Origin of the sequence: Ignatzschineria rhizosphaerae (assembly GCF_022655595.1) — a bacterium.
GTDB lineage: Bacteria > Pseudomonadota > Gammaproteobacteria > Cardiobacteriales > Wohlfahrtiimonadaceae > Ignatzschineria > Ignatzschineria rhizosphaerae.
The window spans coordinates 2,508,259-2,565,929 of sequence record NZ_CP093379.1 but is presented as its reverse complement, the minus strand read 5'-3'; the positions used below and the strand labels follow the sequence as shown (position 1 = coordinate 2,565,929).

General features: G+C 38.3%; 50 protein-coding genes, 1 tRNA gene and 1 riboswitch (2 of these 52 only partly in view). Of the genes, 17 read left to right on the top strand and 34 right to left on the bottom strand.

Annotated features, from left to right (window positions below; genetic code table 11):
* Positions 1–1,132, bottom strand: the 5' portion of a protein-coding gene (locus MMG00_RS11585) for a lipoprotein-releasing ABC transporter permease subunit (RefSeq protein WP_242148493.1). 158 nt of this gene lie to the left of the window's left edge; only the first 1,132 of its 1,290 coding nucleotides appear in the window; the start codon lies at positions 1,130–1,132; its stop codon lies off the left edge, out of view.
* Positions 1,133–1,235: 103 nt separating this feature from the next.
* A complete protein-coding gene (locus MMG00_RS11580) occupies positions 1,236–1,691 on the bottom strand; it encodes an Lrp/AsnC family transcriptional regulator (RefSeq protein WP_242148492.1) in 456 nt (151 codons plus the stop codon).
* A 149-nt stretch (positions 1,692–1,840) separates the two neighbouring features.
* Here MMG00_RS11580 and MMG00_RS11575 point away from each other — a divergent pair, with 149 nt between their 5' ends.
* Positions 1,841–2,464, top strand: a complete 624-nt coding sequence (locus MMG00_RS11575; RefSeq protein ID WP_242148490.1) for a LysE family translocator — start codon at positions 1,841–1,843, stop codon at positions 2,462–2,464.
* 94 nt (positions 2,465–2,558) lie between these two features.
* Here MMG00_RS11575 and MMG00_RS11570 read toward each other — a convergent pair whose 3' ends face one another.
* The 3 genes from MMG00_RS11570 to holA all read right to left on the bottom strand — a co-directional run bounded on the left by MMG00_RS11570 (position 2,559) and on the right by holA (position 4,634).
* Positions 2,559–2,861 (bottom strand): hypothetical protein, encoded by a 303-nt coding sequence (locus MMG00_RS11570; protein ID WP_242148488.1) that lies wholly within the window; start codon positions 2,859–2,861, stop codon positions 2,559–2,561.
* A gap of 77 nt (positions 2,862–2,938) precedes the next feature.
* Entirely contained in the window at positions 2,939–3,517 is a 579-nt protein-coding gene (gene scpB, locus MMG00_RS11565) for an SMC-Scp complex subunit ScpB (RefSeq protein ID WP_242148486.1), read from the bottom strand.
* Positions 3,518–3,596: 79 nt separating this feature from the next.
* Positions 3,597–4,634, bottom strand: a complete 1,038-nt coding sequence (gene holA, locus MMG00_RS11560) for a DNA polymerase III subunit delta (protein ID WP_242148484.1) — start codon at positions 4,632–4,634, stop codon at positions 3,597–3,599.
* 416 nt (positions 4,635–5,050) lie between these two features.
* On the opposite strand from holA, the gene MMG00_RS11555 reads away from it, so the two are divergent.
* The 5 genes from MMG00_RS11555 to MMG00_RS11535 all read left to right on the top strand — a co-directional run bounded on the left by MMG00_RS11555 (position 5,051) and on the right by MMG00_RS11535 (position 11,753).
* Positions 5,051–6,052, top strand: coding sequence for a TAXI family TRAP transporter solute-binding subunit (locus MMG00_RS11555; RefSeq protein WP_242148482.1), 1,002 nt, complete (start codon positions 5,051–5,053; stop codon positions 6,050–6,052).
* A complete protein-coding gene (locus tag MMG00_RS11550) occupies positions 6,030–6,545 on the top strand; it encodes a DUF1850 domain-containing protein (protein WP_242148480.1) in 516 nt (171 codons plus the stop codon). Before MMG00_RS11555 ends, MMG00_RS11550 begins: the two co-directional genes overlap by 23 nt.
* A complete protein-coding gene (locus MMG00_RS11545; RefSeq protein WP_242148478.1) occupies positions 6,535–8,553 on the top strand; it encodes a TRAP transporter permease in 2,019 nt (672 codons plus the stop codon). The genes MMG00_RS11550 and MMG00_RS11545 overlap by 11 nt, the downstream gene beginning before the upstream one ends.
* Positions 8,554–8,780: 227 nt before the next feature.
* Positions 8,781–9,956, top strand: a complete 1,176-nt coding sequence (locus MMG00_RS11540) for an amidohydrolase (protein ID WP_242148473.1) — start codon at positions 8,781–8,783, stop codon at positions 9,954–9,956.
* 468 nt (positions 9,957–10,424) lie between these two features.
* The gene (locus MMG00_RS11535; protein WP_242148467.1) at positions 10,425–11,753 is read left to right on the top strand and encodes an MFS transporter; all 1,329 of its coding nucleotides are present in this window, start codon (positions 10,425–10,427) and stop codon (positions 11,751–11,753) included.
* 114 nt (positions 11,754–11,867) lie between these two features.
* On the opposite strand, the gene MMG00_RS11530 is transcribed toward MMG00_RS11535, so the two are convergent.
* The 7 genes from MMG00_RS11530 to MMG00_RS11500 form a co-directional block, all read right to left on the bottom strand.
* The gene (locus tag MMG00_RS11530; protein ID WP_242148462.1) at positions 11,868–13,595 is read right to left on the bottom strand and encodes a thiamine pyrophosphate-dependent enzyme; all 1,728 of its coding nucleotides are present in this window, start codon (positions 13,593–13,595) and stop codon (positions 11,868–11,870) included.
* A 368-nt stretch (positions 13,596–13,963) separates the two neighbouring features.
* A complete protein-coding gene (locus MMG00_RS11525; RefSeq protein WP_242148456.1) occupies positions 13,964–15,691 on the bottom strand; it encodes a thiamine pyrophosphate-dependent enzyme in 1,728 nt (575 codons plus the stop codon).
* Positions 15,692–15,796: 105 nt separating this feature from the next.
* Complete coding sequence (locus tag MMG00_RS11520; protein ID WP_242148452.1) at positions 15,797–17,524, bottom strand: thiamine pyrophosphate-dependent enzyme; 1,728 nt, start codon at positions 17,522–17,524, stop codon at positions 15,797–15,799.
* Positions 17,525–17,698: 174 nt separating this feature from the next.
* The gene (locus tag MMG00_RS11515) at positions 17,699–19,102 is read right to left on the bottom strand and encodes an NAD(P)H-hydrate epimerase (protein WP_242148450.1); all 1,404 of its coding nucleotides are present in this window, start codon (positions 19,100–19,102) and stop codon (positions 17,699–17,701) included.
* 467 nt (positions 19,103–19,569) lie between these two features.
* The gene (locus MMG00_RS11510) at positions 19,570–20,514 is read right to left on the bottom strand and encodes a bile acid:sodium symporter family protein (protein WP_242148448.1); all 945 of its coding nucleotides are present in this window, start codon (positions 20,512–20,514) and stop codon (positions 19,570–19,572) included.
* Positions 20,515–20,731: 217 nt separating this feature from the next.
* Positions 20,732–22,423 (bottom strand): anthranilate synthase component 1, encoded by a 1,692-nt coding sequence (locus tag MMG00_RS11505; RefSeq protein WP_242148446.1) that lies wholly within the window; start codon positions 22,421–22,423, stop codon positions 20,732–20,734.
* A gap of 498 nt (positions 22,424–22,921) precedes the next feature.
* On the bottom strand, positions 22,922–23,788 hold the full coding sequence (locus MMG00_RS11500; RefSeq protein ID WP_242148444.1) for an ABC transporter substrate-binding protein: 867 nt from the start codon (positions 23,786–23,788) through the stop codon (positions 22,922–22,924).
* 538 nt (positions 23,789–24,326) lie between these two features.
* Between MMG00_RS11500 and MMG00_RS11495 the strand changes: the two genes are divergently transcribed.
* The 5 genes from MMG00_RS11495 (at position 24,327) to MMG00_RS11475 (ending at position 27,691) form a co-directional block, all read left to right on the top strand.
* Positions 24,327–24,836 carry a P-loop nucleotide/nucleoside kinase family protein gene (locus tag MMG00_RS11495; RefSeq protein WP_242148442.1) on the top strand — a complete coding sequence of 170 codons (510 nt, stop codon included), beginning with the start codon at positions 24,327–24,329 and terminating at the stop codon, positions 24,834–24,836.
* Positions 24,837–25,075: 239 nt separating this feature from the next.
* Entirely contained in the window at positions 25,076–25,786 is a 711-nt protein-coding gene (gene pyrF, locus MMG00_RS11490) for an orotidine-5'-phosphate decarboxylase (RefSeq protein WP_242148440.1), read from the top strand.
* Positions 25,783–26,409, top strand: coding sequence for an orotate phosphoribosyltransferase (gene pyrE, locus MMG00_RS11485; protein WP_270049305.1), 627 nt, complete (start codon positions 25,783–25,785; stop codon positions 26,407–26,409). Before pyrF ends, pyrE begins: the two co-directional genes overlap by 4 nt.
* Positions 26,410–26,412: 3 nt before the next feature.
* Positions 26,413–26,772, top strand: a complete 360-nt coding sequence (locus MMG00_RS11480; protein ID WP_242148438.1) for a DUF1622 domain-containing protein — start codon at positions 26,413–26,415, stop codon at positions 26,770–26,772.
* A gap of 262 nt (positions 26,773–27,034) precedes the next feature.
* Positions 27,035–27,691, top strand: coding sequence for a YoaK family protein (locus tag MMG00_RS11475; RefSeq protein ID WP_242148436.1), 657 nt, complete (start codon positions 27,035–27,037; stop codon positions 27,689–27,691).
* Between the two features lie 10 nt (positions 27,692–27,701).
* Here MMG00_RS11475 and MMG00_RS11470 read toward each other — a convergent pair whose 3' ends face one another.
* From MMG00_RS11470 to queF, 7 genes are all read right to left on the bottom strand, one after another.
* On the bottom strand, positions 27,702–28,913 hold the full coding sequence (locus tag MMG00_RS11470) for a YbfB/YjiJ family MFS transporter (protein ID WP_242148434.1): 1,212 nt from the start codon (positions 28,911–28,913) through the stop codon (positions 27,702–27,704).
* 168 nt (positions 28,914–29,081) lie between these two features.
* Positions 29,082–30,524 carry a bifunctional 2-methylcitrate dehydratase/aconitate hydratase gene (locus tag MMG00_RS11465; protein WP_242148432.1) on the bottom strand — a complete coding sequence of 481 codons (1,443 nt, stop codon included), beginning with the start codon at positions 30,522–30,524 and terminating at the stop codon, positions 29,082–29,084.
* A gap of 133 nt (positions 30,525–30,657) precedes the next feature.
* Positions 30,658–31,809, bottom strand: a complete 1,152-nt coding sequence (gene prpC, locus MMG00_RS11460) for a bifunctional 2-methylcitrate synthase/citrate synthase (protein WP_242148430.1) — start codon at positions 31,807–31,809, stop codon at positions 30,658–30,660.
* 197 nt (positions 31,810–32,006) lie between these two features.
* Positions 32,007–32,894, bottom strand: coding sequence for a methylisocitrate lyase (prpB, locus tag MMG00_RS11455; RefSeq protein WP_242148428.1), 888 nt, complete (start codon positions 32,892–32,894; stop codon positions 32,007–32,009).
* A gap of 484 nt (positions 32,895–33,378) precedes the next feature.
* Complete coding sequence (locus MMG00_RS11450; RefSeq protein ID WP_242148426.1) at positions 33,379–33,918, bottom strand: SMI1/KNR4 family protein; 540 nt, start codon at positions 33,916–33,918, stop codon at positions 33,379–33,381.
* Between the two features lie 157 nt (positions 33,919–34,075).
* Positions 34,076–34,738 carry a 7-cyano-7-deazaguanine/7-aminomethyl-7-deazaguanine transporter gene (locus MMG00_RS11445; protein WP_242148424.1) on the bottom strand — a complete coding sequence of 221 codons (663 nt, stop codon included), beginning with the start codon at positions 34,736–34,738 and terminating at the stop codon, positions 34,076–34,078.
* A 328-nt stretch (positions 34,739–35,066) separates the two neighbouring features.
* Positions 35,067–35,540 (bottom strand): preQ(1) synthase, encoded by a 474-nt coding sequence (gene queF, locus MMG00_RS11440; protein ID WP_242148422.1) that lies wholly within the window; start codon positions 35,538–35,540, stop codon positions 35,067–35,069.
* Positions 35,541–35,545: 5 nt separating this feature from the next.
* A riboswitch (PreQ1 riboswitch) is annotated at positions 35,546–35,590 on the bottom strand.
* Between the two features lie 200 nt (positions 35,591–35,790).
* Between queF and MMG00_RS11435 the strand changes: the two genes are divergently transcribed.
* A complete protein-coding gene (locus tag MMG00_RS11435) occupies positions 35,791–37,005 on the top strand; it encodes an MFS transporter (RefSeq protein WP_242148420.1) in 1,215 nt (404 codons plus the stop codon).
* 198 nt (positions 37,006–37,203) lie between these two features.
* Complete coding sequence (locus tag MMG00_RS11430) at positions 37,204–39,384, top strand: tetratricopeptide repeat protein (RefSeq protein WP_242148418.1); 2,181 nt, start codon at positions 37,204–37,206, stop codon at positions 39,382–39,384.
* 10 nt (positions 39,385–39,394) lie between these two features.
* On the opposite strand, the gene truC is transcribed toward MMG00_RS11430, so the two are convergent.
* The 7 genes from truC to folK form a co-directional block, all read right to left on the bottom strand.
* Positions 39,395–40,168: a tRNA pseudouridine(65) synthase TruC gene (truC, locus tag MMG00_RS11425; RefSeq protein ID WP_242153470.1), complete on the bottom strand. Its 774-nt coding sequence runs from the start codon at positions 40,166–40,168 to the stop codon at positions 39,395–39,397.
* A 15-nt stretch (positions 40,169–40,183) separates the two neighbouring features.
* Entirely contained in the window at positions 40,184–40,615 is a 432-nt protein-coding gene (gspG, locus tag MMG00_RS11420; RefSeq protein WP_242148416.1) for a type II secretion system major pseudopilin GspG, read from the bottom strand.
* A 21-nt stretch (positions 40,616–40,636) separates the two neighbouring features.
* On the bottom strand, positions 40,637–41,923 hold the full coding sequence (gene aroA, locus MMG00_RS11415) for a 3-phosphoshikimate 1-carboxyvinyltransferase (RefSeq protein ID WP_242148414.1): 1,287 nt from the start codon (positions 41,921–41,923) through the stop codon (positions 40,637–40,639).
* 364 nt (positions 41,924–42,287) lie between these two features.
* A complete protein-coding gene (locus tag MMG00_RS11410; protein WP_242148412.1) occupies positions 42,288–43,058 on the bottom strand; it encodes a transporter substrate-binding domain-containing protein in 771 nt (256 codons plus the stop codon).
* A gap of 349 nt (positions 43,059–43,407) precedes the next feature.
* Complete coding sequence (brnQ, locus tag MMG00_RS11405; RefSeq protein ID WP_242148410.1) at positions 43,408–44,739, bottom strand: branched-chain amino acid transport system II carrier protein; 1,332 nt, start codon at positions 44,737–44,739, stop codon at positions 43,408–43,410.
* 409 nt (positions 44,740–45,148) lie between these two features.
* On the bottom strand, positions 45,149–45,742 hold the full coding sequence (rdgB, locus tag MMG00_RS11400) for an RdgB/HAM1 family non-canonical purine NTP pyrophosphatase (RefSeq protein ID WP_242148408.1): 594 nt from the start codon (positions 45,740–45,742) through the stop codon (positions 45,149–45,151).
* 282 nt (positions 45,743–46,024) lie between these two features.
* On the bottom strand, positions 46,025–46,504 hold the full coding sequence (folK, locus tag MMG00_RS11395) for a 2-amino-4-hydroxy-6-hydroxymethyldihydropteridine diphosphokinase (protein ID WP_242148406.1): 480 nt from the start codon (positions 46,502–46,504) through the stop codon (positions 46,025–46,027).
* Positions 46,505–46,654: 150 nt separating this feature from the next.
* Between folK and MMG00_RS11390 the strand changes: the two genes are divergently transcribed.
* Positions 46,655–46,858, top strand: coding sequence for a cold-shock protein (locus MMG00_RS11390; RefSeq protein ID WP_242148404.1), 204 nt, complete (start codon positions 46,655–46,657; stop codon positions 46,856–46,858).
* Between the two features lie 146 nt (positions 46,859–47,004).
* On the opposite strand, the gene icd is transcribed toward MMG00_RS11390, so the two are convergent.
* The 7 genes from icd to MMG00_RS11355 all read right to left on the bottom strand — a co-directional run bounded on the left by icd (position 47,005) and on the right by MMG00_RS11355 (position 54,426).
* Complete coding sequence (gene icd / locus MMG00_RS11385) at positions 47,005–48,258, bottom strand: NADP-dependent isocitrate dehydrogenase (protein WP_242148402.1); 1,254 nt, start codon at positions 48,256–48,258, stop codon at positions 47,005–47,007.
* 54 nt (positions 48,259–48,312) lie between these two features.
* Positions 48,313–49,233, bottom strand: coding sequence for a tRNA pseudouridine(55) synthase TruB (gene truB / locus MMG00_RS11380; RefSeq protein ID WP_242148401.1), 921 nt, complete (start codon positions 49,231–49,233; stop codon positions 48,313–48,315).
* On the bottom strand, positions 49,217–49,609 hold the full coding sequence (gene rbfA / locus MMG00_RS11375) for a 30S ribosome-binding factor RbfA (RefSeq protein ID WP_242148399.1): 393 nt from the start codon (positions 49,607–49,609) through the stop codon (positions 49,217–49,219). The genes truB and rbfA overlap by 17 nt, the downstream gene beginning before the upstream one ends.
* Entirely contained in the window at positions 49,609–52,233 is a 2,625-nt protein-coding gene (gene infB, locus MMG00_RS11370; RefSeq protein WP_242148397.1) for a translation initiation factor IF-2, read from the bottom strand. The genes rbfA and infB overlap by 1 nt, the downstream gene beginning before the upstream one ends.
* A gap of 51 nt (positions 52,234–52,284) precedes the next feature.
* Entirely contained in the window at positions 52,285–53,778 is a 1,494-nt protein-coding gene (gene nusA / locus MMG00_RS11365; RefSeq protein WP_242148394.1) for a transcription termination factor NusA, read from the bottom strand.
* A gap of 24 nt (positions 53,779–53,802) precedes the next feature.
* A complete protein-coding gene (gene rimP, locus MMG00_RS11360; protein WP_242148392.1) occupies positions 53,803–54,279 on the bottom strand; it encodes a ribosome maturation factor RimP in 477 nt (158 codons plus the stop codon).
* Between the two features lie 70 nt (positions 54,280–54,349).
* A tRNA-Met gene (locus MMG00_RS11355) sits at positions 54,350–54,426 on the bottom strand.
* A gap of 624 nt (positions 54,427–55,050) precedes the next feature.
* On the opposite strand from MMG00_RS11355, the gene MMG00_RS11350 reads away from it, so the two are divergent.
* From MMG00_RS11350 to fnr, 3 genes are all read left to right on the top strand, one after another.
* Positions 55,051–55,389: a DMT family transporter gene (locus MMG00_RS11350; RefSeq protein WP_349775514.1), complete on the top strand. Its 339-nt coding sequence runs from the start codon at positions 55,051–55,053 to the stop codon at positions 55,387–55,389.
* Positions 55,382–55,738 carry a DMT family transporter gene (locus tag MMG00_RS11345; protein ID WP_242148388.1) on the top strand — a complete coding sequence of 119 codons (357 nt, stop codon included), beginning with the start codon at positions 55,382–55,384 and terminating at the stop codon, positions 55,736–55,738. The genes MMG00_RS11350 and MMG00_RS11345 overlap by 8 nt, the downstream gene beginning before the upstream one ends.
* A gap of 300 nt (positions 55,739–56,038) precedes the next feature.
* Positions 56,039–56,752: a fumarate/nitrate reduction transcriptional regulator Fnr gene (fnr, locus tag MMG00_RS11340; protein WP_242148386.1), complete on the top strand. Its 714-nt coding sequence runs from the start codon at positions 56,039–56,041 to the stop codon at positions 56,750–56,752.
* Positions 56,753–57,124: 372 nt separating this feature from the next.
* Here the strand turns inward: fnr and MMG00_RS11335 are convergent, their stop codons facing one another.
* Positions 57,125–57,671, bottom strand: partial view of an amino acid permease gene (locus tag MMG00_RS11335; protein ID WP_242148384.1) — the final stretch only. The gene runs 671 nt beyond the window's last position; the window shows 547 of its 1,218 coding nt (coding positions 672–1,218); its start codon lies beyond the right edge, outside the window — the gene reads right to left on this strand; the stop codon is at positions 57,125–57,127.

Genomic DNA, 57,671 nt, shown 5'->3' with positions numbered 1-57,671 from the left:
GCTCAAAGAGTGTTTTCCCCACTAATCCTTCAATCCATTTCACAATATCTGCCACATTAAAGGCGATCAATAAGCCTAAGATAATCCCAATTGCTGCGCCAAAAAAGCCAATAAATGTTCCTTGCACCATAAAGATTGCCATAATTTTACGAGGCGGCATTCCCAAAGTCCTTAAAATTGCGATCTCCGATTGTTTTTCTGTGACAACCATCACTAACATTGAAACCACATTAAATACGGCAACTGCGACGATTAAGCTCATAATTAAGAACATGGAGATCTTTTCAATCTCAATCATTTTAAAGAGTGCGGCAAACTGATTCACCCAAGTATAAACGCCATAATTATCCACTATCTCCGGTTTTACCTGCAAATAATAAGCAGTTTCACGCGCTTTCATCGGATCCTCTAATTTTAAACGAACCCCCGTGACGGCATCTTTAGGGACGCGGTAGAGAATACCGGCATCCTTAATATTCATAAAGACATTACTAATATCATACTCATAAACGCCGGCTCTAAAGAGCCCTGCAATTTTTAAGCGCTTCATGCGCGGCGCAACGCCGGCAACCGTCACATTAATATCGGATGTAATCACAGAGATATAATCGCCCACATTAAGTCCCAAGCGATTTGCCATATCACGGCTAATCATCACACTAAAAGGCGCTTCATTGAGCACCTCAAAAGTGCCGGCTTCATATTGCCCCTTCTCTTCATTCCAAATCGTAATACTTTCTGCAATAGGAGAGACTTTAGGTTCATAAACAGGATCAATCCCATAGACCTTCACCGGCAACATCGTTCCGGATGAATTAATGAGCCCTTGCCCTTCAATAAAAGGCGCACTACCAATAACATTTTCTTGTTGATCGGAAACAGTCATTAATGTCTGCCAATCTTCAATATATCCTTTCTCTTCACTTAAAATCTGATTATGAAAAGCCATGGCAATACTTCGCTCTGCCACCTCTTTTTGAAAACCATTCATCACAGAGAGCACAACAATCATGGTCATCACACCCAGTGCAATTCCCCCAATTGAGACAAATGAGATAAAAGAGATAAAGTTATTCTTCCGTTTAGCAGCGGTATAACGTAAGCCGATAAATAGCGGTAAAGGTCTAAACATAATCACTCATTCTATAGCTAAGTAAGAGGGTTAGTATAAAGGAATCAAAGAAGTTATTAAGGTTTTTCTATGAATATTCCTATAAAGCGATAAACATCTCTTCCTACCAGATCGGGAAATTTCGCTCAGCAATAATATTCTTCATCACAATCGTCGAGGTTAAACGTAAAATACTGGGGATCTTTGAGAGCTTACCATCATATAATTTTTGAAAATCTTCAAGACTCTTAGCAACAACATGAAGCATATAATCAGGATCCCCAAACAATCTTTGTGCTTGGACGATTTCAGGAATATCAATAAGGGCATTTTCTAACTTTTCAATGGAATCATTATCCCCTGTCTTTAATTGAATAAAAACAATAGCGGAAAATTGTAGACCAATTTTACAAGGATCAAGCTGCGCCGTATATCCCTTTATGGCACCTGAATCCTCTAGTTGCTTGACGCGTCTATGACAAGGAGAGAGACTTAAACCAACCTCATTTGCCAGATCGGTAATCGACATTCTTCCCGCTTTTTGAAGGGATGAAAGAATTTTTTTATCAATGATGTCCATATAGAAGATTCCACTCATAATTCATATAAATTGAAGCAACTTTGGAAGAAAATCCTCCCTAAGAAACGCTATTATTTCTAACGTTAACACTTCTAATAGAAGATTATTCTAATTTTTAATAGTTATTTAGGAAAAGTGAGTTTATTGAGATGGATTTCGGCGTTTTATTAACATTTTGGACAGTATCATTTCTCTTTGTCATGACCCCCGGTGCAGATTGGGCATATGCGATCTCCGCGGGGATTCGTGGCAAAGTGGTACTCCCTGCCGTTTCAGGCATGCTAATGGGCCATTTTCTTGCAACCATTATTGTTGCTCTTGGAATCGGTGCGATTCTTGCGAAAAACCCGATGATTATGCTCTCGATTACTATGTTTGGTGCGGCTTACCTTCTTTGGCTAGGAATTGGATTAGTTCGCTCACCTTCTCGCCCCAGTAGTGCAGCAATGACTGATATCAGCTCTTCTAAAAGCTGGGCCATCAAAGGATTTTTTGTCAGCGGCTTAAACCCTAAAGTCTTATTGCTCTTCTTAGCGCTTTTACCTCAATTTACCGATCCTAACTCTTCTTGGGATCTCTCGATTCAACTCATTCTCTTAGGGTTAATCCATATTTTTAGTAGCTTTATCGTCTACTCACTCGTAGGATATGGCTCACAAACCGTATTACAAACAAGGCCTTTAGCCGCTGAAATAATTAGCCGTGTTTCCGGCATTTTAATGGTTGTGATCGCCGGAATTCTGATTTTTGGACAGATTAGAGATTATTTTTGATGCCATTTAATGGATGTTAATAGGTTTAAATAGGTTTTAATAACTCTTAATCTGACTTATCACGATGATCTTCACCGCTTTTAAATCCCACTATCTATAAAGGTGCAGGTACTTCGTTATCTGCACCTTTATCATCATAACGATCTAAACATTTTGCGATTGCTTCTGACATATGCAGGACTTTTGCCCGTTCCATACAGGACATTAATTCCGTTTGTGCTTCGTGATCTAGATTTAATCTAGAGGCTCGTACGATATAGGAAGGAATGGCATATGATTTTGGATCTTCTTTCAAAGAGGTCGCCACCATTACCCCTATCGTCATTGAGGCAGAAGCAATTAAAAGGAGCAATAATACAAATGATAAGAGTGATAATAAAATATTCGCCTTTGTCATCTCTAATATCTCCTCTTATCTACAATCTATAGCTTCTATCTTTGGAATAAAGAATATCTGGGATCTCTTAACTTGGCTTAAATCACCAAAGCAGATTCGTCACTCTCCGTCACTTCACTAAATAGTGCTTCAAGCTCTGGTAAAGGTGGTAATTCTTTTAAAGATTTTAAATTTAAATCATCTAAAAATTGCTCTGTTGTCGCATAGAGCATCGGTCTACCCGGCACTTCTTTACGCCCAACAACCTTAATCCATTCACGATCTTCTAGCGTCTTAATAATATTACTACTCACCGCAACGCCGCGAACAGCTTCAATATCGCCTCTTGTCACCGGCTGCTGATAAGCAATTAATGCTAATGTTTCAAAAAAAGCTGCACTATAACGTTGTTGTCTTGCTTCAAAGAGTTTGCCGACCCAAGCAGAGAAACGCTCCGGCACTTGAAAACGCCAACCAGAAGCCACTTCTACTAATTCAATACCACCAGCGGCTTCTCGATACTGAGTTTCTAACTCAAAAAGCGCCCGAATAATATCGCTCTCAGCGTAAGATTCCCCTTCTAAAATAGTTAAGATCTCACGCAAAGATAATGGCATTTCAGAGGCCATTAAGATCGCTTCTAATAAAACTTTTAATTCATGTTCAGGCGTATTCATCAACAGATTGCTACTCTCTATCTCGTCTAAAGTATATCGTTTGGATCACGAAGACCCTTATCTATGAAATATTCATCGCCTATTTTACAACAGGAATCGCACTTAAGGAGAGCAGCCTTTGACCAGATAGCGCAAATGCAACACGACGAATAGCATTCCATGGGTTTTCTCGAATCTGTCCTTTAATCGCGCCATCAATCTGTACCACCATCTTCATCACATTTTTCCAAGTTCGTAGATTTAATCGAGAGAGCGCTTGCTGATAAAGGGGTTGCTTATTACGCCATACTTTTGAGAGAACTTGCTGCATATTCTTGCCATTACTAAGCTCTAATAACATCTCACCTAGTGTTGAGATCTCTTTTTGCAGTAGATAATTGACTAATGTAGCCGCTTCTCCTTCCTCTTCAAATGCCGTAATAATACGGTTAATGCGTAGAATATCTCCTTCTAAAATGGCATCACTTAAATCAAAGGCGATAAATTTTGAGCTTTGCGTTAAAGCACTACGAAGCTCCTCTGCTGAAATCACCTGATCCCCATAATAGAGCGTTAAATAATCTAATTCTTGAATCACCGAAAAGAGATTCCCTTCATTATTTTGCGCCAATAGATCAACGGCCTCTTTTTCTAATTTTAAGCCACGCATTTTCGCTTCATTAAAGATCCAACCAGGATACTCATGCACACGAGGAGGATAGAGAATCGAAACAATTCCAGCTTGATCAATTGTCGTGACCCATTTTGCTTTTTGCTGCGCGGCTTTTAATTGCGGCGTTGAGATTAATAAAAAGAGATCTTCTTGGGGATTAGTAAAATACTCTTCTAGCGCTGTTTGCGCTTTACGATCGGGCACATTATTAAAACGTAGCTCTATGATCTTTTTCTCTGAAAAGAGCGACAAAGATTGTGTTGAGCTTGTAAAATTTCCCCAATCAAACTTCCCATCAACCTCAAAGAGTTCTCGCTCCTGAAAACCATTTTCACGGCAAAATGCTCGAGCTTGATCAGCAAGATTTAAAGATAAATAAGGCTCATCCCCCGCCACTAATAGCGCCGCAACTCTTGAACCATGATTTCGTAGTGCAGGAATCACTTCATAGGAATTTAACCGCATATTTAGCCTTTAATCTCTTTAAAAAATAATAGCCTAAGTATACACGTCTTCTTAAAGCTAGGTCTACGCTTTCCCTTATTTCCCCTTTTAATCGCCATCTTTCTTGTAAAGAATAATCATTCTGTTAATGAGCCTTCAAGAACTACGCCTCTTTTCCTACGCAAAGACAAAAAAACCTTTTAAATAGATTTATTGACTCAACAGAAATATTTATCGTCATATCGGATTTTTATTAAACGTAATGACCTATTAAATAAAATAACAAAACCAGCATGTTGCATGTTATTGTTTTTATGGCATGCTATATTCTATAGAAAATAGCACTATACAAGCCGTAGGCTTTACGCTACAAATATGCTGTATATCAATATAATAATAAGTGACACCACAAATCTATCTTAGGAGAAAAATTAACAATGAAGAAGACTTTTGGACTTAAAAAACTATTAATGGTTAGCGCATTATCTGCACTGTTAGTGGCATGTGAGGATGATAATAATACTGATAAAAATGATACTAATGCGAGCGTTAGTGCCGATCAACTAGAAACTCGCTTTGTCACCATTGCTACAGGCGGCTCATCAGGTCCTTATAATATTATCGGGACAACTCTTGGGCAAATCTACTCTAAAACATATGGTGTTAACTCAAAGTCACAATCAACAGGGGCATCCATTCAAAACGTTAACCTTGTCAATCAAGGCAAAGCGGAAATGGCGCTGACGATGAGTGATGTCTTAAGCCAAGCGGTTGAAGGCACTGGCTCTTTTCCAGAAAAAATCGAAAATGTAGTTCAAGTTGCAGCCCTTTACCCTAACTATGTTCAAATCGTGACTTCTAAAAAATCCGGTATTAAAACAATGGATGATTTAAAAGGTAAACGAGTCGCTGTAGGAGATCTTAACTCAGGAACAGAGATGAATGCTCGTGCCCTATTAAATGGTCATGGCATTACTTATGATGATCTTCGTATTGATTATTTAGGATTTGCTGAAGCAGTAGATGCGCTTCGTGGTGGTAAAATTGATGCTGCCGTTTTAACAAGTGGCCTTCCTAATGCTTCTATCATGGAGCTTGAGCAAGGTTTTGACCTACAACTTGTTGAAATCAGAAAACCGATGGTAGATGAAATTGCACAAGATCAATCTTACTTCTTATCGGCAGAGATCCCGGCAGGAACTTATAACAACGAAGAAGCTGTACCAACGGCAATTATCGTTAATGCGCTCGTTGTTCGTAAAGATTTAAGTGAAGATGATGTCTATAAACTCACTAAAACATTCTTTGAAAACTTAGATAACCTTTCAAATGCTCACCAAGCAGCAAAAGGTATCTCTCTTGAAAATGCTCAAAAAGGCTTAGTAGCACCGCTCCACCCTGGCGCGAAAAAATACTATGATGAGCAAGCTGCGAAGTAATTATTCGCAAAAATCTCTCTTAATAGTAGGGCTGATATTTTGTATCGCCCTACTTCTTCTCCTTATCGGTAGTGTTTACTCAAAAAACTTTACCGTGATTCAGACCTCCATAATTCACTGCAAAATCGCACAACCTTATTTTGGATTGTCATGGATTCACTCGGTCGATAAAACACCTTGGTTAGAATATTACGAGCGACAAGATCAGGGCTTTCTCTTAACAGAGACAAAGTTTAAAACTTTTGGTGCCGGTGTTCCTCATGACGGAGAAGTATTGGAGAGTCAAGATTCAATGATTCACTATCGCATGAATCAAATGATCCCAGAGATCAATTGGATCATCGATAAAGACGTTAGCTCAACTATTATTCTTCCAGATAATCGACTTTGGAAGATCTACAACAATCATGAGCACTTTAGCGAAGTACAAATTCGCAATCAACTTTTAAATTTTTGGCAACGGTTATTAATAAGGAACTGTCATGAGTCGTAATGATAATGAACACTATCAAATTGCAGAAGCTGTACCGGCAGATACCGAACAGATTTTAGAGAAATTTGATCGTGAATCTATCGTAAGAGCGCCTAGTAGCAAATATCTTCGCTACTTTATCTCTTGCTTTGCAATTTTTTATTCCCTCTTCCATCTATGGACAACTTATAATCCCATGCCGGAGCTACTTTATCGGGCAACGCATGTCTCTGTTGGAATTGCTTTAGTTTTCCTAATCTATCCAGCATATCGTTCACAACGTCGAGATCAAGTTGCTTGGTATGATTGGATTTTAGTCATCCTCTCATTTGTCTCTTTAGGCTATCTCTTTAATGAGTACAACGCTATCGCAACAGTGCGAGGCGGTATGGCTAATGATATGGATATCGCCATGTCTATTATGACGATCATCTTAGTGATGGAAGCTGCCCGCCGTGTGATGGGAATGATTTTACCAGTGCTTGCCGCGATTTTCTTAGCCTATCCATTTCTTAGTGATATGAGCTTTATGCCAAGAATCCTTCAAACCCGCCCCTTTGACTTAGGCGATATCTTTGGTCATCTCTATATTACTACCGAGGGGTTATACTCCTCTGCTGTAGGGGCTTCCGTCTCCTTCATCTTCCTCTTTATTCTCTTTGGCGCATTCCTTAATAAATCGGGTATGGGGCAGCTCTTTAACGATCTAGCATTAGCACTTGCAGGTCATAAACAAGGGGGACCGGCAAAGGTTGCCGTTGTCGCCAGTGGCTTTATGGGAAGTATCAATGGATCAGCTGTTGGTAACGTTGTAGGAACCGGTGTTTTCACAATTCCGATGATGAAAAAAGTCGGCTATAGCAAAAACTTTGCCGGCGCCGTAGAAGCAAGTGCTTCAGTGGGAGGACAAATCTTACCGCCCATAATGGGGGCAAGCGCTTTTATCATGGCCGAAACAACCGGGATTTCCTACGGAACAATTGCAATGGCAGCACTTTTCCCGGCACTTCTCTACTATCTTGGTGTCATTGCGCAAGTTCACTTTAGAGCGGGTAAAGATAATCTTAAAGGCATTCCTAAAGCGGATCTCCCGCGGGTTAAAGAGGTCTTAAAAGAGCGAGGCCATCTCTTATTACCTATTTTCGCGTTAGTCTATTTCTTAGGTAATAATGTGCCTATCGCTTTTGCCGCCTTTTATACCATCGGTATTGCAATCGTTGTAAGCCAGTTTAGAAAAGCAACGCGCATGAGCATTAGAAATATCTTAGAAGCATTAGAAGATGGAGCAAGACAATCCCTTTCAGTCATGGCAGCTTGTGCCGTTATTGGAATTGTCATTGGGGTTTTAAGCTTAACATCTGCAGCAACTGAGCTTATTGGTTCTATCACAGGGACAGGGGAAGGGATGCTTTTAGTCACTCTACTTCTCACGATGATTGCCTCAATGGTACTAGGAATGGGATTACCTTCTATTCCGGCATATATTATTACAGCCACCATTGCCGCCCCTGCTTTAGCCAATATTGGAATTCCTACCATTGTTGCCCACCTTTTTGTCTTCTACTTTGGGCTTTTTGCCAATATCACGCCACCAGTTGCCCTTGCCTCTTTTGCCGGCGCGGGTATTGCAGGAGGAGATCCTATGAAAACAGGATGGCAATCTTTGAAGCTCTCTGTAGCAGGTTTCATCGTTCCTTTCATGTTTGTTTATAATCCGGCAATGCTAATGATTGATACGACAGGCCTTGCGATGAATGCAACAGAGTTTCCAATGCCGCCACTATTTGACATGATTAGTATTACCATTACCTCAATCATCGGCATTATTGCCTTAAGTGCGGCGGTAGAGGGGCACTTTAAAGGAGATCTAAGCATTATTGGTCGAATCATCCTTGCGGCGGGTGCCTTTATGCTGGTTATTCCAGAAACGATGACCGATATTATTGGCTCCGTTATTGTATTAGCGATCGTTATTATTAATGTCAAAAAGCTACCTTTAAAATTTATTAATAAAGTCTCAACGATCTAATCTTTAAGATCTTAGAAAATTGAAAAAGGCTTATCAATCTGATGAGCCTTTTTTTATGGTCATTGATATTTATGGGCGTTATTTTTCTCGATGATTTCACTTTACTCTTTTGTAGGATGATCTCTCCTTGTTATTTCTCTTGCACTTCCCTAAAACTCCCGATAAATTGAGAGCTAACTATATATTTCGTCAATTTTCAATTTTTGTAATATTACATTGAGGATCTTATGAGCCCCTTAGAAACTCTGCAGTCATGGCAGGAAGAAGCACGAAACATTCGCCAATCTATTCATAAACATCCAGAGCTAGGGTTTGAAGAGCAACAAACCCAAAAAACGGTTGTGAAATTACTGGAAGATTATGGTGTTGATACCATCGACACCTCTTTTGCGAAAACAGGGGTCATAGCAACAATCAAAGGCACGCTTCCTGGAAAAACCATAGGATTAAGAGCCGATATTGATGCGCTACCGATTCAAGAAGAAAATACCTTCTCTCATAAATCAACACTCGTGGGTAAAATGCACGCTTGTGGTCATGATGGGCATACCACCATGTTACTCATGGCAGCAAAATATCTGGCAAAGCATCGCCAATTTAGCGGCAAAGTAATCCTCTTTTTTCAACCTGCAGAAGAGGGACGAGGCGGTGCTGAAACCATGGTAGTTAAAGATAAAGTCTTAGAACGTTATCCTGTCGATGCAATCTATGCGATGCATAATTGGCCCACACTTGAAGCCGGAAAATTTGCGATTAAAGCAGGTCCTATCATGGCAAGTTCAGATCGTATTTATATTCGTGTTCATGGTAAAAGTGGGCACGCTGCTCAGCCTCATAACACGCAAGATCCTTTATTAGTTGCCACACAGATCTACCAAGGAATACAGGGCTTAGTCGCCAGAACAATTGATCCTACCGCATCCCTTGTTGTCGCCATTACGCAAATGCATTGCGGTGATACCACCAATGTCATTGCCGATTATGCCGATATGGCTGGAACAATTCGCACCCATGATGAAGCCGTTCGCACTGATATTCTCCAAAAACTTTCACAATTAGTCCCGTTAATGGCTGAAGCATTTGGAATGTCCGCAACTGTTCGTTTTGGGGAAATCAGCCATCCTGTTACCGTTAACAGTAAGGCTGAAGCTGAGCGTGCTATCGATGTGGCAGCCGCACTTGTGGGAAGAGAAAATCTTGTTCTTGATATTAAAGAGCAGATGACTAGCGAAGATTTTGCATTCTTCCTTGAAAAAGTCCCCGGCTGCTATCTATTTATCGGCAATGGTAAGAGTGATAACCATCCTGTGGGTCTGCATAATAGTAAATATGATTTTAATGATGACATTATCCCTTTAGGTGCGAGTTTTCTGATCGAAACAGTACGCTCTTATTCTAAATAATTTATTATCTAACACTATTAATACTCAAAAGTTCCTTGAAATAGGAACTTTTTTTAATGATAATTTTTCCATCAAAACTTAATATAAACCATTGTTTTATGGTTCATCTTATTTATTTCATGTTACAATTATAATCAGTATGTTACATGCAACTATTGAATATTTGTGCAAAAGGTAGTATCTTTTCGCTGTACATTGCAAATATTATAAATTCAAACAATACCTGCAATATTCTTGCAAAGCTCATCTGTAAGCTTTGCAACGCTTTCTACAATTTTCAGCAATTGAATCATATATTTAGGATTAATCAATATATGACAGACAAATTTTGACACAAAAACGTTACAAAATATGTCTCTTTCTTAAAATAATTCCAGCCAATATAACAATATTAAAATGGCTTTAATAACAACTACATAAAACAGATCATGATTGATACAACAACTTCAATCATAAAGGAGCTCTTGTATGGGAAATATTCCATTAGACGTTAAAACAGAAAGTGATGTTGATAAAAAAACACGCCTAAGACGCGTTGCTGCGGCAACGGTTGTCGGCTCAATGCTAGAGTGGTATGACTTTTACCTCTATGCAATGATGGCATCTATCGTATTTTCAAAAATATTTTTTAACCCCAATGATGAAAATGCCATGATCAAATCGATTGCAACATTTACGATTGGCTTCTTAGCAAGACCTATTGGCGGCATTATGTTTGGATGGTTTGGAGATCGATTTGGTCGTAAGCGTATGATGATCATTACCTTCTATCTCATGGGAATTTGTACCGTTGCCATTGGTTTAACGCCATCATATCTTACAATCGGTGTTTGGGCTTCTGTGATTCTTATTTTCTTGAGAATCTGCCAAGGTATTGCCGCAGGTGCTGAGCTTGCAGCTGCCGTTGTAACCTCTTATGAGCATGCAGATCCTAAACGTCGTGGTAGCCAAAGCGCATGGCCGGCATTAGGTTTAAACTTAGGGTTACTCCTCTCATCATTAACTATCTACCTCTTAAGCCTTGGTGGAGATCAATTCTTAATTGATGGCGGTTGGAGAATTCCTTTTATCATGAGTTTTGCTTTAGTACTTGTGGGAGTGTGGGTGCGTAGCCGTTTACCTGAAACTCCAGAGTTTACTAAAACCTCTAAAAAAGAGCAGAAATCTACGGTTTCTAAATCGATCTTTAAAGAGCTTTTTACAGAACATAAACGCAGCTTAATTGTCGTATTCTTTGTTGCGGCAGGTTATGTTGCATTAAGCTATATCTTTAAAACATTCTCTATCGCTTACCTCACACAATTTAAAGATTCTCCTGCCAAAGTTTCTTCTTTAGCTGTGACTATTGCTAGTTTATTTGCGATTTTTGTAGTTCCAATTTCCGGTCGTCTGTGTGATGATTTTGGTAGTAAAAAAGTGATCTTAGTTGGCGGCGTGATCTCTTTAATCTTTGCCTATCCATTCATGGCACTTCTTGAAACAGGGCAAAGCATCTGGATCTGCGTTGCTATTGGGATTGGTACAGGTTTCCTTGCTCCCCTCATGTTCGCCGCTCAAGGTTCTTTCTTAAGTCGTCAGTTCCCTGTCCATGTCCGCGCCACCGGTATTGGAATTGCGCGTGAAATCGGGACAGCGATTGCCGGTGGTTTTGCGCCATTACTTGCGCTTTCACTGGTACAAAACTCTCCGACAAATTCGATCACAGGTGTTGTTATCATCTTAACTATTGCTGCTGCTATTGTGATTATTTCCGCATTAAGTGATCAGGGTAAACGCTTCACAACAGCTATTAACTAATAGCCTTAATAGATCAAATCAATGATCTGTTAAAAATACAAAAAGCCACTTTTTAAAAGTGGCTTTTTTATCGATTTTTTCTATTACTTTCTTGTTATTAAATTTTAGACAATATTATTTTTTAATAAAATTGTCTCTTAACATCCCAAAAAACTCATCTCCACGACCATCAATAATCGCTTTTGCCCCATAAAGCGCCATATTGCTATAATTTGAAGGCGTGGTATGAGGCGGGAAAATCAGCTCAAATCGACTTGTATGCACATCTAAAATCGCCGGACCTTCATGTTTTAAAAACTGCTGAACAGTTGCTTCTAAATCATGAGAATTTGTCACTCTAAATCCCTTCATACCAATCGCATCGGCCATTTTAGAGAAATCAGGATTTTCTAAATCCGTATAGTTATCCACGATTCCCTCGACTTTCATCTCTAATTCGACAAAGTCTAAGGTCCCATTATTTAAAACAACAACTTTTACCGGCAATTTTTCCTGAACAATCGTTAAAAGATCTCCCATCAACATCGTTAATCCCCCATCCCCAGATAAAGAGATAATTTGGCGATTCGGGTAAGCTTTTTGTAGTCCAATTGCTTGTGGCATCGCATTTGCCATCGTGCCATGCTTCATTGAAAAAAGCGTTCGACGTTGACCATTTGTTTTAAAATGGCGTAATCCCCAAACCATCGCAGATCCTCCATCGCCTGTTAAGATAGCGTCGTGATCTGCATATTGGCTTAAAAGCTCTGTTAAATATTGCGGATGAATTAATGTTGCACTATCAGCAATCGCTTTCTTGCTCATCTCTGCACAACTTTCTTGATACATTTTTTGATATGTCTGTAAAAAATGAGTATCTGTTTTAGCAGTAATATGCGGCATTAATGCTTGTAATGTCTCTTTGATATTACCGATTACGCCGAGATCGACAACATGGCGTAAACCTAATTTTTTAGCATCAATATCAATCTGAATAATGTTGGCATCTTTAGGATAAAATTGAGGCCAAGCAAAATCAGCCCCTAAAATTAAGAGTGTGTCACAATGATCAATCATCTGATAACCAGATTTATGCCCAAGCATCCCTGTCATCCCGATATCATAAGGATTATCTGCTTCTAAAAAATCTTTCGCTCTTGAAGTATGCACTAAAGGTGCTTGAAGCAGCTGGCATAAGGCGATGACTTCTTCCTTAGCTTCAGCCGCACCAATGCCGGCAAAGATACCAACCTTCGCCCCACGATTTAAGAAATTAGCCACTCGCAATAGCTCGGCATCTGTCGGTCTAATTAAGGGTTTTTCCGGTTGATATTGCTGCATAATTGGCGCATCTTCAATTTCTGAGGCACTTATATCAGAAGGCACAATCACCACCGCAACACCATTTTCATTTAGTGCCGCTTGGCAAGCACTCATCACGACACGCTTCGCTTCTGCGGCTGTTTTAATCTCTTCACAAAACACCGAACATGTTTGGTAAATAGGCTTATAATCCACCTCTTGAGGGAAGTTTGTGCCTAAAACGTTAATCGGTAACTGACTGGCAATTAAAACGACCGGGGAACCATTTCGATGGCTTTCAAACAATCCATTAATAAAGTGTAAGCTACCAGGCCCGCAAGATCCTGCGCAAGCTGTTAAATTTCGTGTCATAAAGGCTTCAGCACCCGCGGCAAAACCGCCCACCTCTTCATGGCGCATATGCACCCATTCAATATTTGTATGATGATGCATCGCATTAGTTACCTCATTTAAAGTATCACCGACAACACCATAACAACGTTTTACCCCAAAATTTTCTAATGTCTCAACAATGATCTGAGCAACTTTCTTCTTAGACATACCATACCCCTATAAGTTATTGATTATATAAGTTAGTGTATGTATCTATATTCCATTTAGGCTAGTTTAAATTTTAAATTATTTTTTATAATCTCTTTCGTTTTTAATATCTATAGCGCCTGACAACTCTTTTTAACCCTCAAAATATTGTGTATTAAACGCCTATCAATCATCAAAAACTTACATGCAACAAAAGAAGCCGAGGCCCCTTAAAATAGAGAGATCGGCTATTGTATCTATTAAATTAATAAAACCTTTTATCTAAAGAGATTTTTAACTAAAGACGTATAAATTGATCATCCCAATCATTTACCCATCAATATGCAAATTGATGGAAGTTATTAGACTTTATTTACATTTTTATAACATTATTTCTTTAAAAAATTATCTTTAAGCATCTCAAAAAAGGTTCCACCTTCGCCTCCAATCATTGATTTTGCCGCATAAAGAGACATATTTTCAAAGTTAGAAGGCGTTGCATGCGGGGGAAATATCAATTCTAAACGGCTAGTATGAACATCCAAAATCGCGGGGCCTTCATGGGCTAAAAAAGCTTTTACCGCTGCTTCTAACTCATGAGAGCCTTTGGCTGAAAATCCCTTCATCCCAATCGCATCGGCCATTTTTGCAAAATCTGGATTATGCAGATCAGTATAGCTATTGACCATTCCATCTGCTTTCATCTCTAATTCGACAAAGTCTAACGCGCCATTATTAACAATCACAACCTTAACAGGCAGTTTCTCTTGGACTAATGTTAAAAGATCCCCCATTAACATCGTCAATCCCCCATCTCCGGAGAGGGAGATCACTTGACGATGAGGATAGGCTTTTTGTAATCCAATCGCTTGCGGCATCGCATTTGCCATCGTGCCATGTTTTAACGAAATTAAGGTTCGGCGCTTGCCATTTGTTTGAAAATGACGTAACAACCAAACGGTTGAAGACCCCCCATCAGCCGTTGCTAGCGCATCATCATCTGCATACTCATTAAGTAATTCCACTAGATATTGAGGGTGAATAAGTTTCTCACTATCTGCCACCGCTTTTTGATCTAGTCTTGCCATACATTTCTCACGCAAAGAGACATATTTATCTAAAAATACCGTTGATGTTTTTGACTTAATATGAGGAAGTAAAGCGGTTAATGTCGGTTTAATCTGCCCTATTACCCCTAATTCAATAGCGTGGCGTATTCCTAGTTTTTTAGCATCAATGTCGACCTGAATAATTTTGGCATGCTTGGGATAAAACTGTGACCACGCAAAGTCAGCCCCTAAAATAATGAGCGTATCACAATGCTCAATCATCTCATATCCAGACTTAATTCCCATCATTCCTGTCATGCCCACATTATACGGGTTATGGCCTTCTACAAAATCTTTCCCCCTTGAAGTATGAGCGATAGGAGCTTTTAACTTCTCCGCTAGTGCAATGAGCTCTGCATGTGCCCCTTCACAGCCTGCACCGGCATAGATCCCTACCTTTTCTCCTTGATTTAAAATCTCCGCCATTTTTAAAAGCTCGCTCTCAATAGGCAAAACTAAAGGAGATTTAGGCTGATATTGTTGCATTATCGGAAGATCTTCTACCTCTGTAGCACTAATATCTGAAGGTAAAATCACCACCGCAACCCCTTTTTCGGTTAATGCCGCCTGACAGGCACTCATCACAATTCGTTTTGCTTCCTGAGGATTTGTCACCTCTTCACAAAAGACAGAGCAGCCTTGATAAATCGGCTTATAATCCACTTCTTGCGGAAAGTTTGTCCCTAATACACTCGTCGGTAATTGGCTCGCAATCAGCACAACAGGCGCGCCATTGCGATGGCTCTCAAATAAGCCATTAATAAAATGTAGACTTCCAGGACCACAAGATCCCGCGCAGGCTGTTAAATTCTTGGTCATAAAGGATTCAGCACCGGCGGCAAATCCCCCGACTTCTTCATGGCGGACATGGACCCATTCGATCTGACTATGATGATGCATCGCATCTGTCACATCATTTAAGGTATCTCCCACAACGCCATAACAGCGCTTTACGCCAAAATGTTCTAAAGCTTCTACGACAATTTGTGCGACTTTTTTCTTTGACATAAGCATCCTTGCCTCTTTCTCATTTTATGAATATTGCCTCATAAAAAAATGCTGAAATCCCCTTATAACTTCCGGGAAATCAGCATTTTCAATGACTTATTAAAACTATTTTTTCAAAAAGTTATCTTTTAACATATCGAAAAAGGTATGCCCTTCTCCCCCTAAAATCGCTTTAGCCCCATAGAGCGCCATATTTTCATAATTACTAAACTCCGTATGCGGCGGCCATACTAACTCTAAGCGACTTACATGGACATCTAATAAGGCAGGACCTTCACAGCTTAAAAAGGTTTTTAAAGTTGCTTCTAACTCATGCGATCCTTTCACTGTAAAACCCTTTATCCCAACAGCCTCAGCCACTTTACCAAAATCAGGGTTATGCAGATCTGTGTAACTATTAACTAAGCCTTCGGCCTTCATCTCTAATTCTACAAAGTCTAATGTTCCATTATTTAATACCACCACTTTTACCGGCAATTTCTCTTGAACTAATGTTAAAAGATCCCCCATTAACATCGCAAGACCGCCATCCCCAGACATGGAGATCACTTGCCTATTTGGATAAGCTTTTTGTAAGCCTATCGCTTGTGGCATCGCATTTGCCATCGTGCCATGCTTCATCGAGAGTAATGTCCGGCGCTCACCATTTGTTTGAAAATGACGTAAAATCCAAGCCATAGCAGATCCGGTATCGCCAGTAATCATGGCATCTTTATCGGCATATTGGCTTAAAAGCTCAGTTAAATATTGGGGATGAATAAGATCTTCACTGCCGGCAATGGCTTTTTGATCGAGTTTTGCCATCGCTTTTTGATGCATCAAAACATACTTATCTAAAAATTCTGTCGAAGATTTAGCCGTCAAATGCGGGAATAATGCCTTTAATGTCTCTTTAATATTCCCGATAACCCCTAACTCAATAGCATGACGTAATCCTAATTTTTTAGCATCAATATCAATTTGAATTATTTTGGCATGTTTTGGGTAAAACTGAGACCATGCAAAATCTGCCCCTAAAATAATGAGCGTATCGCAATTTTCAAGCATCTCATAACCTGATTTTACCCCGAGCATTCCGGTCATACCAACATTGTAGGGATTATTTCCTTCTACAAAATCTTTCGCTCTTGAGGTATGTGCCATCGGTGCTTTTAATATTTTACACAGCTCAATCACTTCAGCATGCGCGCCTTCACAGCCAGCCCCAGCATAAACACCTACTTTTGAGCCTTCATTTAAAATTTTAGCTATCGCCAAAACCTCTTCATCTACAGGTCTTATTAAAGGTGCTTTGGGTTGGTACTGCTGCATAATCGGCAGATCTTCTACTTCGGTTGCACTAATATCTGAGGGTAAAATCACCACCGCAACCCCTTTTTCAGCTAAAGCTGCCTGACAGGCACTCATCACAATCCGCTTTGCTTCCTGAGGATTTGTCACCTCTTCACAAAAGACTGAACAAGTCTTATAGATCGGCATATAATCCACTTCTTGCGGAAAATTTGTCCCTAAAACATTGGTCGGCAATTGACTTGCAATGAGTACCACCGGCGCGCCATTACGATGACTTTCAAATAACCCATTAATAAAATGCAGACTTCCAGGCCCACAAGATCCCGCGCAGGCTGTTAAATTCTTGGTCATAAAGGATTCAGCGCCCGCGGCAAATCCTCCTGCCTCTTCATGGCGCATATGCACCCACTCAATCTGGCTGTGATGCCGCATTGCGTCGGTCACATCATTGAGCGTATCCCCCACAACACCGTAGCAGCGTTTTACACCATAATTCTCAAGCGCTTCAACAACAATTCTTGCAACCTTCTTCTTAGACATAAACTTCTCCAGATAGATAATGAGTGGCAGATACTTTTAACTTCATGCCTTCATATTAATATATAAATAATTATATATAAATGTATATATTCATATAAATTACGGCACAATTTGATATTGATTCTCTAAGAAGATAATAATAATCTTCCTAAACTTTCTTACTTCTTCATAAAACTACGCTAAGGTTTTTAAAGCCGCAATAAGATCTAATGGGGTCATTGCGTAATCATTCATGTTTAACCTTATTGAGGCGATGGAATGCGCTAATACCCCCTGAATTGCTGCATCTATTGGCAGATATCCTTGTCCAAGCAAGGCTGTGATCATTCCCGCTAGTACATCCCCGCTTCCCCCTTTAGCTAAATAATTGGTACCCAAAGTTGAAACATAAAGAAAGCCCCCTTGTGCGATCAACGTATTTGCTCCCTTTAACACTAAAACTACCGGAAATTCTTGAGTAAATTTACGCGCAAGTGCAAAACGATTTTGCTGAATCTCGGCAATTGTATAATTGCCTAATCCTACTAAATCCAAAAGAGCGCTAAATTCCTTTGGGTGTGGCGTTAAAATAAGATCCTTTTTCTCTTTAATAAGAGGGAGCAATGCTTTATGCGTAAAAAGATCCGCATCAATAACTATGGGATAATCTCTCAGTTTAGGAATATCGATCTCTTTATTGCCAAGCCCCATACCGGCCGCGACAGCGGTTGTTTTAGGGGAGATCTCTGACATTTGCATAATCTCAAACGGTTTATCCCCATCCCCCACAAGTGCCGTAATTCCTGCCCCAAAAGCCATCGCTGCTTTTGCTGCTAAAATACTAGCGCCTGATTGATCCCCCTTAATAATGCTAACAAAACCATAACTTCCCTTATGTGAATCATGATGATCGCGGTGAGGAAGTTTTAAATCTTTTAGTTCTAAAAGATAGCTCGCTGTTTCTCTCTCATAAAGGTGACGGGATATACCAAGATCTGCCACAATAACCTCTCCGATAAAATCCTTCATATCATCGAAAAACAGTCTCTCCTTTAAAGCTCCCATCGTCACAGTATAATCGGCTTTAATTGGATATTTAGGCATCCCTGTGGGTAGATCACAAGCAATCTTAATGCCTGGCGTCTCATTTAACATTGCGATGAGCTTTATTAAAAAAGGACTATACTCTCCCTTTTGAGAAGCGCCTAAAATCGCATCGATATAAATATCCGCGTCAAAACTCATCTTATCTAATAAGGGGGCATCAAGCTCTAAGAGAGTCACACCCACTTTTAAGGCGCGTCTTTTTTGTAGTAGTGCTAATGCTGTTTTTGCAGGAAATACTTCATACACAATCACATTAAAATCAGCCTGTAACATCCGTGCGAGCGCATATCCATCAGCCCCATTATTACCGGCACCACAAAATATTACGATCTTTGGTAAAGGCGGGATTTCTTCTCTTTTTTGATCAGTCAATTGTCTGACTAATTGCGAAATGCGATTTGCCGCATGCTCCATCATGATCTCTTGTGTCAGCTCATATTGTTCTCGCGCTAAATCATCTAAAGTTAGCGTTTCTTGAAATAATTTTTGCATTGATCTTCGATCCTTTGAGTCATCACTACTACCCCTTCATAATACCGATTAATAGACTTAATGATTTATTTATTATAGTTAATGGCCGCTTTTTCTCACTCCGCTCTATCCATCTCTTTTGAAGATGGATGAAATTATATTGGTAAATTATCATTACCAATATAATTTACTCTTAGAACTCATTAAGTTAGAAGATAAAGAATAGTAATTGCCCCTCATTTTTAATGTATCAATGCTAAAAATGAGTATTTATATTGCTTTTAGTCATCTTAAGACTTCTCTTCTTTTAAAGAATTATCTGCCAAAATCTCTCTTTAGGTACTATTAAAAAATAGAGATCTTCTCGCTATTTATATCCATAATGCTTATTAATTTAGCATTATTAATGATGTTTTGTATAGTTATCACCCACAAAAAAGCCGATCTTAAGATCGGCTTTAAAATTATCATAGAGATAGCAAATGATATTACTCTTTAGAATTCTCTTTTCTAGAAGACCAGTAAGTTGCCAATAAGGGGCCTGAAATATTATGCCAAAAACTAAAAATGGCACTAGGCACTGCCGTTACAGGATCCAGTGCAAAATGTGTTTTTGCAAGAGCAACGCCTAACCCTGAATTTTGCATCCCCACTTCAATCGCAACCGCTTTTGAATCACTGTAATTAAGTTTAATAACTTTCGCCGCCCAAAATCCTAATAGATATCCAAGGGCATTATGTAAAATTACCACTGCAAAAATTAGTAAGCCTGATTCAATAATCGATTGCTTACTACCACTAACCACAGCTGCCACAATTAACACAATGGCGATCACCGAAACTAAAGGAAGCGCCTCTGTCGCTTTCTCAATCGTTGATTTAAAGATCATTCGTAATACAACCCCTAAAGCAATTGGCAATAACACCATTTTGATAACAGAGCCAAACATCGCACTCATTGAGATATCGATCCATTGGCTTGCTAAAAGATAGAAAATTGCCGGCGTTAAAAAGGGTGCTAATAAGGTTGAAACAGATGTACAAGCGACAGAAAGCGCGACATTTCCCTTTGCTAAATAGGTCATCACGTTCGATGCGGTGCCGCCCGGGCATGATCCCACTAAAATAACCCCCACAGCAATTGCCGGTGGAAGTGAAAACGCGATCGATAACCCATAAGCCAGTAAAGGCATAATTAAAAACTGAGCAACAACCCCTAAAATTACCGCTTTAGGGTGTTTTAACATTTCACTAAAGTCAGAGACTTTTAACGTCATCCCCATCCCTAACATCACAATTCCAAGTAACCAAGGGACATAAGGCCCGATCACTTTAAAGGTATCTGGAGCAAAAAAAGCAAGGGCTGCAAATAGTAATACCCAAAGGGCAAATGTTTTCCCAACAAACTGGCTCAGACGAATCAATGTCTGCATGAAATTTCTCCTCTATTTTCATAACAAATAATCTCTAATAATGCTCACTTGCAGTGAAATAGATTTTGTCCATTGATGTTTAATATCTTCCAATAAAAGGGGTGTTTTTATTCTCTTTATCAAATTAAACATCTTTGAAAGATGAGCCATTATCGAGCGTAGCATATTTCCCAACATCCGCTCATCTTTTTCATGCTAAAAAAGTGATCTGCACAATTTATGATGCTTTTTGTTGCGATTTTAAAATCGCCATCACCACGCTACTTGCCTTATTTTCTGTCTCTTCAATTTCACTAGTTGCTATTGAATCTGCCACAATTCCGGCACCTGCTTGTACTTTAGCGATTCCCTTTTGAACAAATGCCGAGCGAATCACGATTGCACTATCAAATCGATCGCCATGCATTGTCCCCTGAATATAACCAATGGCGCCGCCATAACTGCCTCTTGCTTCTGTTTCATAGCGATAGATCTCCTCCATTGCATAAACCTTAGGAGCACCGGTTAAAGTTCCCATATTCATTACTGCTAAATAAGCATCTATGGGTGATAATCCGGCTTTTAAAGTTCCAGCAACTCGAGAGACTAAATGCATAACATAACGGTAACGATCAATTTTCATAAGCTCTTTCACATGAACTGAGCCTACTTCAGAGATTTGAAAGAGATCTTCTTTAGCTAAATCAACTAACATCATATGTTCAGAGACTTCTTTCTTATCTGATTTTAATAATCCTTCCATCTCTTGATCAAGCGTTCCATCAATCTCCCCATCAATCATCCCCCTCTTTTTAGTGCCGGCAATAGGATAAAGCTCAAGCTCACGATTTTCCGGAGAATATTTCAAAGCCGATTCTGGCGATGCGCCAAAGAGCGTAAAATCCTCATCATGAAGATAAAAGAGATAAGGGCTAGGATAAGCCGTTTTAAGCGCATAATAACTGGCAAAAGGATCTGTGCATGGCAAGGTAAATGCTCGTGATGGCACGATCTGTAATAGTTTGCCGGCATTAATCTGCTCAATAAACTGATTTACCGCTGCCGTAAATCCTTTCGTATCGGGAACATTCACCCCATTTTTAGCACTAACAATCGGCATCTCTACTTTAACTTGTGGATAACTTTGTTGATAAGGTTGCGAAGAAGACTGTGGAGAGGATGAGGATAATAAAGAAGATTTATCCGAGGCTGTAGCGACTGATTCTGTGGATAACTCTGAGGATATTGTGGGGAAAATATGATCCTCTTCTTGATTTAAGCGATTAACTAAGGCCTCATAAGCCTCTGCTTGCCTATTAAATGAACGGTAAGCTTCCATACGAGAGTTACTAAGTGCATCAAGATAAAGGTGTTCATAAGTCCCTCTTTTAGCCTTGTGGTCTAACACAATCATCTCTTCAGAAAAATAGAGGCAAAGATCTTGCGCCCGCCCTTTTTCAGGAATAGGGACTTGGTAAAACTCCCCTACTAAATCATAGCCAAATAACCCTCCAATAAAAGGATCAAACTCTGGATTTTTTAAACTTAAAAGAGGATCTAATATCGTTAAAACACCCCGAGGATAACGGCTTTTATCACTCTCAAAACGAAAAGTTGCTACCAACTCATCATCAGTCAGTAACGCACTTGGTAGTGCATTTTTTAAAAAAGATAAAAGATATTGCCCTATTAAACTCGTTGCCGTCACTGTGACAACATCTTTTAATGCGGTAATACGCAAAGAGACTTTAGTCACGAGCATACTCTTTAAGGCTGTTTGATCATCTGTTCTTGCTGATTCAAAGAGCATACCATGAGCTTTTTTCTCTCCTTGAATAATCGCTTTAAAAAGCTTAAATGGTTCAAAATCAATGCTGATCTCACGGCTAATAGTGAATATCTCTGATCTTTTAAATATAACCTCTGACATTTTCTCCCTCTCTTTTCATATTGCCGCAATATTGAGGGTGAAAAAAAAGCCCGCATATTGCGGGCTCTTCACTTTTGGTCACTGCTTACTTTTCTATTTTCCACTCAAGTACAGTGATTGCCCGCTCAAAAATGCGCGTAACCACCAACGACGAATAATGCGAACAGATAACATGGCAATCATAGATTGATCCTATCAATAAAAAAGTAAAACAAGCGAATTCTCTAATAACTATTTTTTGAGAACTCTAAAGATCGAGAAATAGTGCAAAACTTTAAAAAGCCTTGATAGATCCACTACATAAGTTCTTTTTTTATCGTGACTGATTAGAATCAAGATAAAAAAGAACCCTGATCTTTTAGAAATTCTTAGGATATAATTTGCATGGTTTTTGGAGGAAGTCAACAAATTTTTATTTCTAAAAGTCAGGGCCAAGAGCAGAAACTACTAAAATAACAACTTAACTGTGTGAAAATTTAAGGATAAATCCAATAAAAACTATTTAAGTCCTTCAAGAACTTCATTTGCTTGGATTTCCATACTCATCAAACCATTGCCTGATAAGTACCAAAGTGTTGGATCAAGATAAACAACCTTAATCTCTTTACCATCTTTGGTTTTTGCATTTGCAACGATATCTTTAGTAAATGCCGTCACATCTAATGGTTCTTGACCAATTGCTGAACTTCTATCGACGATAAAAAGAACATCTGGTTGAACTTCATTAAGATATGCCGCATCTACCGCCTGACGACCTTCAATAGGCTCAGTTACCGCATTTTTAACGCCTAAGAAATTATGGATATATTTCCCATGACCACCTGCAGGCGCTGCAAAGACATTGCCGGCATTGTGCATCATTGTTAATGCGCGTTTATCGCTCGTTGCGATCTCTTTTTTCACAGCATCTAATTTGCTATTTAATTCTTTAAGCGAGCTATTAGCGGCATCTTCAGCATCTACTAATTTAGCTAACTCTAAAATGTTTTGGGTCACAGATGCATAATAATCATCTGCATTTGCAGCAAAGTTTAAAACAGGCGCATATTGACTTAATTCATCAACTCGACCACCAAGACGGGGGGAGATAACGATAAAGCCTGGTTTAATTTCAGCATAAAGTTCCACATTAGGATCCTTCATACCGCCACCATCTTTCATCTTTGCCGTATCAACATTACCTAAATACTTTGGAAGATTTTTCATAGGTAATGCCACAATCGCATCTGTTTTATCAAGTGCGACTAATGTGTCAACAGCACCAAAGTCCATCACAACACCACTTGCTGATTCAGCTGGGTTTGCTAAAGATAAACTCATCATTAGAGGTAATACAAGCATGCTACGTTTTAACAAAGTTTTCATCAAAGCTCTCTCTTTAATCAAAATGTTTATGACAAAATCGATAAAATAATTATCGTTATCTTATATACTTTTATTTCACTTTAAGCGAATGATAATCATAATTGCTATCATCACGATTAAGATGAAGTGTACCACCCAATGTTTCAGTTCTCAATTGAACTTTAATCTCTGTTGAGAATCATTATTATTAGATACTTTATTTCATTTGTCTACTCTTTTTGAAAAAAAGATTTTATTTTTATAAAAACATTGCAAATTCAACTAGATAAAATGATCCCTATCCTCTTTATGCTAGCTTTTTTTTAAAAAACAGGTCTGAAATTTCTTGAAATCGATAATACTTATTTTAAACATAAGTTGATTTTGCATAAAAAAGAGAGCATTTTTTGAAGAAAAGTTGATTCGACTTCAGAGATACTATTTAAAAAAGACTCTAAGATAAACAATAAATGCCTTTTCTTGCGATCCCTTTATTTTTATATAATGCGATTATTGTAAGATAGAGTCTTATTAACGATAAAAGATCAGAGGAAACTCTATGCTAATCATATTCAGTGGATTATCAGGCGTTGGCAAAAGTACCATTGCAAAAAAATTAGCAAGTACCATTAAAGCAACATATCTACGAGTCGATACCATTGAGCAGTCTCTTCGCCGCCAATTCCCACAAAAAAAGATCGGACCTGAAGGATATTTAATCCTCTATGAACTTGCAAGAGAGAATCTGCAACAAGGCAGTACTGTTATCACGGATTCCGTGAATGAATTTCGTTTCATTCGAGATGATTACCGCAATATCGCCCAATCATTAGCACTTCCTTTTTTAGAGATAGAGGTTATCTGCTCAGACCAAAAAAAGCACCGATTACAAGCTGAAAATAGAATTCCCGATATTGAAGGTCTTACGCCGCCTAGTTGGCAAGCGATTAATAATAGGTCCTATGAAACATGGGATAGAGCCCCTCTTCAACTTGATACCGCCTTTTTATCAGTAGAGCAATCTCTTACACAGATCTTACAAGAGATAGCGATCATTCAGTATCCATAGCATTTCCACATAGTTATTCACGGCTTTATAAACAGCGTTATCCACAGATTAAATTATATTTCCCATTCTGCTATTCTAGTGCTAAGATATTGCAAATTTTTGAGAACATAAAAACTGATCAATAAGGAGAGCCATCATGGGACAGGTAAAAATAGTTACTAATCACCGCTCTTTTTATTTAATGAATAACCGACACTAGTCGGTTTTTTTTTGGAAAAAATTACAAGAAAGAAAAAATAATGACAAAACCAATTATTGCCCTCGATTTTCCAAACTACCTTGAAACCAAGGCTTTTTTGGAAATGATGCCAAGAGAAGAAGAGCTTTATATTAAGATCGGTATGGAGCTTTTTTATAATGAAGGCCCCATGTTAGTAGAGACGTTAAAAGCAAGAGGCTATGAAGTTTTCTTAGATTTAAAACTCTATGATATTCCTAATACCGTTAAGAGCGCCATGATTGGTCTTGCAAAAATGGGCGTTGATATGGTGAACGTTCACGCTGCTGGCGGTAAACGTATGATGGAAGAAGCTCTTGAAGGCTTAGAAATTGGGAGCGGAAACTCAAAACGTCCTCGTTTAATTGCCGTCACGCAATTAACAAGCATGAGCGAGCAGGAGATGCAGCAAGAACAAAACATCCAAACAAGCCTGTTAGAGTCTGTTATTCACTATAGTAAGATGACAAATAACTCAGGTCTTGATGGAGTTGTTTGTTCTGCGCTTGAAGCTAAAATGGTGAAAGAAAATACACGCGAAAGCTTCCTGTGCGTCACACCAGGAATTCGCCTAGCTTCAGATGCTGCCGATGATCAAAGACGTATCATGACACCATTTGATGCGAAGAAAAATGGTTCTAGTTATATTGTGGTGGGACGCTCAATTACACAAGCAAAAGATCCACTACAAGCTTATTACACTGTTAAAGAAGAATGGGATAGAACACTATGATAAAACAAGACGTTGCCGAAGCACTCCTCTCTATTGATGCGGTTTCACTCTCGCCAAATGAGCCTTTTACATGGGCATCAGGGATTAAATCACCTATCTACTGCGATAATAGATTGATTGTGAGCTACCCTGAGGTTCGTAAGTTTATCTCTAAAAACCTCATAAAACTCATTCAAGAGAAATTCCCAGAAGCTGAAGTTATCGCAGGCACGGCAACCGCCGGAATTCCTCACGCTTCATGGGTGAGTGCGGTATTAGAAAAGCCAATGGTTTATGTGAGAAGTTCTCCTAAAAAACATGGTCGCGGCAATATGATCGAAGGGATCGTTAAACCAGGTCAAAAAGTGGTGATTGTGGAAGATTTAATCTCTACAGGCGGTAGCTCAATTACTTGTGCGCATGCGCTACGTGAAGCGGGTGCGGATGTAATTGGCGTTGCGGCAATCTTCTCTTATGAATTACCAATTGCTGCTGAAAACTTTGAAAAAGAGGGTCTACGTTACGCAACATTAAGTAATTACCCAGCGCTTCTTGAAACCGCTCTGGCTAAAAATATCATCAATGAAACTGAGCGTACAGCATTAACAGAGTGGAATAAAGATCCGGGTAATTGGGGTAAATAATCCATGTTACTGGAAATTGTAGAATATATTGTCAATATCCTTAACGCTTTCTCGGTGATTATTCTCCTTGTAGGTGCTGTAAAGGCTGCTTTTGATTTTATTAGAAATGAATTTTCTAAAGGCGATCACTTTGAAGTTGCCACTAAGAATAATGGAATCAAAATCTATCTAGGTTCCTACATTCTCTTAAGCTTAGAAGTTCTTATTGCTTCAGATATTATCGAAACAATAATGAATCCTTCAATCGAAGATATGCTTATTTTAGGAGGCATTGTTGTGATAAGAACGGCAATCTCTTACTTCTTAGGCAAAGAGATTGAAGCGGGAATGGCAGAGCGATCTAAAGAGGCCGAAAAAGAGTAGCTATCACAATCTTATTCAAACAATTTATAGGTCAAAAGGGTGTTCTCTTTGAACACTCTTTTTTTATAAACGCGCAATCCTCCCTAATAAACCTTTCGTAATATAGTATAGTGAAATCGGTTTAAAAGTGACCGAATCAGATTGTTTAAGATCATAGCTACTTTAATGAGGTTTTGATGTCAATCTCTCTTAATCTAAGATATTTTATAGAAAAATCTATTTTATAAACTCTCTCAAAGCCCTTGCTGATAAATCTTTGCTTATGAAAAATGTCCCTCTATTTCTCTTACTTGCTTTTATTGGCGGCTTTACTGATGCAAGCTCTTTTATTAACTTTGAGGTTTTTACTGGTCACTTAACTGGCAATAGTATTTTAAGTGCCATCTATCTTGTGCAACACAATATGCCGGTATTTTCGCTCTCAATAGTCTCATTAATCAGCTTTTTAATAGGGTCTATTAGTGGTGCGATTATCAGAATTAAACTCAAGCAGCGCTTTCTCAATAGTTTAACGCTCTTTTTAATCACACTCTTACTATTGATTACCGTTATCGTAAATCTGCATGCCGAAATTTATATATATAAGCTTATCGCGATTAGTTTAATTAGTATTGCGATGGGGATTCAAAATGGCTTTTTTAATCAATCCATGGGCGTTGGATCACATACTACCTATATTACCGGCATGACAACCTCACTCATTAGCGCATTAATCACCAAAACAAAAGATCCTACTAAGGCACATAATAATAAAATCATTTTACCGCTTTTAATAATCACCTTTATTCTAGGCGCTTTTGCCGGAGCGATGATCGCAACAAATAAAGGGTTAACAAGCTATATGGTAATTTTGGGTCTTTATGGATTTGCTTTAATTATCTGTTTTTTACAAGATTTCAGTCCCAAAGCATTGCCGTGACTTCTAGGGATCATTTAATTCCCCACTTTACCTTCTCATATAACACAATCAAACTTGCGATCAATAGCGCTATAGAGCCTGAAATCGAGGCTAGTGATAATGAGCTTGCCATCGCTTCAATAACGCTTGTGACAAGTGGTCCTAAAATCTGCCCAATACCATAAGTTAAGGTTACTAAACCCACTAAATTTAAGGTTTTAGGCACAATCAGTTTTCGGGCTAATGGCATTACTAGTGACGTTGTTCCCATAAAGGTTGCCCCAAGCCCAAAAGCACTTATCACTAATAACCATAAGGAATCACTAAAAATAGAGAGTAAAACAAATAGGCTTTGTGTTAAAAGATTCCAAAAAAGTGCTGATAAAACACCGATTTTCTTCTCTAGATAGAGCCAAAAATAACAGCTAAAAATCGCTCCTACTCCCACCAAAGACCATAAATGGGGTGTTAATTTGGATGCCGGTAAAGATTGCGCGATGACAGGTAAATACGTTGCGGTAATGATATAACCATATCCGGCAAAACCGTAAAGAATGATTAACGATACCCAAGAAATTTGTAATAACTTAAAAGGGGGATCTTTAACTTCTAAATCACTTTTTGCTATAGAGCTCTCCTTGTTATCGGAGTAATCATCATTAATCGGTGCATTAGGGTGATAGATTCCCACTTCGATTTTAGGATGACAAAAGATAATAAAGAGCGCAATCATCATGGCAAAAAGAGAGATATAAAACCAAATTTGTAAGGACGTATATTGCTTAATTAAGGCGATATTTACCAACTCATTACCTAATAATATCCCTAAGCCAACTCCTGAGAAGAAAGAGGCCGTCATAAAACTTGAAGAGAAATATTTTAAAACTGTAATGGCCCCAAAAATAATTGCTGCTGCACTACTAATACCCGCTAAAAAACGAATCATTAAAACACTTGGAAAGCTTGTTAGCACAGATAACAAAAAAAGCAGTAAAGCAGTTGAAAGTACACTTAATATTAAGGACTTTTTTAAATATTGTGGCCGATGAAAAAGCGAAAATGAAAATAATAACGCCCCAAAAAGATAACCAAAATAGTTACTACTTGCGATATAAGAGAGTGCTTTAAAATCAAAGATCCCTTCCTCTAAAATTACCGGCATCATACCGGTATAGAGAAATCGCCCTAATCCCATTCCTAACGTTAATATCGCAACACTAAATAGGTAATCCTTTACACGCATATCTATCCCCAACAATCGCTTTTTGACTCACAGATAATTTTTTATTTGCCCATTTACTCTAGCATTAAATCAATTATCCTCTTATTAAAAATAGATAAAAAAAGCTCGGAAGAGCCCAATCTTCCGAGCGATAAACAATAAAATAAGATCAATAATTACAAGAAAATGCTAAATCACATAAAGATCCACATATTCATTGACTGGCATTTCCCAAAGCGCCTCTTTATCTAATGAGACATCGAGAATCGCTTTTTGCTGTTTAGCGGGGAATCTGCGAGCTACGTTTGTTTTAAACTTCTCCACTAATACCGGCATTCCTTCTTCACGGCGACGCGCGTGCCCGATAGGATACTCCACAACCACTTCATCAAGTTTTGTGCCATCTTTTAAGGTAATCGTTAATCCATTAGCGATAGAGCGTTTATCCGGATCATGATAATCCTTGGTAAATGCCGGATCTTCTGTACAGATAATACGATCACGAAGAGCATCAATACGAGGATCTTTCGCGATATTATCTTCATAATCACTCGCCGTTAAGCGTCCAAAGATAAGTGGCACTGCCACCATATATTGAATACAGTGATCTCTATCTGCGGGGTTATTAAGGGGACCTTTCTTATCGATAATACGAATACAAGCCTCATGAGTTCTAATATCAATTCGCTCAATATCTTCTGATGTTTTGCCCATTGCATTGAGCTTTTGCTTTAAGGTCATAGCGCATTCCACGGCTGTTTGAGAGTGGAATTCAGCAGGGAATGAGATCTTAAAGAGGACATTTTCCATCACATAAGTGCCATAATCTCGCTGGAACTTAAATGGTTTTCCCTCAAATAAAACATCATAAAAACCCCAAGTTTTCGCTGTTAAAACAGATGGATATCCCATCTCTCCTTTTTGAGCCATTAAGTTTAAACGTACCGCTCGAGACGTTGCATCTCCTGCTGCCCATGATTTACGAGATCCCGTATTAGGCGCATGACGATAAGTTCTTAAAGATTGCCCATCAACAAAGGCAAGTGATAATGCATTTAAGGCTTCTTGGCGCGTTAATCCTAATAGTTCAGACACAACAGCTGTAGATGCCACTTTTACTAAAACAACATGATCTAATCCAACACGGTTAAAGGCATTTTCAAGCGCAATACAGCCTTGAATTTCATGGGCTTTAATCATCGCCGTTAAAACTGCTTTCATCGTTAAAGGCTTCTTACCATTGGCAATAGCCGCTCTTGATAACCAATCAGCAACTGCTAAAATTGCGCCTAAGTTATCTGAAGGATGTCCCCATTCTGCGGCGAGCCATGTATCGTTGAAATCAAGCCAACGAACCATCATCCCGATATCAAAAGCTGCTTGTACTGGGTCTAACTGAAATTGTGTTCCTGGCACTTTCGCCCCATTAGGAACAACGGTTCCTGGCACAATTGGACCCATTAATTTCGCGCACTCAGGATAATCAAGCGCCTCTAAACCACAGCCTAAAGTATCAATTAAACAGTATTGTGCGATTTTGTATGCAAGATCAGACTTTACTTCATAATCCCTGACATAATCGACAATCTTTTCAAGAACATCATCAAACTTTTGGGTGACTTCTTGTGACATAGATAATCTCCTATCAATAATAAATATTAAACTTCAATGTGAATAAAAAAGAAATTCAGTAACTTCAATGCCAAGACAAAATTAATCAGGAAAGATCTGTCGTGTTGAGCTCTATAACAGATCTTTCATGCGATTACTCACGCTCAGCAATAGGGATAAATTTAAGCTCTTCAGGTCCTGTATATTCAGCACCCGGGCGGATAATCTTATTATCTTTACGTTGTTCTAAAATATGCGCTGCCCACCCCGATGCCCTAGAAAGCACAAATAAAGGCGTAAACATGGCAGTTGGTACTCCCATCATGTGATAAGAGACTGCCGAGAACCAATCGAGATTAGGGAACATTGCTTTATGATTTTTCATGACCGCTTCAATACGATCGGCAATGTTATACATCCGAACGGTTCCAGCTTCCTCAGAGAGCTCTAGGGCGATACGTTTAATCACTTCATGTCTTGGATCTGCCACCGTATAAACAGGGTGACCAAAACCAATAATGATCTCCTTATTGCCAATACGCTCTAAAATATCCACTTCCGCTTCATCAGGGGAGCCATAACGTTGCTGGATTTCAAAGGCCACTTCATTAGCCCCACCATGTTTAGGTCCACGAAGAGCGCCAATAGCCCCCGCAATAGCAGAGTAAATATCCGAATTAGTCCCGGCAATAACGCGAGCGGTAAAGGTTGAGGCATTAAATTCATGTTCTGCATAGAGAATTAATGAGGTATGCATCGCTTTAACCCAAGATTTAGGTGGTCTTTTACCATGAAGCAGATGTAAGAAATGTCCCCCTATAGAATCCTCTTTGCTCTCAAGCTCAATACGCACGCCATTGTGGCTATAGTGATACCAATAAAGGAGCATTGAACCTAAAGAGGCCATTAGGCGATCGGCAATATCTTTCGCGCCGGCATTATTATGATCATCTTTTTCAGGAGAGATACAACCTAAGAGCGAGACCCCTGTTCTTAATACATCCATGGGATGGACGGACATTGGGAGAGTCTCTAAAGCTTTACGCATTGAGACAGGAATACCGCGAAGGGCTTGAAGTTTTTGTTTATAGAGTCTAAGCTCATTTTCATTGGGGAGCTTACCGTGAATTAAGAGATGGGCTACCTCTTCAAATTCACAATTATCGGCAAGATCCATAATATTGTAGCCTCGATAATGAAGCTCATTACCATTACGACCTACCGTACATAGCTCTGTGGTTCCGGCAATAGTGCCAGAGAGTGCTACAGATTTTTTGGGTCGAAAAGTTGCTGACGTTGTCGGCATAATATCCTCCTTCAGGATAAACCTATTGGAATCTAATTTAGGTATATTTATTTTGGTTATGCTGATCTTCTAGCAAGGTATGGAGAGCCCATGCTAGTAATCGATAACCATTTATTAAAATGTTGAAATGACGGACTTTTAATTTTCAAAAATCACTTTTATAACCGAAAGAAAAAGAGACAAAGCTTATAAGCTTTTTACTTTTTCTTTGATGCAAACAATTGATCGAGTTGGTCCTCGTAATCGTAATAGCGAATGCTTTGATAAAGCTCATCGCGAGTCTGCATCAGCGGAAGGACACTCTTTTGAGTACCTTCTTTACGAATGGTCTGATAGACAGTTTCAGCAGCTTTATTCATCGCTCTAAAAGCCGATAATGGATAAAGTGCTATGGCAATATCAACACTTTTTAACTCTTCAATGGTAAAAAGAGGTGTTTGCCCAAATTCTGTAATATTCGCAAGCACAGGAACATCCACGGCTTCTGTAAATTTCTGATACATCGAAAGCTCTGTAATCGCTTCTGGAAATAATCCATCAGCACCCGCTTCAATATAAGCAACCGCACGCTCTAATGCGCTGTCTAATCCTTCTACAGCTAAAGCATCGGTTCTTGCGATAATCATAAAATCAGGATCTGTTTTTGCATCAACAGCTGCTTTAATGCGGTCAACCATCTCATCTAAAGGGACAATCTCTTTATTAGGACGGTGCCCACAACGTTTAGCTCCCACCTGATCTTCGATATGAAGCCCGGCAGCACCCGCTTTAATAAAAGATTTTACTGTTCTTGCAACATTAAAAGCAGAAGTTCCAAAACCGATATCCGCATCGGCAATTAAAGGAAGATCTGTCACATTCGTAATCCGATCAATATCGATTAAAACATCTTGTAAAGTGGTAATACCTAGATCTGGGATCCCTAAAGATCCTGCTGCAACGCCGCCTCCTGAAAGATAAATTGATTTAAATCCCGCTCGCTCTGCTAACAGTGCATGATTGGCATTAATAACACCCATCAATTGCAAAGGTGATTCTTCTTTAAGCGCTTCACGGAATCTCTTTCCTGCTGAATAAATGCTCATTATGAGCCTCCTTTGGTGTAACTACATCATGGTTAAAAATCATTTTTAATGAATTCTTTTCAAACACTTTGTTATGTCGGTTCTATTTCTTTAATTTTGTTAGAACTCTTGTTATAACGATTTCGATGTTAGCGTTATCCATAGTTTGTGAGCTTTTTTAAGTAAATGTCTCTATTTATCAGCTCTACAAGCTATCTCCATATCCTTCATTAACAACATATCAAACTCAGATAGCGTTTCCCAAATTATAAATCACAATTAATTTTCTTCCTTGAGCAAGATAAAAGTCAAAAAGCTCGAGTAATCCAATATTATCAATTGATTACTCGAGCCATAAATATTTAAAAATTAATATTATTTCCTAAAACTTTTTCTAAAAAACTTCTTGACTGTATATTTATTATACAAATATGTGGATTTTTAAAGATAAACATGTCTATAAGGAAAAATTTAGTCACCTTTTCCTATGAGATCCCAATATGAATTAATCTTCATCTTCATAAATTTCATCCATCGGAATAAGTCCCTTAATAAAAGCTTCAAATGTTTCTGCAACTAAGGTTATTCGATAATCCCCTTCTTGATCGATATGAACAACTTTAGGAATTCCCGATTTACCACACTCTCGATAATCGAACATAAACATCTCATGCCCAGCGCTTGGCGTGCCGGCAAAGCAGATGCCAATCTCAGGATATCCCCACTCTTCAATCATAAAATTACTGCCAAATTCTCCACAAAGAGAATAAGCTTTATCAAACCCTATCCCAAAAATCTCAGACACCCAAATCCCGCCATCTGCCCAATCACTCTCTTCCCCGGCAAAGAAAAAATCTCTACTTAATGCCCCCCCATTTTGTTGAGTCATCAATTCAATATAGGCAGCTGGCAATTTATATCCGCCAAGCTGGGCTTCTACTTGTTGTAATAGCTCTACAGTAAAAGGTTCACTAATATGATTTTCCTTAGAATAGTCAGAGTTATCCCAGAGGTTTTGTAAGTCATTGGCGGTAAAGTAATGCATAATGTTATCCACAAGCAGAAGTTAGGATCTTCCATTATACGAAAAGCGCTTCAAAAAAACCGAGATAGATCTAATCTCTATCTCGGTTTTTTATATGGTTACTAAAAGATTAGCACCCTTTACAAAACTCAAAAAAAAATAATTTAAAATCAAATACTTAAACTTTATTAGATACCATTTTTCCTGTTAAGGATCTTGTAATAATCTTTAAGATCACACCGTAAGCAGGTAAAAAGAGTAATACTGAAATCCCCATCTTAAAAAGGTAGTCCACACTTGCTACTTCCACTAAATGCTCAGCCATATAGGGGTCCTCTGTTTGATAAAAAGCGATTCCAAAGAAAGCAATCGTATCAACTAAATTCCCAATAATGCCGGAAAGAAAAGGCGCTATCCACCACTGATAGTTTTGTCTAAAACGATTAAACACCACGATATCCATCATCTGCCCAATCACGTAAGCTGCGAAACTCGCAAATGCAATCTGGGCAACACCTCGATTAAAAGCATCAAACGCCATGGCTCCTTGCCAAGATCCCCCATCAAAAAGAACAGAGATTAAATAAGAGACGATTAATGCCGGGAACATCGTGAAAAAGATAATTCTTCGCGCAGGTTTTGCCCCAAAAATTCTTACCGTTAAATCCGTCGCTAAAAAGATAAAAGGATAGCTAAATGCACCCCATGTAGAATGAAAACCAAAAAGTGACATCGGAATTTGTACTAAAAAATTACTCGATGCAATCACCATAATATGAAAAACCACAAGCCATGGTAAAGCTCGCGCTCTCTCTTCTTGTTTGTATAAAAAATGTTCCATGTGAAACCTTTCTCTATTTTCCTGCAAAAAAAATCATTTAAACATCATCATGATTAACTCAAGGAAATAATTTATAAAAAAATACCCCAAAAATATTCACTTCTACAGATGACTTAAATTCCGTAAAAACAGACAGTAAGTTTAATAAACAACAACTAAAGATTACTCATTTTTTATTGTTGATAAGGACCATTGAACTAATAGAATGGAGACGTAATATTAATTACCTGATAATGGTCTCTATTTTGTCGTTTTCCATTAGTTGTTGTTTATTAAAGAGGGTTATTAGAGCGTTTTAATCATGCATTATTGAAGATCAATGACGTCATTAAAAATTAAAATTCTCTAATCGTCTGTTTGCAACCGCCTGCCACTTGGTATTGTGCTTGCCATAATTGGCATAAGGATGGATAGAGATTCCACCACGCGGTGTAAATTCCCCACGAACCTCAATATATAGAGGATCCATCAGCTGGATTAAATCATCTAAAATAATGTTAATACAATCCTCATGAAATGAACCATGATTACGAAAGCTAAAGAGATAAAGTTTTAACGATTTGCTCTCAACCATCTCAATTTGTGGAACATAAGAGATATAAATGGTTGCAAAATCAGGCTGATTTGTCATTGGGCAGAGTGTTGTAAACTCAGGACAATGAAAATTCACAAAATATTCTCGCTCAGGGTGATCATTTTTAAAAGTTTCTAAAACAGTCGATGTATATTCTGTGGGATAGATTGTTGCTTGATTTCCAAGTAACGTTAAGTTCTCAAGTTGAGCACTTTTTGAGTGTGTCATATATTTAGTTCCTAGTTTTTTAGTGTGGGATGGTTACGAACCACAAGCGCTATCAAGCGCCAAAAGTCCGGCTATTGTATTTTCTTTATCTGACAAATACAACGCTTCACTGAGGTTTCTTTTTTAAAAGCCTCTTTAAAGAGGCGATTAAATATGCTTAATTCTCGCTCACTTGCTATAATACTTCGCGCTTAAATTTCTCAAGCATTTCCTCAATTTTTTTTCGCCCACGTTCATGAAAGGATGTTTTATGACACAGCACAATCACGCCCCGACCATCGAGAAAGGGGATCGGAAGACGCTGCTCGCTTCCACATTAGGCTACGCAATGGATGGCCTTGATATTATGATTTTAGCCTTTGCCCTTATTCTGATTAAGGCAGAATTTGGTTTAACCGATGCACAAGGGGGAATGATCCAAACCATCACCCTTATCGGTACGGTAATTGGCGGAATTTTCTTTGGAATGCTTGCTGATAAATATGGTCGTGTTCGTGTTTTTAACTGGACAATTTTACTCTTCTCTCTCTTTACAGGTCTTGCTGCAATTTCCACATCCGCAGAGATGTTTACACTCTTTCGCTTTATTGCAGGGCTTGGGCTTGGCGGAGAATTTGGGATTGGTATGACCTTAGTTGCTGAAACGTGGCCTGCGAAAAAACGTTCACGCGCAACGGCTGTTGTCGCCATTGGTTTTCAAATCGGAATTGTTTTAGCGGCACTTGTTAGCCTTTTATCCCCTTATATTGGTTGGCACGGAATGTTCTTAATCGGCGCGCTTCCCGCACTTCTTGTTTGGTGGACACGCCGTAATCTTAAAGAGCCCGATATCTGGTTACAAGTTAAGAAAGAAAATCGTAATAAAATCTCTATTAAACCGCTCTTTAAAGATTCACGAACAACTCTCACAACTATTGGTCTTATTATCGCAACAAGTGTACAAAACTTTGGATTTCACGGCATTATGATCTGGATGCCCACCATGTTAGCGAAAGAACATCACTTTACCCTTTCAGGGACTTTTTATTGGACCGTGATTACGACGATCGGCATGATTATTGGCACCTTAACCTTTGGTGCTTCATCGGATCGTTTTGGTCGCCGCCCGACTTACATCTTCTTTTTAGTAGTCAGCGCCGCCTTTGTTTGGATCTATTTTCAACAATCTAATTACTATATTCTCATGTTCCTTGGTGCAATTTTAGGATTTTTTGTCAATGGCATGATGGGGGGATATGGCGCGCTTCTTTCTGAACATTACCCAACAGAAGCAAGGTCTTCAGCGCAAAATATTATCTTTAACTTAGGTCGTGGTATTGCAGGCTTTGCACCTTTAATTATTGGCGCTCTAGCCATGCAATATAATATTAGTACAGCTTTAGGCTTTATCTCTGGCGTTTATCTCTTATCCGCTCTCGCCTTTATCTTCCTAATCCCGGAAACAAAGGGAAAAATTTTAGATTAATTTCCTCCTAACAAATAAAAAAATAAGGATTAATCTCTAATATATTGAATTACCTATTAAAAAAAAGGGCCTTGAATGAAAGAAAGTTCAAGGCCCTTTCTTCTTTTACGTTTATACTATTGATAACTATTATCTCAAATTTTCAAGATGCTCAATTGAGCATCTCTCTTATAAAAGACAATCTCTTAGGTGATTTTAATGTTTAAAATGTCTTCAAAAAAAGTGCTTTTATCATTACTTATTTCTAGCTTCATGGTGCCAACTTTTGCCGCTTCCCCTCTTGAAAGCTATATTGATCAAACCATTAATCGTCAAAATAGTAGCAATAGTGAGAGCAGTTCGAAATCTACCACTGTCACTGAGCTACTAGCAATGGATCATTATGATCGTCATGCAGCATTGACAAATATGCTTGATAAAATTCAGGTAGGTGCTGAAAAGGGTAATGCCGAAGATCTTTTCCTATTAGGTTATTACTACTATTCTGAAGGGGAAGATAATGAAAAGGCGGAGGATTTTCATAAAGCAAAAGAGAACTTTCTTAAAGCTGAAAAGTTAGGCTCAAAAGATGCCATCTACCTACTAGGAGAACTCTATTTCTATGGGGAAGGAGTTCCACAAGATTATCAAAAAGCAGCGCAATACTATGAAAAAGCCGCTGCGCTAAAACAAAAAGATGCGCTTTTTAGCCTCGGCGCTCTTTACATGAATGGCTTTGGGTTTGATGAAGATATTCCTAAAGCGATGGAATATTACCGAAAAGCTGCTGAACTTGGGGATAATACTTCTATTAATACTTTGGGGTATTATTATGAGATGGGAAGTAGCCCAGATATTGAAATCAACCTTAATACCGCAACAACTTGGTATCAAAAGTCTTGTGATAATGGCGATAGCCACGGCTGTGATGCGGTAAATCGACTTAAAATTCATACCTTAAGTTTTGACACTGTTTTCTCTGAGATTGTCGAAAACTATCATGGTCCTATTGCTAGCAGCCGAAGCATTCCTGCCGTTAGCACTTTTCTTGAACAAGATGATTACGATCGCGATATGATGCTTGTGGATTATTATCCAGAGATCATCAAAAAAGCAGAATCTAAAGAGAGTGATGCACTCTACCTTCTTGGTCTTTATTATCAAGTGAAAGGGGATGATAACTATGATAGTTATGCTTATGGACAAGCAAAGATTCTCTTTGAAAAAGCAATTGAACTAGGTTCTATAGATGCGATCTACTCCCTTGCTGAGCTCTACTATTATGGTAATGGTGTCGAGCAAGATTATGAGAAATCATTCTCTCTCTATGCAGATCCCAAACTTGAATCATATCCTGAGGCGATCTTTAGCCTCGCAGTACAATACGATAGCGGTGAGGGTGTTGAGCAGAGTTATGAAAAGTCCTTTAAGCTGTTTGAAAAAGCGGCCAATTTAGGGCATATGCCGTCTACTTTCAATATCGGATTCATGTATGAATATGGGGAATATGTCGATGTTGATTATGAAGAAGCAAAAAAATGGTATCAAAAAGGCTGTGATGTTAATTATAACGAAGCTTGTAGGGCAGTCGAACTTGTTGACAATAAAATCAATGGCAATAGTCATGATAGTGAAACAAATACAGAGCTAGAATCGCTCTTTAATGAAATTATGGGGAGTGAAGCTTCTGAGCCTTTAGAACTTACGGCGCAAAGTGTATTAAATGCCGATAATGATGTTGCCCTCGAATTCTTAAAATCACAAACAGATGTTTTATTAGAGAAAGTTAAAACAGATAATGATGCTGAAAGCCTCTTCTTAACAGGCTACCTTTTTTATCTAGAAGGCTTAGATACGGATAGTGATCATACTTATTCACAATCTTACGCTTTAATGGAAAAAGCAGCGGCAGAAGGCTCTTTAGATGCTTATTTCTATTTAGGAGTCATGAGCTTTCACGGAGATGGTACTGAAAAAGATTATGGTAAGTCCCGAGAGTTTATGGAAAAGATAGAAAATAGTGGGAATACTGAGGCGCTCTTTTATCTTGCAACAATTTACGATGAAGGATTAGGCGTGGATATCGATCAAGAAAGATCGTTCAACCTTTATCTTAAAGCCTCCAATTTAGGACATTCAGATTCTACCTATAATGTGGGTTTCATGTATGAATATGGGGAATATGTCGCAGAAGATTTAATTGAAGCGCAAAAATGGTACCAAAAAGCTTGTGACCTTGGCGATAGAGATGGTTGTGAAAAAGTGGCAAACTTAAACCCCGCTGAATCTCTAGATGATGAGGCAGCTTTTGAAGTAATTGATGAAACACCGAAAAAAGAGCGTAACCCTATTGAGGGAAATCTTGAAAATTTCTTTAATGCAATCCTCGAAATATTCTAATTTCATCGCTTTAGGGAATTTTCCATCCCAGCGCTATTAACAGAGTTATCCACAACTCATCCAAAGGAGCTTCAATAGTAAGCTCCTTTTTGGTAATAGGATGAATGATCTTTATTTTATAAGCATGTAAGAGTAGCCTATTGATACCAAACTCTTGGAGAAAGAGCCTATTATGCCGTAAGTCACCATAAGTTGTATCGCCTACAATAGGATGAGCAATATGATTCATATGCCGGCGCAATTGGTGTTTTCGCCCTGTTTTAGGTTTTAATGAGACTAAAGAGTAACGTGAGGTTGGATATTTACCTGTGGATAACTCAAGTTCTACTTGTGCTAATCCTTCATACTCTGTCAAAGCGGATTGCGCCTCTTTCTTCTCAATGCCTTTATCGGCAATTTTATCTAAAATAACCGATAAAGGATGCTCAATTTTGTCCTTATCAAAAAGATACCCTCTTACAATAGCTAAGTACTCTTTCTCAACCTGATCATGCATAAATTGCTCAGAAAGAAAACGCGCGCTCGATGCACTAAATGCCAATAATAAAACGCCGGAAGTTGGTCTATCAAGACGATGAACGGGATAAAGATAACGTCCTACTTGATCTCGAAGATGTTGTAAAACAATCTCTGTCACTTTAGGATCTAATAAAGAACGATGAACAAACCAACCACAAGGTTTATTAATGGCAATGATCTCTTCATCTTGATAGAGAATCTCTAAGGGTGCATGATTTTGCATTAAACTATCGCAATCTTCTAGGGAAGAGTCTTTTAAGTCCATCATGATACTTATTACTTAGGGTAAAAATTTTTGATAAACAACATCTTGATTGAGCTTCTTCCCACCCATTTTTCGATCTTGTCCTAAAGTAATTAAGAGATACTGCGTCTTTGTTAATTCATAATAATAAGGAATTCCCCAAGGATCAATTAAGATATCCGCCTTAATATAAGGTCCTTTCCAGTTAGGGTCATTCGGTGATTCCACCAATGCTTTAAGCCCTTCTTCATTAGAAGGATATCGCAATAGATCATCTCGATAGATACTTAACGCGCCTTCAATCGATCTTAAATTCTGATGCGCTTTAATCATCTTCGATTCATCATTGATACCTAAGACATTTTGAGAAAACATTACAATTAAAATAGCCACGATCACGGAGAGAATCATTAGTTCAACTAATGAAAATCCTTGTTTATAAAGTGTCTTAAAAGGACTATTAAACATTCGTGATCTCTTATCCTCTTGTTATGCGGTGACTGTTTTAAATAATTCAAAATAGGTGGGGAATGTTTTATCCACACATTGAGGATCTAAAATGGTTAAAGCTTCTTTCATTGAAAGCAGTGAAAAAGCCATCGCCATACGATGATCATCATAAGTTTCAATGGCAACATCTTGTAACAGATCTTCTTGAGGATAGATCACAAGTGCATCTTCACTCTCTTCAACAGTTACCCCTAATTTTTGAAGTTCAGTAGCCATTGCATGAAGTCTGTCTGTCTCTTTAACGCGCCAGCTTCCAATATTTCTTAAAGTTGTTTTTTGATCTGCAAAAACGGCTAATGTTGCTAATGTCATTGCGGCATCAGGAATATGATTACAATCGAGATCAATACCTTTAATAACCCCATCTTTAGGCGCTCTAACAATCACTTCATTCTCTTTCCAAGTAATATCGGCCCCCATCATTTCAAGCGCATCAATAAATTGGATATCTCCTTGAATAGAGTTTGTCCCTACGCCTTTTACAGTCAATGGACCGCCAAACATTCCTAAAGCAAGGTAGTAAGAAGCGCTCGATGCATCACTTTCGACATAAAATTCGCCCGGTGTTTTAAAGACTGCATTATCAGGAATGAAAAATTGCTGATAATGATGATGCTTAATCTCAACCCCAAAGGCTCTTAACAGAATCAATGTAATCTCAATATAAGGTTTTGAGATCAATTCTCCCTCAATATTAATAGTGATTTTCTGTTTTAATAACGGCAAAGTCATTAATAATGCCGTTAAATATTGGCTAGAAACATCCCCTTTAATTGAGACTTCATCAGCGATAAGTGAGCCCTTACCGATCTTTAGAGGCGGATAGCCATCATGTCCTAAATAATCAATTTTAAAACCTAAGGCTCGAAGCGCATCTACCAGGTCTTTAATCGGTCTTTCGTGCATTCTTGGTATACCAGAAAGCGCATATTCACCACCATTAACAGCAACAGCCGCCGTTAATGAGCGAAAGGCAGTGCCGGCATTTCCTAAAAAAAGATCTGCTTTTTTATTAGGGAATCCTTCACCATTTCCTTTGACTCGAAAAGTTCTTGTTGTTTCATCAAGCAAGGCCACTTCAATTCCAAGTAATGCCAATGCCTCTAACATTCGATCCGTGTCATCACTTTTGAGAAGATTGTGGATAATCGTCTCGCCTTCTGTCATTGCGGCAAGTAACAAAATACGGTTTGAAATACTTTTCGAACCAGGAATTATCACAATTCCCTCTGCTTTTGCTATTTTTGGTAAAAATAATTTTTCCATATCGCTGACATTTTCCTCAAAAGTTCGTAATAAGAGCACTTTCCAGAAATCCCCATGAGATCAATCATGATTCACTCCAATCTTTCAAGATATTATCACAACTGAGCCTAAAGCACCTATTGCCCAATCGATACAAAACAGTGTACAAGTTTTACCCATTAGTTATCCACAGTTTTTCATAAAAAATAGTGGATAAAAAAATAGACCCCGATTTTTATGGGGTCTATTTTTAATATCTGTCTTTTTCTTGAAAGTTCCCTAAAGAACGAAGCTCAATCTAAATATTTTTTAACTTTTAGAACCTTAAAGCCTTCAAAATTAGGATTAATGCATCATTTTTTAGCGAAAATTGATAATTTTGAAATTACTTCTCTTCACCATAAACATCGTATGAGAAGTATTTTGCTTCAACTTCCTTGTAAGAACCATCTTCACGAGTGGCCTTGATTGCCGCATTAAAGCGATCTAAGAGCTCGTTATCTGTTTTACGAATTCCCACACCAACTCCTTCTCCTAACCACTCTTCTTCAAAAAATGCAGGCCCTATAAATTCAACTTTACCTGCATAATCTTTTTGAAGATAACCGATATCAAGTGGCACAACATCCGCAAACACTAGATCAATACGACCCGTTTCAAGATCCATCATGGCTTCATCAAGGCTACGATAGCTTCTTACATCTGCGGTGCGCTTATATTTGTCATTCATGTAAATCTCATGAATCGTACCGCTTTGTACCCCTATACGTTTTCCTTTTAATCCCTCATCAGTGATATCGATACTTTTACCTGTAGGAATCACAAAGCGAGCAGGGGTTTGGTAATACTTGTTACTAAAGTTAATCGCTTTTTTACGAGTATCGGTAATGGACATTGAAGCCAAAATTGCATCGATACGTTTTGTATTGAGTGAAGGAATTAACGCATCAAAATCCACTTGAACGATTTCACATTTTTGTGCCATCTTCTCACAAAATAGTTTTGCTAAATCAGGTTCAAAGCCTTCAATAGTCTGCGTTTCAGAGATATAGCTAAACGGAGGATAAGATCCTTCAATTCCGATTTTAATCACATCTTGCGCCATGACTTGTGATGCAAGAAGTAATGAACTTCCTATTAATAATTTTTTTAACATAAAACCCTCACACTGAAAAAGTTATTTCTATTCTTGTTTCTACTTATTACTATCTTCTCTTTATATCTTAAAGATAATGATGAGTGAACAGAGTTATCCACAATTTATCCTTATTATTGAGGATTAATCAAGCTTTTGCATTGATTTTTTATGTGAATATCTCTTGATATAAATCTTTGGATGAAGATTTGGATAAATCTCACTCTTTTTTATCTTTAAGTTATCCACAGATTTCTACCGTTTTTTTGCGGATAATTATCCTAAGCTAAAACTTAATGGTCTAAATTATCATAAAAAAAGCCGCACTAAGCGGCTTTCCTGATTATTAGTCCCTTCAAGTTCACCGAAATTAGATCCCTTGTTTTGTTTTAAAGGCTTTACCTAAAACAATTCCTATTAAAAGCGCTACAACAGCAGGAATCATCCAGCCCATATCGCTACTTTGATAAGGAAGGTACGATAATAGCTCTGTCGCTTTGATTTTAAATGTTGAATCACCCACATAACCAAGGGTTACTGAGAGTGCACTAATGATAAGTGTCACATAAATAGGTAATTGGAATGCAAGATTTGGCATACCACGTAAGAAACGATCAATGAAGATTAAAACAATCAATACGATCGTAATTGGGTAGATGATTAATAAAATCGGCACAGCGCCCATGATGATAGAGCTTAATCCTTGGCTTGCTAAAATAAAGCTAATCAAGGAGAAGATCACTGCATAGACTTGATACGAGATTTTATTATATAGCTCATGGAAATAGCTACTAACAGCTACTACTAAACCAATTGCCGTTGTCAAACATGCTAGCGATACAATTAAACTTAAGAGAATACGACCACCTTCACCATAAGTCAGGCGTGCAACTCCCGTTAAGATTGAAGTCCCCATATTCCCCCCTGCTGCTTCTTCTGGGCTTAATGGGTAGTTATTTCCAATCCAAGCAAGAGAAATATAAACAAGACCTAATCCAACACCGGCAATGACTGCGGCTATAGAAGATTGTTTAAAGATATCTTTTTGTTTTGTTAAACCCGTTGCTTTTACAGCTGTGATAACAATCATTGCAAACGCGACTGCCGCGATTGTATCCATTGTTTGATAACCTTCCGAGAAACCGACAAAGAAAGGATCTCTTGTAAATTGTGGGCTCACTTCTGTAATGGGGGCATCAAGCTTAAAGAAAGCACTGATAATCAATAAAACAATCGTTAATAAAAGTGCAGGCGTTAAGATTTGGCCAACTCTTTCAACGAGTTTTGATGGGTTTAGTGCTAGATAAAAGGTTAAAGCAAAATAGACAATTGCAAAGCCTATTTTTGAAGATATTGTCTCAATTCCTCCTTCAAGGAAAGGGAGGACTGCCATTTCATAAGAGACCATTGCTGTTCTTGGAATAGCAAAGAAAGGTCCAATGGTCAGGTAAATTGTGACCATAAAAAGAATCGCAAACAGAGGATGGATGCGTTTTGCTTCAGATCTAAATCCTTCTTCAGAGAAAGACCCGGCAATAATTCCTATTAATGGAAGACCAACACCTGTGACAATAAAACCAATAATTGCCGGAATAAAGTTTGTACCACTTAATTGCCCAACTGTAGGTGGGAATATTAAGTTACCGGCACCAAAAAACAGGGCAAATAACATAAACCCTATAAATAATGTTCTCTTTGACATACAAATTCTCTACTAAATTTGAGTTTTAATCGTATTTTTAACGACTAATTATAAAAATTAAAACTTAAAAGCTAAATTTCATATTTTTTAAATTTTATAGATCATTGGATAAATGATCGAATCCAAACTGCTATCAAATGAATAAATTCTTGTGGTCTTTTATTAATATCATCTCTTTTATAAAGAATAGATGATGATGAGCAGCTATAGTTATCCACAGTTTTTGGTAAAAATCAGTGAATAACTTATCTTAAGCCTATTTTTCGCTGTTGAAAAGTCCATGTACAAATATATGGAGGAGTTTGTCGATAAAAAAGATGAAAGTTATCCACTACTTATCCACATTTTTGTGGATAACTTATCCTACCTTGATTTAAATTTTTTGTGTATAACTGTTCTATCTAGTTGTTTATAAAGTATTTAATTTTGTTGATAGCTTTTGAAGAGCGATCGCTCGGTGTGAAATTTGATTTTTTTCCTCACTCGATAATTCGCCAAAAGTTTGAGATTTATCAGGAAAATAGAAGAGAGGATCGTAGCCAAATCCGCCAGAACCTAAAATTTCTTTCGTAATAAAACCATGAGCTTCCCCTTCAGCAATTAAAGGAACGGGATCTGTTTCATCACGAACAAGGACTAAAACAGCTTTAAAGTAAGCGGCGCGTTCCTGATCTTGAAAGTTGCTCATTTTTTGTAATAGCTTGGCATTATTAGCACTATCGGTTGCTTCTTCGCTATATCTTGCTGAGTAAATGCCAGGTTCGCCATTTAAATGGGGGACAACAAGGCCTGAATCATCAGCTAGCGCAGGTAATCCACTTATTTTGGCCGCGTTTCTTGCTTTAATAAGGGCATTTTCGATAAAAGTAAGGCCTGTCTCTTCAGGATCTGAAATAATTCCTGCCTCTTTTAAAGAGAGTGTTTCAATTCCTAATGGCTCAAAAAGTGCTTTAAATTCAGCAATCTTACCGGCATTATTACTAGCAATGACAATTTTTTTCATAGAAAATCCTTTTGTTGTTTTGGGGAATAATCGCAATTTTAAATTTATTGAACGATATTATTATGAGCTGATCTTACGAGATAAATCTCGGGGTTTTACGAAGATTTCAAAGAGAAGTGACTTTAAAATCATTAATAGATTTGGGATAGGATCCTTTTAGGAAAGGATTATCTTTTTTAATTTTTACTCTCAAAATCGGTGATTATGGAAGATTTATCAAAATCACCTGAAGATATTTAAGAGACTATTATGGGAAGATTAATGGCGAATTAAACTTTAATATTATGCAATGATTTGAATTTCATGGCGCTCTGGCAATTTGTTTAAGATCTCTTGTAAGGAGCCATGTTGTGGTGTTTCTAGCATGGGTTCTATTTCCAGTAAAGGAACCAAAACAAAAGCTCGCTCTTGCATAAAAGGGTGTGGAACGGTGAGTCTTTCTGTAGAGATCTGCTCTTTATTAAATAAAATTATATCAATATCAAGCGTTCTAGGCCCCCAATGGATCTCTCTTTTTCGATGATGTGCTTGCTCTATTTCTTGCATTTTTGTGAGCAGATCATGTGCTGAAAGTGAGGTATTAATCTTAATAGCGGCATTAATAAAATCGGGTTGTTTTGGCCCAATAGGCGGTGTTTTATAAAGAGAGGAAATATTTAATAGATTAATTTTTGGAATATTATCAATCTCTTTGAGGGCGATTTTGATCTGTTCAAGAGGATTATTAATGTTTGAACCAAGGGATAGGTAAGCGATGTGCATAGAGGACCTTTTTAAATAATTAAAATATATATCTTGCATTTAGTGGAATTTCCGCTTAATGTTAGAGCTGTCTACCTACAAATGTAGCGTAGACAGTTTCTATTTTTAAATATGATTTTAAATCATATAGATTTATTTTTGAGGTTTTTTATGCGTATTGGAACTGTAAAATGGTTCAATGAATCCAAAGGATTCGGTTTTATCACTCCTGATGACGGTGGTGCTGATGTATTCGTACATTTCTCTACTATCCAAGGTGATGGCTTTCGTACTTTAGCGGAAGGTCAAAAAGTTGAGTTTGATGCCAAAGAGTCAGATCGTGGTCTTCAAACAACTGTTTGTAAACCTGCTTAATATTTAAGTAAGAAAGTAAGGGAGTTAGTTGTTCCATTGAATTGTTAGTTATGCATTAATTAGTAACCTATAGAACAAAAATGACCGGACACAAAAAAGCCTCTAATTTTATTAGAGGCTTTTTCCTTCTCTAGAGAAAATAATGATTACATATTGCTAATCATTACGTCTCCAAATTCGCTTGTAGAGACTTGTGTTGCATCTTTCATCATCTTAGCGAAGTCTGCAGTCACTTTCTTCGAACTAATAGCCCCATTTAACGCTTTAATGACTAAATCAGCAGCTTCAGTCCAGCCTAAATGACGAAGCATCATCTCTGCTGATAAAATAATGGAACCAGGATTGACAATATTCTTACCGGCAATATCAGGTGCTGTACCATGAGTTGCTTCAAAAATCGCGATGGAATCTGAAAGGTTCGCCCCTGGCGCAATACCGATACCACCCACTTGCGCAGCGAGCGCATCTGAGATGTAGTCACCATTTAAGTTTAATGTTGCCACAACGGTATATTTTTCAGGTTCAAAAAGGATACGTTGTAAGAAAGCATCAGCGATACTATCTTTAACAGTGATCATTTTTCCTGTTTTTGGGTTTTTAAATTCACACCATGGACCATTACCAATTAAGGTTGCCCCAAATTCTTCACGAGCAAGCTCATATCCCCAATCACGGAATCCACCTTCTGTGAATTTCATGATATTTCCTTTATGTACAAGGGTGACATTAGGTTTATCATTGTCGATGGCGTATTGAATCGCTTTACGAACAAGGCGTTTAGTTCCTTCGATTGAAACAGGCTTAATTCCAATACCTGAAGTCTCTGGGAAACGAATTTTGTTAACGCCCATCTCCCCTTGTAAGAAATCGATCACTTTTTTTGCTTCCGGTGATCCTGCTTCCCACTCGATACCTGCATAGATATCTTCTGAGTTTTCACGGAAAATAACCATATCTACTTTTTCAGGCTCTTTCACAGGTGAAGGAACGCCGGCAAAGTATTGTACGGGGCGCATACAGAGATAAAGATCAAGTGTTTGACGCATTGTTACGTTAAGTGAACGGATACCGCCACCAACTGGTGTTGTTAAAGGGCCTTTAATAGAAACAATAAACTCTTTAAGCGCATCTAAAGTCTCTTTAGGTAACCATTCATCTTTACCGTAAACTTTTGTAGATTTTTCACCTGCGTAAACTTCCATCCATGAGATTTTTTTCTCATTTCCATAAGCTTTCTCAACAGCAGCATCAATGACTTTTTTCATCACTGGGGTGATTTCTGCACCCACCTCATCCCCTTCAACAAAAGGGATGATGGGATTATTGGGTACATTGAGAGAAAAATCCTTGTTAATGGTAATTTTCTCACCCGTTGGCACAACTATATGTTGATAACTCATAAACCCTCCAAAATAAATATTAAAAATTAAAAAAGTGAATCTCAATTAAAAAATTTAACTTTGTTGGATGATGCGTTTCGGGCCAATTGAGGTTGGCGTATTAGGCGCACCGATCCCTAAAAATTGGTTATCGTCACTGTAGAGGCGATATAAATTACTATCGAGTGTACCTTCTATTCGTATCCTTTGTCCATGAAGAATGCGGGCAGAATCCTCCTGATTAAAGGTGAGTATTGGTAAATCAGTGACGGCACGATCAATCGGAAGTAATAAAGCATCTAAACTATCTAATTGATCTTTTAATGATTCTATTTTTGAAAAAGGAATTAAGGTCTCATTTTCAAAAGGATGAATAGTCACTCTTCTAAGCATTGTTAAATGCCCCACTGTTTGTAAGTTTTGGGCAATATCTTCTGCTAATACTCTAACGTAAGTCCCTTTAGAACAGGTAACGGTTGCGGTAAAAGAGGTTTCATTAAACTCATCTAAAGTCAGTGACAAAATCGTAATATTACGGGCTTTTCTCTCAACCTCAATTCCTTCTCGCGCGAGTTCATAAAGTCTTTTACCTTCATGATGAAGAGCGGAAACCATTGGAGGAATTTGGGAGATCTCCCCAAGAAAGCTATTGAGGGCATTTTCTATGTGTGAGGCTGTTAAATTTTCCGCAATAGCCTTTGTTTCAATAATTTCGCCTTCGGCATCTCCGGTTGAGGTTTTTTCCCCAAGCTTACAGGTAAACTGATAAGTTTTGTGGTTATCCAGAAGTTGACCTGCAAATTTGGTTGCTTCTCCAAAACAGATGGGCAGCATGCCTGTTGCCATGGGATCTAATGTTCCGCTATGGCCTGCTTTTTCAGCATTGAAGAGTCTTTTTACTCTTTGTAAAATGTGGTTACTAGTGATGCCTTTAGGTTTATCTAAAAGCAAAATGCCGTCAATATGACGGCGTTTATGTTTAATCTTCTGATTCATCTGGGCGATTTTTCTCAGCTTTTAGTTCGTCGGAACGAATCGCTTCTGTAATAAGGGAAGTGATCGCATTACTCTTTTCAAGGAGATCATCGTAAATAAAATGAAAACGAGGAATCGTCCGTAAGCGTAATATCTTCCCAAGTTGACGGCGAAATTCAGGACCATACTCATGGAGTAAGTCGATAATTTCACCTCGTTCCTCTTTAGGACCTAAATAGGTGATATAGACTTTAGCTTGAGAAAAGTCCCGTACCGTTTCCACTAAGGTGATGGAAACCATCATGGCACGTGAATCACTGATCTCTTTGCGAATAAGCATTGAGAGCTCCTGACGGAGCTGCTCATCTATGCGTTTTAAACGTGAATTATTACTCATTATAGTTTGCGTTCTACTTCCACTGTTTCAAATACTTCGATTTGGTCACCTGTGCGAACATCATTATAGTTTTTCACACCGATACCACACTCAATACCTGCACGAACTTCGTTAACGTCATCTTTAAAGCGACGTAATGATTCAAGTTCGCCTTCATAGATCACAATATTATCACGAAGGACACGGATTGGGCTATGACGTTTAATTAAACCTTCCGTTACCATACAGCCGGCAATTGCTCCAATTTTTGGAGATCTAAAGACATCACGAACTTCTGCGATACCAATGATTTGTTCTTTAAATTGTGGAGCAAGTTTACCAATTAATGCTTTTGTCACTTCATCAATGACATCATAGATCACGCTGTAGTAGTAAAGAGATAAACCTTCTTCTTCAATAATTCTACGAGCACTATTGTCCGCACGAACGTTAAATCCAATGACAAGTGCATCAGAAGAGACTGCTAAGTTTGCATCAGATTCTGTAATACCACCTACGCCACTTGCGACAACGGTTACCGTTACTTCATCATTTGATAACTCATGAAGCGCATTAACAATTGCTTCGATAGAACCTTGAACGTCTGCTTTAAGCACAATGTTGAGGCGTTTTGTTTCTGCTTCACCCATTGAATTAAAGAGGTTTTCAAGTTTTGATTTATGTTGTCTTGCAAGTTTGATCTCACGGAATTTACCTTGACGGAAAAGCGCAATTTCACGGGCTTTACGCTCATCAGGAACGACCATAACTTCGTCCCCTGCATTAGGAACCCCAGATAGACCAATTACTTCTACCGGAATAGAAGGAGACGCGCTATCAACTTGTTGTCCATTTTCATCAATCAATGCTCTTACGCGGCCATATTCATAACCGGCAAGAAGGATATCCCCTTTTTTAAGAAGACCTGATTGAACTAAGATAGAAGCAACAGGACCACGACCACGATCGAGCTTAGACTCAATCACAGAACCACGAGCAGGACCTTCAGCAATTGCTTTTAGTTCTAAAACTTCCGCTTGTACTAAGATCTGATCTAATAGATGGTCAATGCCTTCCCCTGTTTTTGAAGAAACAAAGGCAAAGAGGTTCTCACCGCCCCACTCTTCAGAAACAATGCCGTATTGTGTCAATTCTGACATGATACGATCTTTATCAGCGGTAGGTTTATCCACTTTAGTTACCGCCACAATCACCGGCGTATTAGATGCTTTAGCATGCTGAATCCCTTCAATTGTTTGTGGCATGATGCCATCATCTGCTGCGATAACAAGTACCACGATATCTGTGACTTTTGCCCCACGAGCACGCATTGCGGCGAATGCACTGTGTCCTGGAGTATCTAAGAACGAGATTACGCCTTTATCTGTTTTTACATGATATGCACCGATGTGCTGAGTAATCCCACCTGCTTCACCGCTTGCAACATGTTCTTTACGGATATAGTCAAGAAGTGATGTTTTACCATGGTCAACATGACCCATGATTGTTACAACAGGAGGACGAGGTTTAATAAGATCTGTACCCCCTTGTTCAATTGAAGCGATGAGCTCTTCTTCTAGAGGATTTTCACTTACAAATTTAAAGGTATGACCCATCTCTTCAACCACAATGGCTGCAGTTTCACGATCAAGTAATTGGTTAATTGTCACCATTGAACCCAAGTTCATGAGCGCTTTAATAACTTCAGCGGCTTTCACTGACATTTTGTGTGCAAGATCTGCAACGCTAATGGTTTCACCTAAATCTACTTCCACCTGTTTTGTGACAGTTGGCAATTGGAAACCATGTTGTTGTGGTGCTTGTGAGCGTTTGGTTTGACGGCGGTTTTGGCTATTACCTCGTTTATTTTCACGCTTAAGAGAGATCTCCGCACGTAAATCTTTATCATCACGATCATGACGACGAGCATTAGATTTACGAGGTTTCTTATCAGCACTACCTTCTTCTAATTTTGGAGAACGTTTCACAGATTTAATAATCGGTGCATCCTCTTCATCATTAACAATAGGTTCGATAACAGGTTCTTCAACAGGCGCTTCTTCCTCTTGTGTTTGGAATTGAATCGCTACTTTTGATACCGGTTTTTCTGTGGCTGATGCCATGCGATTAAGACGAGCAATCTCTTCTTGTTGTGCACGATCACGCTGTTCTTTTTTCGCTTTTGCAGCTTCTTTTTTCTCTTCAAGTTCGCGTTCTGCGCGCTCTTTAGCAGCGACTTGACGTTCTTTTTGAACTCTATCAGCTTCAAGGCGTTTTGCCTCTTGTTCCGCTTTTCGTTTTGCTTCCATCTCGGCTTTATCTGTGTTCTCTGAAGTATTCACTTCTTGTTTTACGATTTCTACTTTTGGTTCAGGGGTGTCTACCGGAAGAGCCTCAGTTTTTTCTGCTTTTTGAGCAACAGCCGAAGCGTCAGAAACTGATTCTTCCGCTGCAACTGAGATATCCATCTCATCTGGTGTTACAACATTGTCTTCAGGTTTCTGCTTCACATAAGTACGTTTACGACGAACCTCAACAGGAACCGTACGTGCTTGCCCAGGAGCTGTTTCAACTTTTAACTCTGTATGGGTTTTGCGTTTTAACGTAATTTTTGATGGGCTTTTTGTTTTATCTTTTTCACTCATTCTTATCTTCCAAGTAGACACTCTATGTCTAGCTAAAATTATCTATTCATATTATTCAAACCAGCTCTGTCTTGCAGCCATAATATACTTACTTGCATCTTCTTCATCGATTGCAATGAGTTCGCATAGCTCATCTGTTGAGAGTTCTGCTAAATCATCTAATGTGCGAATATTATTTTTTGCGAGTGTAATGGCAAGTAACTCATTGTCATCAAGTGCGCTGATGAGTTCTGGAGTTGGTGCTGCATCCCCTAAGTTTTGGAGTAATGCTTTCTTATTATTTAATGCTTCAACAGCGGCATCACGAAGGGCTTCGATGATATCTTCATCAAACTCTTCAATTTCAAGCATCTCGACAACAGGGACATAAGCAACTTCTTCAATGGTGGAGAATCCTTCACGGATGAGGATTTCAGCAACCTCTTCATCCACGTTAAGACCTTCCATGAAGAGATCCAGCGTACGACCTGATTCTTTCTCATATTTTTGTTGTGCATCTTCACTACCCATGACGTTGAGTTCCCAACCTGTGAGTTTTGATGCTAAGCGAACGTTTTGTCCGCCACGGCCAATTGCCTGAGAAAGTTTATCTTGGCTAACCGCGATATCCATCATGTGATGATCCTCATCGACCACAACAGAGAGAACTTCTGCAGGTGACATGGCGTTGATGACGAACTGTACAGGATTTTCATCCCAAAGTACGATATCAACACGCTCTCCTGCGAGTTCTTTAGTAATATTTTGAACACGTGAACCACGCATTCCCACGCAAGCACCTACAGGATCGATACGTTGATCATGTGTTTTTACCGCAATTTTAGCGCGGCTACCAGGATCACGGCTTGCGGCAATGATCTCGATAGAACCTTGGTTAATCTCAGGGACTTCAATCTCAAAAAGCGCTTTGATAAGATCATCACTTCTTCTGGAAAGAACGATCTGTGGGCCTCTTGGATTATCCATACTAATCTCTTCCAGAACGGCACGGATTTGATTGCCGATACGAAGAGATTCACGAGGAATCATATTCTCTTTTGCTAAGAATGCTTCATCGTTATCGCCGATATCAATATAGAAGTTACCGCGATCAATACGTTTTACCGTACCACGGATGAGCTCACCGATACGATGCTCATAGCGACGAGCCATTTGCATTCTTTCTGCTTCACGAATTTTTTGGAAAATGATCTGTTTAGCCGTTTGTGCACCAATGCGCGCAAATGGAATATTATCAATTTCATCTTCAATAAAGTCCCCAACTTGAATCTCTGGGTCGTCAATTTGTGCCGCTGAAAGCGTAATTTGGCGTGTAGGAACTTGCTCTTCTTGAGGAAGATTATCTTCTACCACCATCCAGCGGCGGAATGTACGATAAGAACCATCAGCTTTATTAATCTCAATACGAAGATCAACATCAATGGTATAAGTTCTACGTGCAGCTGCTGCTAACGCAAATTCTAATGCAGCAAAAATCTCATCACGAGAGATGCCTTTTTCATTAGATACGGTTTCCGCAACGAGCATTATTTCTTTATTATTCATGTTGAGAACTCTCTTTTATAAATTTTAAAAGTCGATCACGAGTTGTGCTCGATCAATATTTGATAAAGGAACTAATATCGGCTCTTCAGAAAACTGGTCATTTTCAAGTTTCATACTAATACTTAATTCGGTATCCGTCACGTCAATGACTTTACCTTGAAAACGGCGACGGTTATTGATTGCGGAACGTAGTTGGAAGGCAATCAATTGATCTTTATAGGCTGCGAACTGTTCTGGGTAGAAAAAGTAACGATCGAGTCCTGGCGATGATACTTCTAAAGTATAAGCCATAGTAATAGGATCATGAACATCAAGAAGACCTGCGACTTGGTTGCTCACAATCTCACAATCCTCAATGCCAATCCCATCTTCTTTATCTATATAAAGACGAAGAATCGCATTTTTTGTATTGGGATGAAACTCAATGCCCCAAAGCTTGTATCCCATCGCTTCGATTGAAGGAGAGAGAAGTTCTGTCAGATTATAAGGATCTTTACGCATAAAAGCAGCTTTCCATAAAAAATTGAATAAGCAAAAAGCCCGCTTAAAAACGGGCTTTTATTATTATGTTTGGTTGCGGGGGCCGGATTTGAACCAACGACCTTCGGGTTATGAGCCCGACGAGCTACCAGACTGCTCCACCCCGCGTCAATGAAGAAGCTATTATATATATCTTTCACATAAATGCAAATGTTTTTTCTAAAAAGAAGATAAAACCACGGTTTCTTTCGTTTTTCACAGGTTTTTTAGTTTAGAGGGATTATTTGCTCTATGAGTACGCAAGCGCTTTTATATACTCCTATGCTAAAGAGTCGCGCCTGTAGTAAGCGTAATAAGAGAAGTGATAGTTCATTGAGGGTAGACAGGTTATATAGAAATAGACTTTCGCGTGATATGCATTTTTGGGGAAAAATTTAGATGCGCAATTGTTTAATCTGTTTTTCTTAGCTTGTTTCTCTTAACTTTGATTGAAGTGATTGAAGCCGAGAGATTTACTCGTTAACTTCGGAGTTGTGTATCTAGAAGTTTGTTTATTAGGGCACTAAGAAGATTTATGAAAGATGAATTCTTAAGGTTTGTCGAGAGATATCAGGATCAATCAGAGAAGGTTAAAGCCTTAAAAGTCTTTTAAAATAGCTTTGATCGCTTCATTAAATGTTTCAAAAGAAGTCAGATTTAACTCAAAGAATATGAATAAGATCGCAATAATCATAAAAAAGTGTGTAGAATGACATCCATAAATTTAAAAGATAATAGATAGAGAAGGGGATTATGCCAGCTGTATTACTAATGGCCATCGCAATCTGTTTCGAAGTTATAGGAACCGTTTGTATGAAACTATCAGATGGGTTTAATATGATTTTGCCCTCTATTTTGATGCTCGTATTTTACGGACTTGGGTTTGTTGCATTTGTCGCCTGTATTGCGAAAGTACAAATTTCAATTGCCTATGCGCTATGGACGGCTATTGGAATGGTCGCCATCTCTATTATTGATATTCTCTTTTTCGATGCGCATCTATCTAATACCAAAATTATTGCATTTATCTTAATTAGTTTAGGCGTTGTGGGTTTAACCTTTGAACCTCAGAAAAAGGTGACTCATGACTGAGATTTTTGCCTTTTTTGATGCGATTAATGTTTGGGTTTTACTCATTTTTGCAATATTTTGCAGTGCTTTTGCCACAACAAGCCTTAAATTTTTAGGATGTGGTGCGCCTAAATATACCCTGCTTGGCGTTATTGTCGGTTACACCCTCTTTCTTTTTATTATTACGTTAGTGATGAGTCGTATTGATATGAGTATTGGTTATGCTGTTTGGGCAGGTTTATCAACGGTTTTAATGACGATATCAGGGACGATTTTTTTTAGAGAAAAACTCACATTACAAAAGGCCATTAGCCTGACATTAGTGGTGGTGGGGGTCGTTGTTTTAAATCTAGCGGATGGCGTTCTATAGTAAATATTATTGATAGAAAATGTAAAGATGACCCTAAATAAGATGAAATGTATATCGTAAACAGCGGGTTTAATATATATTTGAATAGGGAGTATGTATCGCTGTATAAAATATTTAATAAATATTAAACAGATATATTGATTGGGAAGTTTAAATATATAAAAGATATAGATTTATAGCCTTAAATTTATTCTAGGTAGATTATATGTAGTTTTAACGTATTGATGTGTTAGAATTGCGCATTAGGACTCTTAGTATAAATATATAAGGGGCTAAAATATCTTGTTTGAGGTAAAAGGCATGCAAAAGAAAATAAAAGTCGCATGTGGGAATTGTAGTTTGCAACAACTTTGTCTCCCTGTGGGTTTAGAAAATAACGAGTTTGTAAAACTTGAGAAAATTGTACAGAGAGGCAAGCCACTATCACGTGGAAAACATATTTACTATCCAGGAGATCAGTTTACATCTCTCTATGCGGTGAGATCTGGAGCTGTTAAAACCTATAAAGTTGCAAATGATGGTACCGAATATGTCACAAGTTTTTATCTACCTGGTGAGATTATTGGACTTGATGCGTTAAGTTCAGGAACCCATTCTTGCGGTGCTAAGACATTAGAGACAACGAGTCTTTGTGAAATTCCTTATAATCAACTTGATACGATTGCAGTCACTATTCCAAATATTTCAAGACAGCTATTAAAGATCATGAGTCATGAAATTAAGTGTGATGAGCAGATGATGACAATGATCGGCTCACAACCTGCGAAAGCACGTTTAATTGCGTTATTTTTAAGTCTTTCTACAAGATTAAAACGTCGTGGCTATTCTGCAACAGAGTTTTCATTAAGTATGTCTCGTGCGGATATTGGTAGTTACTTGGGATTAGCAGTCGAAACAGTGAGTAGACTTTTAAAGAAACTCCAAGATCAAGGATTGATTGAAGTAAATCATCGACAAATTAAACTACTAGATATTGATCAATTACGTGAAATGGTCAATTTAGATATTCAATAATTAGCTCTAATAGAGATTAATAATGAATCATAAAGTAGATAAAGAGAAAGGGCTATTATTGTAATAGCCCTTTTTTTACGGTTATTTAATTGCGTTGTCATCTATTTGATTTAAAAACAATGTCTTAAAAGTAAAATAGTACAAAGTGCGAATCAAATAAGCTGCCTGATGCCGGATGGAACAATTTTACGCTTCTCATAATCGATGTGCCGGTAATCTGATTGAGTCTCTTTTAAGCTGACTTTCCTGCAAGCGGGATTAGTTGTTTTTAAACTGATTTGAAAATACGGTATTTTCGGTTTAAATCGGTTTGTCTTGCTATCTCATGTTTAAAATTTAATCCCAAAGCTCTCTTAATCTTATTTTAAGGTATTAACCGACAACCTTAGGTAGATTGAGTAATTCAGGGAATGAGCCGACAAAGATAATGATTAGTGCAAAGAGAACCGCTAATATTAAAGATAGATTTCCCCCACGAACATGTTGTCCTTTTGGATGTATTTTTCTGGACTTATAGGCAAGAACTACAGGTAAAATCACACCAATAAAGGCAAAGATGACACCGGCAAATGCAAAAGCGCTAAGAAAGATATTAGGGTAAGTAAAGCCGACAATAATAGGAGGAATAAAGGTAATGGCACCGACCATTAAATTATTTTTACGCATATTAAAATGTGCTAAGAGATCTTTTACGGCATTTGATAAGCCTAATGCAACGCCAATATAAGAGGTTGTTAGTGCTAACACAGAGAATATTCGTACAATTTCACTAATGGTTTTACTGCCTGTTGTAATTTCAAAGGCATGAATTAGCCCATTTAAGCTAGGATCTTCATTTAAGATAGCAATGAGTTTTGATTGCTCTAAAACCCCATGAGTTGCCATTTGCCAAATGATATAGATAATAAAAATCCCTGTA

What these genes read in the sequence shown, in the direction of transcription:
- queF (WP_242148422.1), bottom strand. Translation starts at nt 35,540, where the DNA reads ATGACACACTCAAAAAGTGCTCAACTTGAGAACTTAACGTTACTTGGA.
- rbfA (WP_242148399.1), bottom strand. Translation starts at nt 49,609, where the DNA reads ATGAGTAATAATTCACGTTTAAAACGCATAGATGAGCAGCTCCGTCAG.
- MMG00_RS11495 (WP_242148442.1), top strand. Translation starts at nt 24,327, where the DNA reads ATGCTAATCATATTCAGTGGATTATCAGGCGTTGGCAAAAGTACCATT.
- MMG00_RS11515 (WP_242148450.1), bottom strand. Translation starts at nt 19,102, where the DNA reads ATGCAAAAATTATTTCAAGAAACGCTAACTTTAGATGATTTAGCGCGA.
- MMG00_RS11570 (WP_242148488.1), bottom strand. Translation starts at nt 2,861, where the DNA reads ATGACAAAGGCGAATATTTTATTATCACTCTTATCATTTGTATTATTG.
- aroA (WP_242148414.1), bottom strand. Translation starts at nt 41,923, where the DNA reads ATGGAAAAATTATTTTTACCAAAAATAGCAAAAGCAGAGGGAATTGTG.
- icd (WP_242148402.1), bottom strand. Translation starts at nt 48,258, where the DNA reads ATGAGTTATCAACATATAGTTGTGCCAACGGGTGAGAAAATTACCATT.
- rimP (WP_242148392.1), bottom strand. Translation starts at nt 54,279, where the DNA reads ATGCGTAAAGATCCTTATAATCTGACAGAACTTCTCTCTCCTTCAATC.
- MMG00_RS11390 (WP_242148404.1), top strand. Translation starts at nt 46,655, where the DNA reads ATGCGTATTGGAACTGTAAAATGGTTCAATGAATCCAAAGGATTCGGT.
- infB (WP_242148397.1), bottom strand. Translation starts at nt 52,233, where the DNA reads ATGAGTGAAAAAGATAAAACAAAAAGCCCATCAAAAATTACGTTAAAA.
- MMG00_RS11500 (WP_242148444.1), bottom strand. Translation starts at nt 23,788, where the DNA reads ATGAAAACTTTGTTAAAACGTAGCATGCTTGTATTACCTCTAATGATG.
- scpB (WP_242148486.1), bottom strand. Translation starts at nt 3,517, where the DNA reads ATGAATACGCCTGAACATGAATTAAAAGTTTTATTAGAAGCGATCTTA.
- folK (WP_242148406.1), bottom strand. Translation starts at nt 46,504, where the DNA reads ATGCACATCGCTTACCTATCCCTTGGTTCAAACATTAATAATCCTCTT.
- truC (WP_242153470.1), bottom strand. Translation starts at nt 40,168, where the DNA reads ATGGACTTAAAAGACTCTTCCCTAGAAGATTGCGATAGTTTAATGCAA.
- MMG00_RS11550 (WP_242148480.1), top strand. Translation starts at nt 6,030, where the DNA reads ATGATGAGCAAGCTGCGAAGTAATTATTCGCAAAAATCTCTCTTAATA.
- MMG00_RS11465 (WP_242148432.1), bottom strand. Translation starts at nt 30,524, where the DNA reads ATGTCACAAGAAGTCACCCAAAAGTTTGATGATGTTCTTGAAAAGATT.
- MMG00_RS11345 (WP_242148388.1), top strand. Translation starts at nt 55,382, where the DNA reads ATGACTGAGATTTTTGCCTTTTTTGATGCGATTAATGTTTGGGTTTTA.
- holA (WP_242148484.1), bottom strand. Translation starts at nt 4,634, where the DNA reads ATGCGGTTAAATTCCTATGAAGTGATTCCTGCACTACGAAATCATGGT.
- MMG00_RS11580 (WP_242148492.1), bottom strand. Translation starts at nt 1,691, where the DNA reads ATGGACATCATTGATAAAAAAATTCTTTCATCCCTTCAAAAAGCGGGA.
- truB (WP_242148401.1), bottom strand. Translation starts at nt 49,233, where the DNA reads ATGAATCAGAAGATTAAACATAAACGCCGTCATATTGACGGCATTTTG.
- nusA (WP_242148394.1), bottom strand. Translation starts at nt 53,778, where the DNA reads ATGAATAATAAAGAAATAATGCTCGTTGCGGAAACCGTATCTAATGAA.
- MMG00_RS11530 (WP_242148462.1), bottom strand. Translation starts at nt 13,595, where the DNA reads ATGTCTAAGAAGAAAGTTGCTCAGATCATTGTTGAGACATTAGAAAAT.
- prpC (WP_242148430.1), bottom strand. Translation starts at nt 31,809, where the DNA reads ATGCCGACAACGTCAGCAACTTTTCGACCCAAAAAATCTGTAGCACTC.
- MMG00_RS11555 (WP_242148482.1), top strand. Translation starts at nt 5,051, where the DNA reads ATGAAGAAGACTTTTGGACTTAAAAAACTATTAATGGTTAGCGCATTA.
- pyrF (WP_242148440.1), top strand. Translation starts at nt 25,076, where the DNA reads ATGACAAAACCAATTATTGCCCTCGATTTTCCAAACTACCTTGAAACC.
- gspG (WP_242148416.1), bottom strand. Translation starts at nt 40,615, where the DNA reads ATGTTTAATAGTCCTTTTAAGACACTTTATAAACAAGGATTTTCATTA.
- MMG00_RS11445 (WP_242148424.1), bottom strand. Translation starts at nt 34,738, where the DNA reads ATGGAACATTTTTTATACAAACAAGAAGAGAGAGCGCGAGCTTTACCA.
- MMG00_RS11505 (WP_242148446.1), bottom strand. Translation starts at nt 22,423, where the DNA reads ATGTCAGAGGTTATATTTAAAAGATCAGAGATATTCACTATTAGCCGT.
- fnr (WP_242148386.1), top strand. Translation starts at nt 56,039, where the DNA reads ATGCAAAAGAAAATAAAAGTCGCATGTGGGAATTGTAGTTTGCAACAA.
- rdgB (WP_242148408.1), bottom strand. Translation starts at nt 45,742, where the DNA reads ATGAAAAAAATTGTCATTGCTAGTAATAATGCCGGTAAGATTGCTGAA.
- MMG00_RS11520 (WP_242148452.1), bottom strand. Translation starts at nt 17,524, where the DNA reads ATGTCTAAGAAGAAGGTTGCAAGAATTGTTGTTGAAGCGCTTGAGAAT.
- brnQ (WP_242148410.1), bottom strand. Translation starts at nt 44,739, where the DNA reads ATGTCAAAGAGAACATTATTTATAGGGTTTATGTTATTTGCCCTGTTT.
- MMG00_RS11450 (WP_242148426.1), bottom strand. Translation starts at nt 33,918, where the DNA reads ATGCATTACTTTACCGCCAATGACTTACAAAACCTCTGGGATAACTCT.
- MMG00_RS11575 (WP_242148490.1), top strand. Translation starts at nt 1,841, where the DNA reads ATGGATTTCGGCGTTTTATTAACATTTTGGACAGTATCATTTCTCTTT.
- MMG00_RS11535 (WP_242148467.1), top strand. Translation starts at nt 10,425, where the DNA reads ATGGGAAATATTCCATTAGACGTTAAAACAGAAAGTGATGTTGATAAA.
- MMG00_RS11475 (WP_242148436.1), top strand. Translation starts at nt 27,035, where the DNA reads ATGAAAAATGTCCCTCTATTTCTCTTACTTGCTTTTATTGGCGGCTTT.
- pyrE (WP_270049305.1), top strand. Translation starts at nt 25,783, where the DNA reads ATGATAAAACAAGACGTTGCCGAAGCACTCCTCTCTATTGATGCGGTT.
- MMG00_RS11545 (WP_242148478.1), top strand. Translation starts at nt 6,535, where the DNA reads ATGAGTCGTAATGATAATGAACACTATCAAATTGCAGAAGCTGTACCG.
- MMG00_RS11435 (WP_242148420.1), top strand. Translation starts at nt 35,791, where the DNA reads ATGACACAGCACAATCACGCCCCGACCATCGAGAAAGGGGATCGGAAG.
- MMG00_RS11510 (WP_242148448.1), bottom strand. Translation starts at nt 20,514, where the DNA reads ATGCAGACATTGATTCGTCTGAGCCAGTTTGTTGGGAAAACATTTGCC.
- MMG00_RS11410 (WP_242148412.1), bottom strand. Translation starts at nt 43,058, where the DNA reads ATGTTAAAAAAATTATTAATAGGAAGTTCATTACTTCTTGCATCACAA.
- prpB (WP_242148428.1), bottom strand. Translation starts at nt 32,894, where the DNA reads ATGAGCATTTATTCAGCAGGAAAGAGATTCCGTGAAGCGCTTAAAGAA.
- MMG00_RS11480 (WP_242148438.1), top strand. Translation starts at nt 26,413, where the DNA reads ATGTTACTGGAAATTGTAGAATATATTGTCAATATCCTTAACGCTTTC.
- MMG00_RS11470 (WP_242148434.1), bottom strand. Translation starts at nt 28,913, where the DNA reads ATGCGTGTAAAGGATTACCTATTTAGTGTTGCGATATTAACGTTAGGA.
- MMG00_RS11350 (WP_349775514.1), top strand. Translation starts at nt 55,051, where the DNA reads ATGCCAGCTGTATTACTAATGGCCATCGCAATCTGTTTCGAAGTTATA.
- MMG00_RS11540 (WP_242148473.1), top strand. Translation starts at nt 8,781, where the DNA reads ATGAGCCCCTTAGAAACTCTGCAGTCATGGCAGGAAGAAGCACGAAAC.
- MMG00_RS11430 (WP_242148418.1), top strand. Translation starts at nt 37,204, where the DNA reads ATGTTTAAAATGTCTTCAAAAAAAGTGCTTTTATCATTACTTATTTCT.
- MMG00_RS11525 (WP_242148456.1), bottom strand. Translation starts at nt 15,691, where the DNA reads ATGTCAAAGAAAAAAGTCGCACAAATTGTCGTAGAAGCTTTAGAACAT.